The organism is Pseudomonas atagonensis, from assembly GCF_011369485.1.
GTDB classification, from domain to species: domain Bacteria; phylum Pseudomonadota; class Gammaproteobacteria; order Pseudomonadales; family Pseudomonadaceae; genus Aquipseudomonas; species Aquipseudomonas atagonensis.
The window spans coordinates 224499-272814 of the sequence record NZ_VXCA01000004.1 but is presented as its reverse complement, the minus strand read 5'-3'; the positions used below and the strand labels follow the sequence as shown (position 1 = coordinate 272814).

Here is a 48316-nt window from a genome sequence, read left to right as displayed (position 1 = left end):
ACTTCACCCCAGGACTCACCCGTTCCCCCTGCAAAAAACTCCTCGGCGGCCCGTCGTTCAAACTCAAAATCGCCACCGCCCCGCGACTCCCCGCCATCACCCCGCTGACCTTGATCTCCACCGGCGCCGTGCGATTGGAAAACCACTGCAACGCCGGGTTATCGCTACGTGCCGCGAGCAGTTGCGGCGTAGCCGCCGGGGTGTGGGATTCGGCGGTGGTCAGGAGCAGGGATGACCAGGTGGCGATGCCGACCAGGGCGGCCAGCAGTGCGGCGGCCTGGATGATTTGGGGGGGTGAAAAGCGTGCGGTGTATCTCATGGGCTGAATCTCCTTTTAGTCCCGGTGACCAGACTACGCGGCAATTCTCACGGTTTTATTTCACACGCCTTACATGTTGGCCGTGCAGGATGGTTTTTTGGGACGGGGCTGGACGCAAGGGAGTGCGCATTCGATGAACCGGTGCAGGCAGCAGGGTTTTACGCTGATCGAGTTGATGGTGGTGCTGGTGATCATCGGCATCGCCAGTGCGGCAATCAGTCTGAGTATCAAGCCCGATCCGTTGCAGTTGCTGCGCAAGGACGTCGAGCGCGTGGCTCAGTTGCTGCAGATTGCTCAGGCCGAGGCCCGCGCGGATGGCCGGCCGATTGCGTGGTTGAGCGATGGCAAGGGGTTTCGATTCAGTCGGCGTAGTGACAGTGGCAAGGGTTTTGATCATTTTGATCGGGACCCGCAGTTGCGGCCGCGTCCCTGGCAGAGTCCGAAGCTGGAGGTGCGGGTGGAGCCGAAGCAGAAAGTGGTGCTCAACGCGGAGTGGATCAATCCACCGCTGCAGTTGACGCTGTCTGACGGGCTCAATCGGTTGAGTGTGCTGCGCGATGCTTCGGGCCGGATTAGCGTGCAATGAACAGACAACAAGGTTTTACGCTGATCGAGGTGATGGTCGCGATTCTGTTGATGGCGGTGGTCAGTCTGATTGCCTGGAAGGGGCTGGACAGTGTCACCCGCGCCGACAGCCATTTGCAGGCCAGTGGTGAGCAGAGCGACAGCCTGTTGCGGGCGCTGAATCAGATGCAGCGGGATGTGGATATGCGTGCGGGGATTGAGTTGACTGAGCCGAAGAAGGTGGGGGTGGATGATGAGCCGCCCACTGCACCGCCCGCCCTTACTGTGCGTAGTAGCGACAGTCAGGGATTTCGGCTGGACATCATTCGAACGGCGGCGGATCAACCGGGCGCTTTGCAGCGGGTGCGTTGGTGGGTCAAGGGTGACACGTTGTATCGGGCGGTGGCGGCGGCGCGGAGTCGATACCCGTTGCCGGCGCCGACGGGTGGGGTGGCGGTTTTGGGTGAGGTCAGTGATTTGCAGGTGCGGGTTTGGGAGGTGGATAAGGGTTGGCGGCAGTTGAGTGGGAATCGGCGGGAGGATCCGTTGGGGTTGGAGATTCGGTTGACTCGGCAGACGCCGCAGGGGGAGGAGAAATATCGGCAGGTAATCGGGCCGTTGAACTGACACTGTTGCACATCTGCTCCTCTTGGATTGGGTACAACTGGTGGAGATTGATCGGCTGGGGGGCCGCTTTCGGGAGCAAGCCCCCTCCCACAGTTGAATTGGATGCAGGCCGTTGGAGATTGGTCGGCTGGCAGGGCGCCTTCGGGAGCAAGCCCCCTCCCACAGTTGGATTGGATGCAGGCCGTTGGAGATTGGTCGGCTGTCAGGCCGCCTTCGGGAGCAAGCCCCCTCCCACAGTTGGATTCCGTACACCCGTCAGAGATTGGTCGGCTGTCAGGCCGCTTTCGGGAGCAAGCCCCCTCCCACAGATTGAATCCAGTACACCTGCCAGAGATTGGTCGGCTGCCAGGCCGCCTTCGGGAGCAAGCCCCCTCCCACAGTTTGAATCCAGTACACCGCCAGAGATTGGTCGGCTGTCAGGCCGCCTTCGGGAGCAAGCCCCCTCCCACAGTTTGAATCCGGTGCACCAGCCAGAGACTGGTCGGCTGTCAGGCCGCCATCGCTCACCAGAAAATGACTACACCCCGATCGCGGCGCATGCCGCCCCACTCAACACAATGAGCGTTAGCTCGAGTACCGCTCTTGATCTTGATCTCGGAGCCCGTCGGAAGGCTGAGCGGAGGGATTGATCCGGGGGTGGGAGCGCAGCGACCGTGCGGCGCAGCCGCATGCATCGAGAGGAGGTGCAGCGAAGCAAACCGTAGGCGATGCGCCCGGATCGATCCCGGAGCGAAGGAACCCTGAGCCTAAGCGAGGGGCCGTACGTAGGGGCAAAGCCTTTTGGGTTACCTTTTCGGCGTCTGGAAAAGGTGACTCGCCGTAAGGGCGAAACCCTAAGTGGCCGTGACCGCAGCAACGGATATGTACCCAGTCAAACCCACTAGCTCAAAACAACGACGCCACCCGGCAACTCGGTGCATTTAACGCCGTACGCATCGCGAATCAGCGCCCCAACCCCAGCCAGTTGATCGAGCGAAAACCGCGCCTGCACCCGACGCTGCCCAAGCTCACGGTTAAGCAGCAACAACATCCCCGGCCGATAGCGGTTGATCTCGTCGATCATCTGGCTCAGCGTCGCGCCGTTAAATACCAACACCTGTTGCCGCCAGTTCATCACCGCCGCCGTGTCGACGCTCTGCACGCTGCCGACCCGGGCCGCGTCGTAGGTCAATTGCTGCCCCGGTTCCAGGCGCAGACTACGTCCCTCGACGCTCACTTCCACCGCGCCATCGAGGCACGTCACGCAGACTTGCTGATCGGTATTACGCAAATTGAAACGCGCCTGACTGGCCCGCAACCACCCGCCCCCCGCCTGCATCGCCAGCGGTAACCGAGCGGTCTGCACTTCAACCTCGCCGCTGACCAGTTCAAAGCCCTGCACGCCGTCATCCACCGAGCGCTGATTGATCCGCGTCTGCGTGTTCAGCTCCAGGCTCACGCCCTGCACCGGTTCAACGCGTCGCTGCTGGCCGACTTCCGTGATGTAATCGGCGCCCAGGCCTTCGAAGCCACCGGGGATCGTCCCGCGCACCAGCAAAAACGCTGCCGATGCGGCGATGGCGCCACCGAGAAACGCTCGCCGACCATACCCGCGCGGTGCCTGCAGGCCTTCGGCGGCGGGGCGCAGGTTGTGCCACAACGCCTTCGTCTCTTCGAACGCCCGGGCATGTTCGGCGCTTTGGGCGCACCACTCGCGCAGTGCGCGGGCATCGGCCACGGTGGCGCGCCCCGAGGTCAGCAGGATCAACCAGTCGCGGGCTTCGCTGTGCAGTCGTTCGGCGGCCGTTGGCTCGGCAGGTGTCAGTCGAAAGATGTTCAAACGCGCAGATTCTCAACGGATTAATCGGGTCACTATTCAGAAGACGGTTTTCCGGCCCCGCGACCGAACCGCTGAAACACTTTTCTTTCCAGTTTCGCTGCACAGAAGCCCAATGCGGCTTTGATCTCCTTCTCGACCATGCGTGTGGAAATGCCGAAGCGCTGGGAAATTTCCAGGTGCGGCGCCTCTTCCAGACGCGCCGCGATGAAGATCCTGCGACGTCGCGCCGGCAGTTCATAGAGGGCACTGAGCAGCGACTGAATTTCCTTTTGCCCGCCAACTACCCGCGCCGGATCGAGTGCTTCGTCGCCTATTTGCAGCAATTCTTCGACTTCTTCGCCGGTGAGCAGGCGCGCATCGGCCTGACGACGGTCGGCGGCGATGTTCAGGGCCATGCGATAGAGGTAGGCGTTGGGCCGCAAAAGGTTCGGCGGCGTTTCCATGCGGTCGACCCGCAGGTAGGTTTCGTGCAGCACGTCGTTGGCCAGATCTTCCGAACCGAGACGCCTGCGCAGGCGCACCCGAAAGTCCTCGTAGGACGTCAGGAACAGTTGGACCATCGAACCTTGTCCGGTGTCTTTCATCCCCCGGAAACTCCTTCCCATTGTGTGCATTCCATGCGTTTTCCTGACGACTCCGGTAACAGCAGCAAGGTGACGGGCTGGCGCAAGGCACTGGGCGTTGGCCGGTCGATTCTGAGCGTGCGAAAGCTTTCCACCAGCGCGTTGTCGCGCCGTACATCACCGGTCGATGTGACCAACCGGTTGTGCTGCACCACCCCATCGCGGCCGACCCACACCTGCAACACCGCGCGATAACTGCCGGGCCGGGTCAGCGGCGAGCGGCACAGGTTGCGTTCGATGGCCGCTTGCACGGCGGTCGCGTAGTTGCGGTTGACCGCGACAGACGCTGGCGTCGGTTTATCCAGTACGGCGGGCATGTCCTCGACCTGCGCCACTTGCAAGGTGAACGCATCGTCGCGGGCATAACGCGCCATCAAACCGCTGCCGCCGAGCAAACGCCGCAGGGCATCGGCGGCGGTGTATTCGCCATCCACCGCCAGTGAGCGCCTGCCGCGACTCAACTGACTGTCGACCAGCACCGCCACGCCGGTGGCGCGGCTGTATTGATCCAGCGCCCGGGCCAGATCCTGCGCCGGGATGTGCAGGGTCATGCGCAAGTCCGCCGGCACCGATGCCGCCACGCCGTTGCCCGCCGCCAGCCCAAGCAGCAGCCCCAGACAAATCCGGCGCACAAGAGTCTTTGAACGCTGAAAATCATCCCTGGAACGGCCTCGTCGCACGGCTGACGTATCCCTGAAAATCGTCATCCTGAGGGCTGTTTATGAATCTGGTGTGACGGCCGGTGCAAAAAAACCATCACGGGAATTGCGCCGGGCTTGCACTAGACTCAAGCACCAGAGCGGCCCACTCGGGCCGGCCAGGAGGCGCACATGCACACACTGTGGAAAATCACCCTCGCCGGGCTGTTGCTGACGGCGCTGCCGAGCGCTTTTGCCGAGCAACCGCTGGGCTGCGTGGAAGTGACGGTCGGTGGCTACAAGGCGCCGAATTACGATTGCCTGAGCCAGCAGATGGGCAACAACCCCGACGGCGCGGCGGCCGCGCAAAAGAATCAGGAAGCGCTGAACGTGCCGGTCAACAAGCGCCCGCCGAATCAGGTGGGGCTGGCGACGCCGGCGGCTACCGCAACGCGGATGGGCAACACGTTTGGTACGTCGGTGAAGCCGCAGCGCCCACCAAACTAGCTTTCACCTGATCATTCCCACGCTCCCGCGTGGGAATGCAGCCCGTGACGCTCCGCGTCACTGGACGCGGAGCGTCCCCAGAGGCATTCCCACGCAGAGCGTGGGAACGATCATCAACTAGTGATCACTGGGGATCTGGCGGAAACTCACCGCCAACCGATTCCAGCTGTTGATGGTGCTGACGGCCATGGTCAGGTCGACCAGTTCGCCCTCGCTGAACTGCTCGCGCGCCTGCTGGTAAACGTCATCGGGCACACGGCTCTCTGCCAACAGCGTCACTGCTTCTGCCCAGGCCAGACCGGCACGCTCGCGCGGGTTGAAGAAATTGCTGTCGCGCCACACCGCAACCGCATACAGGCGCCGATCAGTCTCCCCGGCCCGGCGCGCATCCACCGAATGCATGTCGGTGCAAAACGCGCAGCCATTGAGCTGCGAGGCGCGGATCCGGATCAACTGCAGCAGCGGCTGCTCGATGCTCAGGTTGCCGGTCAGCGCCTCCATGGCAATCATCGCTTTCATCGCTTTGGGCGACGCGCTGTAGTAATCCAGACGTGGGGACATGGGCTAGTCTCGGTAGACGGAATAATGAGTTCACCGTAAACGCCGACAGCAACGCATTACAGCCCCAATCCCACGAAAAACCGCTACACCACTGAACCAACGACATACACCGAACCTGTGGCAGCTGGCTTGCTCGCGAAGGCGTCAGACCTGCCAGCATCAATGGTGAATGACACACCGCATTCGCGAGCAAGCCCGCTCCCACAGTGGATTGAGGCCAATTTCGGGTTTTTCGGGTAGGCAACTACTGCCAAATGCCCAACAGCGGTAATCTGGCCGACACCCCAATCGCCCCCCGGAGCCTCGTCGGTATGGAACTTCATGTCGTGATCAACGGCCGCAAGGATCTCGCCGGTCAGTTGTATCAGCAACTGCGCGGTGCCATTGAATCCGGGCGTCTGGCCGCTGGTACGCAGTTACCGCCCAGCCGCTTGCTCGCCGAGCAACTGGGGATTTCGCGCAAGACCATTTCCGACACCTACGCGCAGCTGACTTACGAAAACTTCCTCACCGGCGTGATTGGCAAAGGCACCTACGTCAATGCGCGCCCGGCGCAGATCCAGCGCAAGCAAAGCCACAGCGAACTGGCCGGCGCCGAAGTGATCGAGAGCTGGCGCAACCTGCCGGTGTTTCTTCGTCATCCGACGCTCGAGGGTTCGCTGCGGTACGACTTCATCGGCGGCGCCACCAGCAAGGGCCAGTTCCCGCAGGATGACTGGCGCCGCTGCGTCGCTCATGCCATGCGGCAGATGGCGACGTCCAAGGGTTTTTACAGCTTGCCCGAGGGCTTGCCGGCGCTGCGCAATGCGATTGCCCGACACATCGCGTTTTCCCGTGGGGTGAACTGCCAGGACGAAGACATCGTCGTGTGCAACGGCGCGCAGCAGGCGCTGGACCTGATCACCCGCGTGTTGATCCGCCCCGGCAGTCTGGTGGCGATGGAAGACCCGGGCTACCCTCCGGCGCGCCTGCTGTTCGGCACGCACGGCGCCGAGGTGGTTGGCATTCCGGTGGATGCCGAAGGCATTCAGGTCGAACACATTCCCGAGGGCACGCGGCTGATTTACGTCACGCCGTCGCACCAGTTTCCGCTGGGCATGCCGATGAGTCAGGCGCGCCGCGAAGCCTTGCTGGCCCGCGCCCACGTACTCGGCGCGATCATCATCGAGGACGACTACGACAGTGAGTTCCGTTACGAAGGCCGGCCCACTGACTCGCTTTTCAACCTCGATCAGCGCGGCATCGTCGCCTACGTCGGCACCTTCTCGAAAACCCTGCTGCCGGAGTTGCGTCTGGGTTATGCAATTCTGCCGCCGGCGATTCTTGAAGCGGTAATCCGCGCCAAGCAGCTCACCGATCTGCACGCCTCGACGCTGCCGCAATGGGCCTTGGCCAAGTTCATCGCCGAGGGCTGCCTGCTCAAGCACATCCGCCGCTGTCACACTATTTATGCCCAGCGCCGCGAGCGGATTCTGGCGCGCATGGCCAGCGACCTTGCGCCGTGGCTGGAGGCCGTTGCGCCCAGCGCGGGGTTTCACATGGCGGTGTTCTGCAAAGTGCCGATTGACCTGGCGCTGGTAATCGAGCTGGCGAAAAAGGTCGAAGTCGGTCTGTACGCGATCAACGGTTTCTATTATCAGCAGCCGCCGAAAAACGGCCTGTACTTCGGTTTTGGTGCCATCGAAACCCTCGACATCGATATCGCACTGGATCGCCTGCGCGACATCCTGCAACAGGTCGCGTGAGAGATTGGACTAAACGATTAACCGCCGATTGGTTATTGGTGATCCGCAGGTGCAGGCCTATTCTGCACAGGCGTTATCCCTCAATGAGCAGGATTCGTCCGGCCTGATTCAGGAGTGTGAGCAATGTCCAACGAAGTGATCAACACCGTACAGGTGCAAGCGGCTGCCGGCCGTTCGGAAGAGCTGGGCAAGCAGTTGCAGAAGATCGTCGAAACCTTGCGTGAAACCCCGGGCTGCGATTCCTACATGGTCGACCGCTGCCCGGACGACAGCCACCGCTGGACAGTCAGCGCACGCTGGCAGTCGGAAGCGGCGATGCAGGCGCACTTCAACCGCCCTGAAGCGCAGGGCTTTATCGACCTGATCGATAGCCGCCTGGCCAATAGCGTCGACTTCAACAGCTTCCCCATCGTCTGACCCACCGCCTTCGCGAGCAAGCCCGCTCCCACAGATACTTGTGTTGCTCACAAATTTTGCGAGCAACCCATACCCGTGTGGGAGCGGGCTTGCTCGCGAAGGCTTACTTGGCCACACCACTTGACGCCCTGCCAATTGGTCACCTGATCTTCCCGAATATTGGCCGTTTGAATGCCCTGCCCTGCGGATTACTGTGATTGCACCCCCACCCCTCACAGGTAACCCGCCATGAAACGCCTGCCCTTGCTCGCCTCTGCCCTCGCCCTGAACCTTTGCGCCTCGGCTGCCTTCGCCCACGACCCTTCCGAAAAAATCACCGTGCTGCAAGACCAGATGCTGAAAAATGCCCCGGGCAAGAAAGCCATGATGATCGAAGTCGACTACAAACCCGGCCAGTCCTCCATCGCGCACAAACACGACGGCACCGCCATGGCCTACGTGCTGGAAGGCGAAGTGACGTCTCAGGTCAAAGGCGAACAGGCGATCACCTACAAGAAAGGTCAGTTCTGGTACGAACCGGCGGGTTCGGAACATCTGGTGTCGAAAAACGCCAGTCAAACCCAGCCGGCCAAGTTGTTGGTTTTCATGGTGCTGGCGCCGGACGAACAAGTATTGATCCCCCTGAAAAACTGATCGCTGCCAATCCAGCCATAAATAAAAAGGCGCAAATCAATGATTCGCGCCTTTTTATGTCTTGCCGCAATTAACCGATTTCGTTTACTGCAAATAAAACTATCCAATGTCAAATAACCCGTTCAATGGACAGCTTGCTAACAGCTTGGCGGGTTTAGTCTGAGTTAACGGCCGGCTGCAACCGGCGTTTATAACTTTCCGACTGAAGTTGTTGCACGGGAGAAACACCATGAAACTTGCGTTAGCCAGTCTGTTGGCGGTCTCGGTTTTAGCCCTCTCCGCCTGCTCGGTCCCCACCGCTCCGAAAGCCGTCTCCTCCCTCGACACCCTGCTCCCCCATCCAACCGGTCGCAGCAGCGCGACACAGGTAAAAAGCGGCCCAGGCGTATCTCTCGGGATTGTCTACAGCCCAAGCACCCAGACCAACCGCGAATACCTGCGTGACTACCAGAGCAACGCCGGCACCGGTTTCGGCCAGAGCCTGCTGGTGCAGCCGATCCATGACGCCTACGTCGCCACGTCAAAACCGGACATGGCGGTGGAATGGGTCAACGCGTCCCTGCAACGCCAATTCGGTTCAGTGACGGTCTATCCGGACATGCAAAGCCTGCGTGCCGCCAAGCCTGATGTGACGGCCATCGTCGACACCCACAGCCAGTTGATCACCTCTCGCAGCTCCGATATCAAGGCAGACGTCAGCGCCGATTTTTATGATGCACAGCTCAACTACATCGGCACGGCGAAAGGTTCGGAGGCACGGGAACTGACGCCAGTCTGGGCGGACTTCAAACGTTCGGAAGAGATTGTCGCGGATATCAATCAACAACAGGATGTACAAATACGGGCACTGCAGAAGTTTGACCAGTCGCTCAGTCATTTACTGGTAAGGCCTGCGGATAAAATCTCGATGCTCGAAAACCTGCCGTATTGAAAAGTACCTTCCGAAGAGCTGCCGCATAGTACTGTTCGGCATGGCTTGCTTGATTCTCCCCTTACGTCAACTGTCATATCTGACAGTTGACGTTTCTTTTGCCGAGCGCTATCCATCACAGCAACTCAAAGGCATGAATTTCTGAGGTCGCTATTGAGGATTACCCCTCCTATACCACCCGGGAATTTGAAAAATGCGGAAAAAATCTTCCTCAACCAAGAATAAAACCCTCCCTTCCGGCAGCCTCGACTCCAAATTTGGCAACCTAGGAAAAGCATATCCTCCGGGCACTGAAAATACTTTTGGGCATGCCAATGGTGTTTGGGTCAATGAGCTCGGAACGCTGTTTATTTGCGGAAGACTCGACACCGACTACTTCGTCGCCGGCCTGAAAAAAGATGGAACACCTTACCTGACGCTCAACAAAACCGGGCTCATCAAAGACAATTTTGGAAGCGGCTTGTTTTCAGTAATGAAAGACATCTCGCTTACGCCTGGCGGTGAAATCCTGGTATCGGGCTTATTCCTGGAAACAGAATATATTCACCATCATGCATTTGCACTGTACCGCCAGAATGGCGTTCGAATTAAAACTTTCGGCAACAAAGGAAAAGTGACTGTTCCTGCACTTGAAAACCGAAGACTGGTTAACAACACACCAATTACTACATTCCTGCAAGACGGAAAGATTCTCGTAAGCTCCACCCAAATCGTACGGAACGGGCCCAGTACGGGAGTGCTTTATCGCTTGAACAAGGATGGATCGCGGGACGAAACCTTCTGCAGCCCGCAAGGCTACCTGGATCTGGATTACAACGGTTTGCCCATCGCGGTTTATGAAACGAAGCTTCAACAGGACGGAAAAATACTCTTTGCAGGTTCAATCTATATAAATGGAGACCAACACGGTTTTGTAGCTCGATACCGTAACGACTTCACTCCCGATACAGACTTTGGCAACGATGGCTTTTACATAATCAAGGGTCTTGATACGTTCAACCAGTTATTGAAAATACAAATACAAGACGATGGAAAAATACTCGCCGTCGGCACATGGGGCGACGCGAACAAAAGCACCTCCGGAGTATTGCTTAGACTTACCGACGCCGGGGTTCTGGATGATCAGTTCAACGAGGGAAAGTTGCTGACAACACAACTGGACGGAAACAAAAGCGGCCTCCAGTTCACCAGCGTGGCGTGTATGCCCGACCAAAGCATCATCGTGCAGGGGAATACTCTGGGCGGTGAAGAAGCTGACGTCATCGTCGCCAGGTATTTGCCAAACGGATCATTGGATCTTTCGTTTGGTGAGCCGAAAGGCCCGAAAGGTTACGTCCGCACCAAAATCGGCTCGTCGGTGGATGTCGGACATGCGATGGTTTTATGGACGCTGGGCGAGCGAATTATTGTGGTTGGCGCGTGGTCCATCGATGGCACCGCTGGGGGACTTCGATCGTTCGCCCTGCGCTATTTGAATTGAGCAAAAAAAAACCGCCTCTTGCGAGGCGGTTTTCTCATTCAGCCACTACTCAAGCCAATTCAAGCTCGGCATTCGCAGTCACCGCAGGCACGACTGCTTGCCCGCTCAGTGCGAGGTCAAGCAGTTCACGGTTGGCTACCGCGTACATGGCGTAGTCCGTACCGCTCGCCGCACGGATTTCCACCAGCATGGCGCGCCAGCGCTCGATCATGCTTTCGTGCTGCGCCATCCACAGCGCCAGGCGTTCTTCAACGTCCTGAGTGCCGTCGCCCTGTTGCAGGACGGAGATGGTGATCGCGCGTTGCTGCCAGTCCACATCATCGCGGAACGCTTCACGAGCCAGGGCCTGCCAGTTGTTTTCAACCGGCAGTGCGCTGATCTGTTGCAGGTACCAGGTGATGTCCAGCGCACTGCCCACAGCGAAGTAGGCCTTGGCCACTTCGGCAGGGTTCTGGCCAGTCACGTCGGACGCTTCGATGATCGGCAGCAGCGTGTACAGGTGCGAGGTGCCCGCCACCATACGCGCCAACAGTTCCGGCACACCGGCTTCGACGTACGCCTGATAACGCGACTGCCAGTTCTCGCGGATTTCGCCGCTGAGCAGTTCATCGAGCTTCAGACCCAGCTCTTTCAGGTGCGGACCGAAATGCGCCGTATCACGGGCAGCGTTCTGCTCGTTACGACGTGCACGCAGGAACCAGCGCGTGGCACGACGACCCAGACGCATCAGCTCGTCCATCAGCTCCAGCTGCACGTCAGCGGAAACCTGATAATCCAGCGCTTCGATCTGACGGAACCAGTGCGGGAGGTGGAAGATGTCGCGCACGATCACATAAGCGCCCGCTACGTTCGCCGGGCTCATACCGGTCGACTCTTTGAGTCGTTGAACGAAGGTGATGCCCATGTGGTTGACCAGGTCGTTGGCGATCTGGGTGCTGACGATCTCGCGCTTCAGACGGTGACGACGCATGGCTTCGGAGAACTTGCTGACCAGGGTCGGCGGGAACGCCGTTTCCATGTCGCGGGTCAGATAATCGTCGTCCGGCACCAGGGAGCCCAACAGCTGCTCCTTGAGGTCGATCTTGCTGTACGAAATCAGCACCGACAGCTCAGGACGCGTCAGGCCGTGGCCTTCAGCGATGCGCTCGTTGATCTGCTCTTCGGTCGGCAGGAACTCGATGGCACGGTCCAGCTTGCCACGGCCTTCCAGATCGCTCATCAGACGCTTGTATTCGGCGATGCGCGCATAAGCGCGACGGGCCGCCAGGGACAAAGCCTGAGTCTGCTTGTAGTTGTTGCCCAGCACCAGACCACCGACTTCGTCGGTCATGCTCGCCAGCAACTGGTTACGTTGCTTGTCGGTCATGTCGCCGGCCTGAACCACTTCGTTCAGCAGGATCTTGATGTTCACTTCGTGGTCGGAGCAGTCCACACCACCGGCGTTGTCGATGAAGTCGGTGTTGGAACCGCCGCCATTCAGACCAAATTCCACACGACCCAGTTGGGTCATGCCGAGGTTACCGCCCTCGCCCACGACTTTGCAGCGCAGTTCGTTGCCGTTCACGCGCAGTGCATCGTTGGCCTTGTCGCCCACGTCTGCATGGCTTTCGCTGCTGGCTTTGACGTAAGTACCGATACCGCCGTTCCACAACAGATCCACCGGTGCCTTGAGCAAGGCATTCAGCAGTTCGGTCGGGGTCAGCTTGTCAGCCTTGATGTCGAAGCGTTCCTGCATCTGCGGGGAGATTGCGATGCTCTTCGCGCTGCGCGAGAAGATGCCGCCACCTTCGGACATGATGCTGGTGTCGTAGTCGGTCCAGGCCGAACGCGGCAGGTCGAACATGCGCTGGCGCTCGACGAAACTGGTCGCCGGGTTCGGGTTCGGGTCGATGAAGATGTGCAGGTGGTTGAAGGCCGCGACCAGTTGCAGCTTGTCGGACATCAACAGGCCGTTACCGAACACGTCACCGGCCATGTCGCCGACGCCCACGACGGTGATGCTGTCTTCCTGAACATTGATGCCGCGCTCGCGGAAGTGACGTTGTACGCCAACCCACGCGCCCTTGGCGGTAATGCCCATTTTCTTGTGGTCGTAACCGGCCGAACCACCGGACGCAAACGCGTCACCCAGCCAGAAGCCGTAGTCGATAGCGATGCCGTTGGCGATGTCGGAGAAGGTTGCAGTGCCCTTGTCCGCTGCCACAACCAGGTACGGGTCATCGTCGTCATGACGCACGACATTAGCCGGCGGCACCAGTGCGCCGTCTTTCAGGTTGTCGGTGATGTCCAGCAGACCCGAAATGAAGATGCGGTAGCAGGCGATGCCTTCGGCCGCGATCTCGTCACGGCTGCCGCCCAGCGGCAGACGACGCGGCAGGAAGCCGCCCTTCGCACCCACTGGCACGATGACCGAGTTCTTCACTTGCTGGGCTTTAACCAGACCGAGGACTTCGGTGCGGAAGTCTTCTTCACGGTCAGACCAGCGCAGACCACCACGCGCAACATTGCCGAAGCGCAGGTGCACGCCTTCAACGCGTGGCGAGTAAACGAAGATTTCGAACTTCGGTACTGGCTTCGGCAGTTCAGGGATCGCGTGCGGGTTGAACTTGAAGCTGAAGTACGACTTGTTCTGGCCGTTGGCGTCAGTCTGATAGAAGTTGGTGCGCAGGGTGGCTTTGATCAGGTCGAGGTAACGACGCAGGATGCGGTCTTCGTTGAGCACCTGGACGTCGTCCAGTGCAGTCAGAATCGCTTGTTCCAGACGCAGTTGCTTGTCTTCCAGATCGTCTTCGCTGAGCTTGCGCGCCAGATAGAAACGGGTCTTGAACAACCGGGTCAGCTCGCGAGCGATGTCGGTGTGGTTGTTCAGGGTGCTGGCGATGTAACCCAGATCGAAGCCCAGACGAATCTGCTTCAGGTAACGCGCGTAAGCACGCAGCAGCGCAACGTCGCGCCAAGGCAGACCGGCGGTCAGCACCAGACGGTTGAACGCATCGTTTTCGGCGTCGCCGCGAACGATGTGGACGAAGGCGTCCTGCAGGGTGTCGTTGAGTTGCTGGATGTCGAGGTCCAGGCCTTCAGCGGCGGTGAACGCGAAGTCGTGTATCCAGAACTCGCGGCCATTGGTGTGACGCAGACGGTACGGGAACTCACCCAGCACGCGCAGGCCGAGGTTTTCCAGAATCGGCAGGACGTCGGACAGTGCCAGTGGAGTGTCGGCGTGGTACAGCTTGCAATGCAGCTCGCGCTGGCCGGAAACCTGGCCCAGCGGTTGATAGAAGCTCATCACCAGCGGATTTTTTTCGTTGAGGCTCAGCAGGTGCTGCATGTCGACCACGGCCGAATGCGCGGCGAAACGCTCGCGGTAACCGGCCGGGAAGCCTTTCGGGAAGTCAGCCAGCACGTTGGTGCCGTGGGCTTCGCCGAAGCTTTCGACGGTCAGTGCGGCGTAGTCGTCCTGCCAGCTGCGGCACGCTTGTACGACTTCTTTTTCCAGCAGCACCGGGTCGATGTCGAGACGGTTTTTCGGGTCGACACGCAGGATCAACTGCACGCGCGCCAGCACGGACTCGGAGAAGAACGTCCAGAATTCGCAGTCGGACGCCTTCAGGCGCTCCATCAGCACTTGCTGGATCTTCTGGCGAACTTCGGTGGAATAGATGTCGCGTGGCACGTAGGCCAGGCAGTAGCAGAAGCGACCGTACGGGTCTTTGCGCAGGAACACGCGGATCTTGTTGCGTTCCTGGATCTGCACGATCGACATCACGGTGCTGAACAGTTCGTCGACCGGGGTCTGGAACAGGTCGTCACGCGGCAGCACTTCGAGAACCTGCGCCAGTTCCTTGCCCAGGTGAGCCTTGGACTGGAAGCCGGAACGGCGTTCGATTTCTTCGACCTTGCGGCGGATGAACGGGATGACCCGCACGCTCTCGCCATACACCGAAGAGGTGTACAGGCCCATGAAACGGTGTTCCTTGATGACGTTGCCGTCGGCGTCGATTTCACGGATCGACACGTAGTCCGGGTAGGCCGGACGGTGTACACGGCTCGGGTGCGCAGCCTTGGCGAACGACAGCAGGGTCGGTTCGCGTAGGTAGTTCACCGCGTAGTCTTCGATGCGCAGGTCATCGTAGGTCAGGCCGGTGCGCAGCAGTTTGGTCAGGCCGAGGAAGGAGTTCTGGTCGTACTCGATGTGGCCGCCATCGGCCTGATCGGTGACCACGAACTCTTCGTAGCCGAGGAAGGTGAAGTGGTTGCCCACCAGCCATTCCAGAAAGCTTTTGATTTCGTTCTTTTCGTCGGCATCGACGGCGAAGGCGCTGTTGTCGAGTTTGGTGAGGATTTCCTGCACCTTGGCTTTCATCGGCTCGAAATCGGCGACCGCAACGCGGACTTCACCGAGAACCTGTTCCAGCTCTTTGCTCAGCACATTCAGTTCGGCCGCGTTGGCGCAGCGGTCGATTTCCAGGTACATCAGCGACTCATGCAGAACGCCTTCACCGGTGCTGCCCTTCGGCAGGATTTCCAGCAACTCGCCCTTGCTGCCACGACGCACGCTGAGCACGGTGGTTTGCAGGGTGTGGATGCTGTAGCCGCGACGGTTCAGTTCGGTGCGAACCGAGTCGACCAGGAATGGCAGGTCGTGGTGCAGGACTTCGACCGCGGTGTGGGTCGACTGCCAGCCATGACGTTCGTAATCGGGGTTGTAAACGCGCACTTGTGGTTGCGCATGATCGAAGCGCTCAAGCAGGCGCCACGCGGAAAGAGTACAGCCAGCGAGGTCGGAGAGGCGACGTTGAGTCAGCTCGTCCAGGGAAATGATGCCGAAGAATTGTTCAGCGAACAGCGCCACTTGTGGCAGTGCCTGTTCACTGATGTGCTGCGCCAGTGCCGCTTGCAGTTGGTGCTGGAAGTCGGCTTTGCTGGCTGCGGTGAAGAACGCCATCTGTGGTACTCCGCTTAAGCTTGTTATTGATGGAAAGCGTCGCGTGCAACACCCCTTTCGGGGCTCAAGTCACCCTGTTCCTGAATCTCGGGCAGAGGAAACAGGGGGACAGGTGGGTGAAGCTGGACGGGACACTCAGGTCACATTCACCTTCCATTGAATGGGCATCTGCAAAAACGACTGACGGGGCTGCCGACAATGCCTTTACGGGTGCTCATCCGTTGCGCAGCTTAATGGGTGCGACAATGTGTCTGCTTGCGGTGCTGCGACATATTCGGTCATTGGCACGTAAACAAAGGTTTCAGCACCCGTAAACACTAGCAGCCGTGGAGGAAAACGCTGGTCTGAATGCCCGGTTTTACGGTACATGCGTGCCAGAAATGACCATTGACCTGTGTCGCGTTCACGACACATCCTCTGACACTCTCACATGCAGAAATTCCCGAGGGCTGGCAGAATCGCGCCCAATTGCGACCAACACGCCGTTCGAGGCAGGAATTCCCCATGCAAATGACCACCGCCCTACTGATCGTGAACCCGTGCGATGACGAAGAAGACAACATGGCCATGCTCTGCTGCCACAGCGACAAGGGCGACATGTTTCTGATGAGCCGCTACCCGGACGAGGATGAGCTGGAGATCACTCTGGATGGCGAGCCTTCGACGCTGGATGGCGTGAAGGTCACCCTGACCTCGACTCTTCTGAAGATCGAGATTGCTGCGGCGGATGCCGATGCGTTGAACGGGGATGACGTACTGGAGATCAGCTTCAACCCGGACATGGTTGATTTGGATGAGGTTGTCGAGACCCTGAAGAACATCCTGGACGGCACTGGCACCTTCATTAACGAAGTTTGATGCCGGACGGGCTGGCCCTATCGTGAGCAGGCTCACTCCTACAGGTCGGTGTACGACGATCCATTGTAGGAGTGAGCCTGTTCGCGATAGCGCCGGAACAGCCACCCCCAACACTCCCCTGCTACAAAAATCCAACAAATCCCCCGGTCATTTCCCACACTTTGCGCAAAATGCCGTTAGTCGCCACCCCCTGCGATGGATTAAAGTAACGCCCCCAGCCCCGGCGTTATCCGAACGCCGGTGGCCACCCCTTTCCAGGAACAGTCATCGATGGAACATCGTGAAGCGCTGCTGGCGCTGCGAACCTTTCTTTCAACGCAGATTCTCGGCCAGGAAAAACTCATCGAGCGGTTGCTCATCGCCCTGCTCGCCGACGGCCACATGCTGGTCGAGGGCGCTCCGGGTCTGGCCAAGACCAAAGCGATCAAAGAACTCGCCGAGGGCATTGAAGCCCAGTTCCATCGTATTCAGTTCACCCCGGACCTGCTGCCTGCCGACATCACCGGCACCGAGATCTACCGCCCGGAAACCGGCAGCTTCGTGTTCCAGCAAGGCCCGATCTTCCACAATCTGGTGCTGGCGGACGAAATCAACCGCGCCCCGGCCAAGGTTCAGTCAGCCTTGCTCGAAGCGATGGCCGAGCGCCAGGTCAGTGTCGGCCGCAGCACCTACGAGCTGTCGCCGCTGTTTCTGGTGATGGCCACGCAGAACCCGATCGAGCAGGAAGGCACCTACCCGCTGCCGGAAGCCCAGCTCGACCGTTTCCTGATGCACGTCAAGATCGGCTTCCCCGACGCCGCCGTTGAACGGCGCATTCTCCAGCAGGCCCGTGGCGAAGCGCTGAACGGCGAGACCAAGCCCGAGCGTCGCGTCAGCCAGCAGGCGATCTTCGCCGCGCGCAAGGAAATCCTCGGTCTGTACATGGCCGATGCCGTGGAGGAATACCTGGTGCAACTGGTCATGGCCACGCGCAACCCGGCCAAGTTCGACCCGGAAATGGCCGAATGGATTGCCTACGGTGCCAGCCCGCGCGGTTCCATCGCCCTCGACCGCTGCGCCCGCGCCCACGCCTGGCTGGCCGGTCGCGACTTCGTCAGCCCGGAAGACATTCAGGCGGTGCTGTTCGACGTGTTGCGTCACCGCATCATTCTGTCGTTCGAAGCCGAGGCCGCCGGCATCGATCAGGATCGGGTGGTGCAGCGGATTCTCGACGTCGTAGCCGTCGCTTGACCCCCATGAACGCCGCCCTGCCCTCCGAACCCGGTATCCGCGTCAGCCTCGCCGAGCTGATCGAGATGCGTCACCGCGTGCGCGAGGTGCAACTGTTTTCCACGCCGAGCCAGCGCAGCCCGTTGATCGGTCTGCACCACTCCAAGTTTCGTGGTCGTGGCGTCGACTTCGATCAGGTGCGGGTCTATCAGGCCGGCGACGACGTGCGCACCATCGACTGGCGCGTGACTGCGCGGACGCAGGAGCCGCACACCAAGCTGTTCCATGAAGAACGCGAACGGCCGATTTTCATCATGGTCGAGCAAAGCACGCGGCTGTTTTTCGGCTCCGGGCTGATGTTCAAATCGGTGCTGGCGGCGCAAGCGGCAGCGTTGATCGGCTGGGCCGCGCTCGGTCACAACGACCGTGTCGGCGGGCTGGTATTCGGTGATAACGAGCACTATGAAATCAAACCACGGCGCAGCAAACAGAGCCTGCTGCAATTGCTCAACCGTCTGGTGAAGGTCAATCAGTCGCTGCACAGCGAACGTGAACCGGATCGCGATGCGTTCGGCGTGGCCCTGCGCCGCGCCCGCGAAGTGCTGCGCCCGGGCAGTCTGGTGATCGTGATTTGCGATGAGCGCGCGCTGTCCGACAGCGCCGAACAACAGTTGAGTCTGCTGTCGCGTCATTGCGACCTGCTGATGCTGCCGCTGTCCGATCCGCTCGATCACGCCCTGCCCGCCGCCGGGCTGCTGAGATTCGCCGAGCGTGGCGCACAGCTCGAACTCGACACGCTGAACTTCGAACTGCGCCAGACCTATCGCGCCCAGGCCGAAGCGCGCATAGCCCGCTGGGAACTGCTCGCGCAGAAGTTGCGGGTGTTGCTGATGCCGTTGAGCACGCAAAGTGAAATGGTCGAGCAGATGCGCGAGTTTCTTAACCCACAGCGTCCGGGGAAAGGTCGATGAACGGCCTTGAACAACTGCAACCACTGATTTCCCCGCCACCGATTGCCTTCTGGCCACCGGCGCCGGGTTGGTGGCTGCTGCTTTTGTTGTTGCCGCTGCTGGGCTTCGTCGCGTGGCGCCTGCGTCGTTTCATTCCGATCAAAAAGCGCCCGATCGTGCGTGCCGAACAGCCGCTTGACCCGGTGCGCATTGCCGCACTGGCCGAGCTGGCACAGATGCCCAAACCTTATGACGGCGCCCCGGCCGGGGCCTGGCTGCAACAACTCAACGGTCTGCTCAAGCGCCTGTGCCGCAACCATTACCCCTACAGCCAGAGCCACACGCTCAATGGCCGCAAATGGCTGGCGTTTCTCGACAACCGTTGCCCGGCGGCCGGCCTGACGCGCTGGATGGTACTGGTCGAGGGCGCCTACAAACCGGAATGCAAACTCGACGACAAAGCCATCGCCGGCCTGACCCAAGCGGTCGAAACATGGATTCGCAAACATGTTTGAGTTCGCCTGGCCGTGGATCTTTGCCCTGCTGCCACTGCCGTGGCTGATGCGCCTCGTGCTGCCCGTGGCGGACAGCGGCGAGCCGGCGCTCAAGGTCAGTTTTCTGGCTGATCTGGAAGGCCTCGCCCGCCGCCGCGCCCGCGCCAACCTGCCGGCGTGGCGCCAGCAGGCACCGTTCATGCTGCTGTGGCTGTTGCTGCTGATCGCCGCCGCCCGCCCACAGTGGCTCGGCGAACCGCTGCCGATTGCCGCCAGTGGCCGTGATTTGTTGGTCGCGGTGGACGTGTCCGGCTCGATGGACTTTCCCGACATGCAATGGCAGGACGAAGACGTCAGCCGTTTGAGTCTGGTGCAGCACTTGCTCGGCGACTTCCTCGAAAGCCGCGACGGCGACCGGGTCGGCTTGATCCTGTTCGGCAGCCAGGCTTATCTGCAGGCGCCGTTGACCTTCGACCGCCACACCGTGCGCGTCTGGCTCGACGAAGCGCGAATCGGCATCGCTGGCAAAAACACCGCCATCGGCGACGCCATCGGTCTGGCCCTGAAGCGCCTGCGCATGCGTCCGGCGCAAAGCCGCGTGCTGATTCTGGTGACGGACGGCGCGAACAATGGCGGTGAAATCGATCCGCTGACCGCGGCAAAACTCGCCGCCAGTGAAGGCGTGAGGATTTACCCGATCGGCATCGGCGCCAACCCCGAGGACAGCGGCTCGACCGGTCTGCTTGGGGTCAACCCGAGTCTGGATCTGGACGAGCCGGCGCTCAAGGCGATTGCCGAAGCCACCGGCGGCCAGTATTTCCGCGCCCACGACGGCAAAGAGCTGCAAGCGATCAAGGACACCCTCGACCAACTCGAACCGGTGACCCAGCAACCGACCCAGGCCCGCCCGGCGCAAGCCTTGTATCAGTGGCCGCTGGCGCTGGCCTTGTGGCTGAGTCTGTTGCTGGTGGCGCGTGAATTGTGGCCCGACAACCCGCTGCAACGCCTGTTTACCAAGGAGCTGTATCTGCAAAGTCCGTTGCCTGACTGGCGTGAACGCCTCAAGCGTCTGCGTCTGCGGAGGCGCCGATGATTGCGCTCTGGCCGCACTGGTTCCGCCCGTGGTGGCTGCTGTTGCTGCCGCTGCTCGGCTGGCTGCTCTGGCAACTCTGGCACCGACAAAAACGCGCCGGGCGCTGGCAGATGATTCTGCCGCCGGCCTTCCATTCGACGTTGCTCAGCGGCGGCAGTGGTCGCGACAGCAAATTGCCGTGGATTGCCCTCGGCGGTGCGTGGCTGCTGACGGTGCTGGCGCTGCTTGGGCCGAGTTGGGAGCGCGTCGAACAGACCAGCCAGAAACCCGCCGACCCGTTGGTCGTGGTACTCGAACTGACCCCGGAAATGCTCGCCACCGACTCGCCGCCGACGCGACTGGAACAGGCGCGGCGCAAGCTGTTCGATCTGTTGCAGGCACGCAGCGATGCGCAGACCGCCATCGTCGTTTACGCCGGCAGCGCGCACACGCTGGTGCCGCTGTCGGATGATCTGGCGACCAGTCGCAATCTGCTCAATGCGCTCAAGCCGTCGTTGATGCCCGAGGCCGGCCATCGCGCCGACCTCGGCGTCAGTAAAGCCCTTGCCCTTCTGAAACAGGGTGCGTTGGGTCAGGGGCGGATTCTGCTGATCGGCTCTTCATTGTCTGAAGAAGAGCGCCAGGGCATTCGGCGTGCCTTGAGCGGGCAGTCGGCGCAACTGTTGATGCTCGGGATCGGCACCGCTGAAGGCGCGCCGATTGCGCAAGAAGACGGCAGCTTCCTCAAGGACGAACAAGGCGCAATCCGCGTGCCACAGCTCGACAGCGCCGGCCTCAACGCGTTTCTCAACGCGGTCGGTGGCGAATACCGCAGTGCACATCTGGACGAATCCGACCTCGGCGCACTCGGTTTGCTCGACGGCCCGCGCAGTCTGCGCGACGACGGCCAGACCGTGCGCCTCGACACTTGGGCCGATCAGGGTTACTGGCTGTTGCTGCCGCTGTTGCTGCTCGCCGCTTGCGCCGGTCGGCGTGGCTGGTTGTTCTGCCTGCCGTTGCTGTTCTGCCTGCCGCAGCCCAGCTACGCTTTTGACTTCGAAGACCTCTGGCTGCGCCCCGATCAACAAGGCCTGCACCTGCTCAAACAGAAGCGCCCGGCCGAAGCCGCGCAACATTTCGACGATCACCAGTGGCAAGGGGTGGCGTTGTACGAGGCCGGCGACTACAGTGGCGCCGCCCAGCGCTTCGCCGAAGGCAGCGACGCCCGCGCCCACTACAATCGTGGCAACGCACTGGCGAAAAGCGGCGAGCTGGACGCAGCGATCGACGCCTACGAACAGGCGCTGGAACTGCAACCGGATCTGCGTCCGGCGCAGACCAACAAGGCCTTGGTGGAAAACCTGCTGAAGCAGAAAAACATGCCAGCGCCCGCTGAACCGGAAAGCAAACCGACAGAGCAGACCCTGCCGGGCGATGAACCACCGCCAGCAACGGCGCCTCCTCCAGCGGTGAAAAGTGAAACCCCGAGCGAGGCACACCCCGCCGAGTCGGCCAGCGAGCCGCCGCCGACCACCCCGCCGCAACCTGGCCCCAACGAGGTGCCGGGCAGCGTTGAGGAAGAACAGACGGACACGGTGCCGACGCTGCGCCCGAGCGAGGACAACCTCGAAGGCGAGCAGCGTCAGGCCCTGGAACAGTGGCTGGGCAAAATCCCGGATGATCCGGGCGAACTGCTGCGACGCAAATTCTGGTACGAACAGCAACAACATCAGGATCAGGAAAACACTCGATGACCCGCTTTACCGCGCTCTTGCTACCCCTGCTGATCTGCACGGCCACCGCTCAGGCGGCCGAGTTGATCGCCAGTGTGGATCGCAGTCGCCTGAACTCCGGCGAAACGGTCGAGCTAACCCTCGAATCCAACGATGTCACCCAGTTCGGCAAACCGGATCTGACTCCGCTGGAGCCGCTGTTCGAAGTGCGCGGCACGCGCCAGGTCAACCAGCTCAATACCCTCAACGACGAAAACCGCGCCACCACGCGCTGGATCATCACCTTGCTGCCCAGACAGAACGGCAGCGTGGTAATTCCATCGCTGCAACTGGGTGAGGTGCAGAGCCAGCCGATCACCGTGCAGGTGGTGGAAAGCGACACCCGCGAAGACAAGCAATCGGGCGAGCCGGTGTTTATCGAGGCCAGCCTCGACCAGAGCAGCGTCTACGTGCAGGCGCAGGTGATCCTGACCCTGCGCATTTACCATTCGGTGTCGCTGTACGACGACAGCAGCCTGACGCCGCCGCAAATCGCCGACTCGCGTATCGAACAGCTCGGCGACATGCGCACCTATGAGAAAGACATCAACGGTGTGCGCCATGGCGTGATCGAAATGCGCTATGCCATCTACCCGCAGCACAGCGGCTTGTTGACCATTGCGCCGCAAACGTTCAGCGCCACACTAGTCGACACGCAACCCGCTCAGGATGCAACGGCGCAAGGCCCGAAACCCGGCAAGCTGCTGCGCGTCAGCTCCAGCGAAATTGCGCTGACGGTCAAACCCAAACCGCTGACCTATCCCGCCGATGCGCCGTGGTTACCCGCGCGCAGCCTGAGCCTGAGCGAGAGCTGGAACCCGGAGCCGGAACACACTCAGGTCGGCGACTCGTTGACCCGCAGCCTCACCCTCAAAGTCGAAGGTCTGGCCAGCTCGCAACTGCCGACACTGCCGGCCACCGAAGTGAACGGCCTGCGTCGCTACCCGGATCAACCGGTACTGACCAATCAGAGCAGCGAACGAGGCTTGATCGGCAGCCGTGAAGAGCGCGAGGCACTGGTGCCCAGCCGCAGCGGCGCCATCGAATTACCGACGGTCGATGTGGTCTGGTGGAATACCTTCGAAGACCATCTGGAACACAGCAGCCTGCCCGCGCGCACCCTGCAAGTGGCGAACAACCCGAGCCTGCAAGTCGACACCCCGGCCGGCAGCCTGCAACCGGGCATCGTCGATAACGACACGCTGTGGTGGTGGAAACTCAGCACACTGATTCTGGCCTGCACCACCCTGCTCGGCTTCGGCCTGTGGTGGCGCGCACGCTGGCAACCGGCGATCCATCGCGCCGCACAAACCGGCCCGAGCCCGCGCACCTTGATGGACGACATCAAACGCGCAAGCCAGGCGAATGACCCGCAAGCGACGCGGCAGGCACTGGATGCATGGGCGCGTCAGCAGCCGGAAACGCTGGCGGATATGGCGGCGCGGTTTGTGCCGTTGTCGGATGCGCTGGATGGTTTGAATGGTGCGCTGTACAGCGAGACGGGGCAGCATTGGCAAGGTGAGGATTTGTGGCGGGCAATCCGCACCATTCCAGCGGCGGAACGAGTGCAGGATCCGGTCGGCGACAGTGGATTGCCACCGCTTTATCCCAAATAACCACTTTCTCAAGAATGTAGGTCCCCCCTTGTGGCGAGGGGATTTATCCCCGTTCGGCTGCGCAGCAGTCGTAAAATCAGACCATTCGTTGTGTCAGGCATATTTGAATTGCAGGATTTGAGGCTGCTTCGCAGCGCTACGGGGACAAATCCCCTCGCCACAGGAGCCGGTGCGAAAACTGCCCGCCGCAATAATCTGTAAACTCTCCCCTCTTTCGCCGCCCTTCATTTCCACGCGGCCATCACCTCTTTAATTGTTGCGGAGTCCACCTTGCGTCTGTTCCACACCTCCGACTGGCACCTTGGGCAAAACCTGCACGGCCAGGAGCGCGATTTCGAGCATGCGTGCTTCCTCGAATGGCTGCTGCGCCAACTGCAACTGGCGCAGCCGGATGTGCTGCTCATCGCCGGGGACATCTTCGACACGGTCAATCCGCCGGTCAAAGCTCAGGAGCGCCTTTACGACTTCATCGTCAGCGCTCACGAACAGCAGCCGTTGCTGACCATCGTCATGATCGCCGGCAACCACGATTCCGGTTCACGGATCGAACTGCCGGCGCCGTTGATGCGCCGTTTGCGCACCCACGCACTGGGTCGGGTGTTGTGGCTGGATGATGGTCAACTCGATGCCGAACGTCTGTTGTTGCCGTTGCCGGACGCGTCGGGCGAAATCGCTGCGTGGTGTCTGGCGCTGCCGTTTTTGCGGCCTGCCGAGGTGACTGGCGCGCATCTGGGCGACAACTATCTGCGTGGCATCGGTCAGGTTCACGAATGGCTGATCGAAGCGGCCAATGCCAAGCGCAAACCGGGTCAGGCGCTGGTCGCCATCAGCCACGCGCACATGGCCGGCGGTTCGGTGTCGGAAGACTCCGAACGCAGCCTGATCATCGGCAATGCCGAAGCCTTGCCGGCCAGCCTGTTCGGGCCGAGCATCAGCTATGTCGCGCTCGGCCATTTGCACAAACCGCAGAAGGTCAACGGTGAAGAACGCATCCGCTACAGCGGTTCGCCGATTCCGTTGTCGTTCTCGGAAATCGCTTATCAGCACCAGATTCTTGACGTCGTCCTCGACGGTGAAACGCTGGTCAGCGTCGAACCGAAACTGATCCCTCGCGCAGTCAATCTGCAACGCATGGGCCCGGCACCGCTGGCGGAAATCCTGCTGCAACTGGCGGATCTGCCGAACATCGATTTGCTCGCCGAAACCCAGCGCCAGCCATGGCTGGAGGTGCGCGTAACCCTCGACGAGCCGCAGCCGGATCTGCGCCATCAAGTCGAAAGCGCCCTGCAAGGCAAAGCCGTGCGGCTGGTGCGGATCGCCGCCGAATACGCCGGCAACCGTGGCGCTGACGGCGCCGGGGACGGCAATGCGTTGATCGAACTGGACCAACTCACGCCACAGGAATTGTTCAGTCGCGCCTGGCTCGACAACTACGGCAGCGAGGTCGATGAACAGACGTTGAAGGACTTCGCCGTGCTCCTGCAAGACGTACAAATGGAGGGCGAGCAGCCATGAAGATTCTCGCCATTCGCCTGAAAAACCTTGCCTCGCTAGCCGGCCCGTTCGAGATCGACTTCACCGCTGAACCGCTGGCCAGCGCTGGTCTGTTCGCAATCACCGGCCCCACTGGCGCCGGTAAAAGTACCTTGCTCGACGCGCTGTGTCTGGCACTGTTCGGCGCAGTACCACGCCTGAACAACACCGGCCGCGACGCCAAAGTCCCGGACGCCGACGGTGAAATCGCCACAGGCGACCCGCGTACCTTGCTGCGACGTGGCACTGGCGAAGGTTATGCGGAAGTGGATTTCGTCGGCGTCGACGGTCGTCGCTATCGAGCGCGCTGGGAAGCCAATCGTGCCCGCGAGAAGGCTGGCGGCAAGTTGCAGGCCAGTCGACAGAGCCTGCGCGACATTGATCAGGATCAACTGCTCGCGAGCCAGAAAGGCGAATACAAAACGCAACTGGAGGCCGCGCTCGGCCTGAACTTCGAACAGTTCACCCGCGCCGTGCTGCTGGCCCAGAGCGAGTTCAGTGCGTTCCTCAAGGCTGACGACAACGACCGCAGCGAGCTGCTGGAAAAACTCACCGACACGGCGTTGTATACCCGTCTAGGTCGCCGCGCCTTCGACAAGACCAAAGAAGCCCGCGAAGCGTACAAGCTGTTGCAGGATCAGGCCACCGGCGTCACCCCGTTAGCTCCCGAGGCCCGCGCCGAACTCGATGAACGCTTCAACGCCGCCCAGCAACAGTTGAAGTTGCAGCAGGCGCAGCTCAAACAGCTTGAGCAACAGCACACGTGGCTGAAAGACCTGCGCCAGTTGCAGGACTCGCAGCACGCCGCCACCGAACAGCTGCACAGCGCCCAGCAGCACTGGGAAACCCTGGCGAGCGAACGCGTGAAGCTGGCACGACTGGAGCAACTCGGCCCGCAACGCCATCAGTTCGCGCGCAAGACCGAACTCGATGCTCTTCTGACGCCGTTGGCCGCACAGATTGCCGAGCACACCCGGCAACACGTCGAATTGACGGCGCGTCAGTCGCAACTGGAACTCGACGTCGCCGCCGCACAAGTCGCCCTGAGCGAAGCCCGGCAACGGCAGACCGAGAATGCGCCGCTGTTGCGTCAGGCCTTCGAGGAGCAAAGCACCCTCGCTCGCCTGGCCAGGGAAGTCACCGCTTGCGCTGAAACCACAACCCATGCGCAACAAGCCAGCACCGAAGGCCAGAGCGCCATTCAAGCGCTGCTGGAAAAACAGACTCAGGTCGCCGAGCGTTTGCAGCGTATCGCCACCGAACTGGAGCAGAGCGCGCATCTGGCTCCGTTGAGTGACGCGTGGAACGCCTACCGCGATCGCCTGCAGCAGTTGATGCTGATCGGCAACCGGTTGAACAAGGGCCAGGCTGAACTGGCCAGCCTCGCAGAAAACGCCACGCGCTGCGCTGAAGCGTTCACCACGCAGAAGCAACAACTGGAAGTGCTGTTCAAAGAGGCTGGCGCCGAGCCGGACGCGGTCGCCGAGCAGATCGGTATCCTCGGCAATCTGCTGCAGGACAACCGTAAACAACTGCGCGCCATCGAAGACCTGTCGCGGTTGTGGGCCAGCCAACAGGATCTGGACAAGCGTGGCGCCGAGCTGCAACAACGCCAGCTCAGCGCTCAACAGGCACGTGAGCGGCTGACCCAGGACGGTGTGAAAACCAAGGCCGAACTGACCGTCGCCGAACAAACCCTCAACGTCACCCGCGAACTGCTGGAGCGTCAGCGTCTGGCACGCAGTGCCAGTGTCGAAGAATTGCGCGCGCAATTGCAGGACGATCAGCCGTGCCCGGTCTGTGGCAGTCACGAACACCCGTATCATCAGCCTGAAGCGCTGCTGCAAAGCCTCGGACGCCACGATGAAAGCGAGCAGGCCAACGCCCAGCAAGCCGTCGATCAGCTCAAGGAAAAACTCGTCGAGTTGCGCGCCGAAGTCGGTGGCGTCATTGCTCAACAGAAAGAACTGCTGCAACAGCAGGAACACCTGGCCACTCAACAGCAAGCGTTGGCACCGAACCTCGACGCGCATCCGCTGAGCGCGCAGTTATTCAATCACGACGCGGACAAGCGCGATGCCTGGCTGACCCGGCAAAACGAGCAGTTGAACCAGAGCATCACTCAGGACGAACAACGCCAGAACGCGCTGCTGACGCTGCAACAGGATGCGGCGCGCCTGACCCAGCAGTTGCGTCAGGCCGAGACGGCGCATCAGCAAGCGAATCAGCACTTGAGCAATCAGCAGCGCGAGCTGGGCAGCGACCGGCAACGCCTCGATGAAGAGTTGGCCGCGTTCGGCAACCTGTTGCCGGCAGACACCCTTGAAGCGTTGCGTCTTGAACCGGCGGCGACGTTCCTGCAACTGGACCGGCAGATCGCCGAGCGTCTGGCGCAGGTCGATCAGCAAAAGGACGAACTGGCCGAACAGCAGCAACGCCAGCAGACACTGGAAAAGGAACAGGATCGCCAGCAGACCCGCGTCGAGCAACTGCACAGTGCCGAGCAACAGTTCACCGCGCTGGCCGAGCAGCAGCAAACCTGCCTGCAACAACTCGCGCAACTGCTCGGCGAACACACTAGCGCCGAGCACTGGCAGCAACACCTCGAACAGGCTGTCGAGCAGGCGCGTAATGCCGAAACCGGCACCGCGCAGGAACTGCAGAACGTGCGCACGCAGCTTGTGCAGATCGCCGCTGAACTCAAGGCGCAACAGGAGCGTTCGCAGGCGCTGGAAAACGAAGACAAGGATCTGGCCGGTAAGATTGCCGACTGGCGCGCCCGCCATCCGGAGCTGGATGACGGAGGCCTCGAAGACCTGTTGCGCTTCGACGATGCGCAGGTCGCCGAACTGCGCCAACGCTTGCAGCAAAACGAAAAAGCCATCGAACAGGCCAGGGTGCTGCTGCAGGAACGCGATCAGCGTCTGCTCGAGCATCAAGCCCGGCACAACGGCAATCTTGACGCCGACCAGCTCGCCTGCGCCCTCGCCGACCTGCAAAGCCAGTTCAACCTCAGCGAACAGCAATGCGCCGAACTGCGCGCCGAACAGGCCGAAGACCAGCGCCGGCAAAACGCCAACCAGGCACTCGCGCAACAGATCGCCGACGCCTATGCCGAATATCAGCGCTGGGCGCGTCTGAGCGCGTTGATTGGCTCGGCCACCGGCGATACGTTCCGCAAAATCGCTCAGGCCTACAACCTCGACTTACTGGTGCACCACGCCAATGTGCAGTTGCGCCAACTGGTCAAACGCTACCGTTTGAAACGCGGCGGCAGCATGTTGGGGCTGTTGGTGATGGACACGGAAATGGGCGACGAACTGCGCTCGGTGCATTCCCTTTCTGGCGGGGAAACCTTCCTGGTGTCGTTGGCGCTTGCGCTGGGGCTGGCGTCGATGGCGTCGAGCACGCTGAAAATCGAATCGCTGTTTATCGACGAAGGCTTCGGCAGCCTCGATCCGGAGTCGCTGCAATTGGCGATGGACGCCCTCGATGGCTTGCAGGCGCAGGGCCGCAAAGTCGCGGTGATTTCCCACGTGCAGGAAATGCACGAGCGAATCCCCGTGCAGATTCAGGTGCAGCGTCAGGGCAACGGTTTGAGCACATTGGAGGTGAAATGAATACGCTGTATTCCTTCCGCCGCTGTCCGTACGCGATGCGCGCAAGGATGGCGCTGCGCTACTCGGGCGTGCCGGTGAACATTGTTGAAGTCAGCCTCAAGTCCAAACCGGCCGAGATGCTGGCGCTGTCGCCGAAAGGCACGGTGCCGGTGCTGGATGCCGGTGGCCGGGTAATCGAAGAGAGCCTGGAAATCATGCACTGGGCCTTGGCGCAGAATGATCCGCAGGGTTGGTTGCTTGACGGCGATTCACGGATTGCCGAGTTGATCGACGCGAATGACCAAGGGTTCAAAGTGCAGTTGAATCGCTACAAATATGCCGAGCGCTTTCCGGAGCAACCGATGGAGTTTTATCGGGCCGAGGGTGCGGTGTATTTGCAGCGGCTGGAAGAGCTGCTGAAGGATCGAGATTACTTGCTGGCCGATCATCCGAGCCTCGCCGATATCGCCTTGCTGCCGTTCGTTCGCCAGTTTGCGCATGTCGATCGAGATTGGTTTGCGCAGACGCCGTATGTGCGGTTGCAGGCCTGGTTGCAGCGCTTCCTCGAATCCGAGCTCTTCACCTCGATCATGCAGAAATAACCCCAACACCTATGTGGCGAGGGACTTTGTGGCGAGGGGATTTATCCCCGTTGGGTTGCGAAGCAGCCCCAAACCACATGACTCAAATATGCCTGAAACACCACATAGAAAGACTTCACGACTGCTTCGCAGCCGAACGGGGATAAATCCCCTCGCCACAAATGAGCATGTCTCAAGTGCAGTGTTCAGCCCTATGCGAGTGCATTGCACATACCCAGCGCCATGCAATCCACTTCAAACGGCCCTAGAAAATCGGCGGAGATTTTCGCCGGTGGATTCCCGGCCATCAGCCCGAGCGTATTCGCCCGTTCGATGTTGTGCGCAATGCTGTGATTAGCCTCTATGGCCCGCGCCAGACTGCCCACCGAGCCCTGCCCGATGCCCAGCAACGAAGCGCCGTTAGTCATCAACGCCAGTCCTGCAATGACCCAGAGTCTGTAGCCTTTCATGCTCCGCCGACGCCTGCGAGTTCAGCTGCGTCGACCATCGCGCCTTGTGTGCGGTGTTCGAACTGAATGCCGGGGTGAGCGACCTGGATCGGGGCGTCGACGTTGTGTTCCAGTTGCGAGGCGATGCTGACGACCAGCACCACGGCCAGGTAGAGACCGATGGCCAGGTAGGCGCCGCGTTTGGCAGAGGTGAGGATTGCGCTGGCCATGGTGTTCTCCCGTGGGCATGTTTCAGTGCCCATAGGATCAATCAGAAAAGCCGTGGTAACCACTCAGGGTTTCCCATAGTAACCATCAGCTTCATTGATTATTTAGCCGGTCTATCTCACCGTTTGAAAAGGCCTATTACCTTTGGCCGAACATGAAAAAACTGCCCAAGGCTACGATCTTTTGATTTTGCTTATGAGAAACAAGATCAAAAGATCGCAGCCTTGGGCAGTTCCAGGGAGTGACGGAAATTTCAGTGCTGGGCTTTGTGATCCAGGGCGGCGTAGAAGTTGGCGCTCTGTTGCAGGTATTTCTGGGTGTAGCTCTGAGTGTGGGATTTTTTGCTGTTGATTTCGACGTTGGCACCGGCTGGCAGTACCACGGTGGCGGAGATAGCAGATGCGGCGATAACGGAGAAGAGATTGAAGTTCATGGCGGTAACCCTCGTGTTCGGTTGGCTTGCTTGCCCGGTTGGGCCGTGAAGCAAACTTAACGCTCGAGGGTTGATCGCTTGAAATGCTTTGTAGCATTACCGGATATCAGCGCGATTAATACAAAGAGACAGGCCCCGTAAACCGGGGCCTGTGGCTTATTGCCGCACGATAAACTTGAGGTCGCTCGGGGCGTCCATCGGCAGTTTCTGCACGGTTTTGCCGAGCAGACCGGTCTTGCCATCGCGTTCGACGACGACAATTTCGTTGCTCTTCTGGTTGGCGATCAGCAGGAACTTGCCACTCGGATCGAGGCTGAACTCACGCGGGTGATCACCTTCCGCCGAACGCTTTTGCAGCTCTTTGAGCTGGCCGTTCGCAGGTTCAATGCTGAACACCACGAGTTGATTAGCGGTGCCACGGTTGCTGACGTAAAGGAATTTACCGTCCGCCGATGCATGCAGCGCGGCGCCGGCCTTGTCCGAGGCAGGCTGGCCGGCGGCCAGATCGACCAGTTGCGTCTGGGTCAGCACGCCGTCGTTGTAATCGAACACCGCGACCTGCGCACTCATTTCCATCGTCAGCCAGGCGTGTTTGCCGTCAGCGCTGAACAACAGATGACGCGGGCCGCTGCCGGCAGGCATTGCCACGGAAGCGGTTTTCGCCGGGGTCAGCGGCAAGTCCGGGTTGGCTTTCGGGTCGAATTTGTAGATAAAAACCTTGTCCGCCCCCAGGTCATTGGAGAACACGTAGCGGCCGTCCGGCGAGGAAACGGTCGAGTGCACGTGATTGGAGGCCTGGCGCTCGGGATTGACCCGGCTCGCCGGGTGGGCGCTCATTTGCACCACGGGTTTGAGTTTGCCGTCGGCACCGACCGGCAGCACCGCCAGAGTTCCGCCCGGGTCTTCCATCACTGAGTAGTTGCTGACGAACAGATGTCTGGCGTCAGCGCTGAGGCTCGAATGGGTCGGCTCGTTGCCCAGGCTTTGTACCTGATTGATCAGGCTCAGCGCGTGGGTCTTCGGATCGATTGAGTAACTGCTGACGCGACCGACCGGGTCTTTCTGGCCCGGGCCGTTTTCATTGACCACGAACAAGCGGTGCTGGTCTTTGGAAAGGGTCAGCCACGACGGGTTTTCGCTCTTGACCACTTGCAGCGGTTTGGCGGCGATCTGGCCGGTGGCGCTGTCGAAGTTCATTCGATAGATGCCTTGGCTGGTGCCAGCAGTGTAAGAGCCAACCAGCAATTGAAAGCTCTCGGCGCTGGCGCTGGAAAGGCCCATCGCACCGACGCTGCCGGCCATCAGCAGTGGCCAGAATTTACGCATTTTCATCAGTGTCGTCCTCATCGTCGCTGCTGCTGACCACATCGCCGAGGCAGACCAGACGGTGTTCGCCAACGGTTTTGGTGTCACTGGCAAAACCGATGATCAACCAGCTCTGCAAGTCTTCGTCGAAGGTCGCTGCTGCAACCTGAGCCGGCGTGAATTCCCAATGCTTGGCCGCTCGGCCATCGATGCATTCGATGTGCAGGTTGTCGTCTTCGTCGAGGGCGAATTCGAAGGCATGCAGGCCATCGATTTCGACCATGCCGCAATGTTCGAGGGCGTTGAGAAGGGTTTGGGCAGTCATGGCAATCAAGTCTTTCAGGGGGAAACCGGCAATGATAGCTCATTGTGAACGCAATCCCTGAGGGAGCTGGCTTGCTCGCGAATGCGGTGAGTCAGGCGATAAATAACTGACTGACAGAATGCATTCGCGAGCAAGACCGCTCCCACAGGAGATTTGGGGTGGATTCAAATCGCGTCGCGCGAAGGTTTGCCGTCGACCAGGCGCTGTATGCGCAGCGGATTGGCATTTTTCAGCGGCTCCGGCAGCATGCTGTCCGGGTAGTTCTGGAAGCACACCGGGCGCAGGAAACGATCAATTGCCAGAGTGCCGACCGAGGTACCGCGCGCATCGGACGTTGCCGGATACGGCCCACCGTGCACCATCGAATCGCACACCTCGACACCAGTCGGATAGCCGTTGAGCAGAATCCGCCCGACCTTCTGTTCCAGCAACGGTGTCAGTTCGGGGAAGCGTTCGAAGTCCGCCTGCTCGCCGATTATTGTCGCCGTGAGCTGGCCGTGCAACCCCAGCAACGCCGCGCTGAGCTGTGCCTTGTCCGCCACTTCGACAATCACCGTGGTCGGGCCGAACACTTCTTCCTGCAGCACTTCATCGCCATCAATCAGCAGGCTCGCTTCAGCCTTGAACAACTGCGGCTGCGCTTGATTGCCCTGCTGCGGATTACCCGCCAGATGCTCAATGCCCGGATGCGCCAGCAACTTCTGCAAGCCTTTGCCGTAACTGCCGAGGGTGCCGGCATTGAGCATGGTTTGCGCCGGTTGATCGCCGATCAGCCCGGCAACCTGCTGCACGAAGGCGCTGAACTGTGGCGAGCGGATGCCGATGACCAGACCCGGATTGGTACAGAACTGGCCGCAGCCCTGCACCACCGACGCGGTCAGGTCGCGGGCAACCGTTTCCGAACGTTCGGCGAGCGCCTGCGGCAGGATGATCACCGGGTTGATGCTCGACATCTCGGCGAACACCGGGATCGGTTGCGGACGTGCCGCCGCCATGTTGCACAGCGCTCGACCGCCCTTGAGCGAACCGGTGAAACCCACCGCCTGGATCGCCGGATGCTTGACCAGCCATTCGCCGACACCGCCGCCATAAATCATGTTGAACACGCCCGCCGGCATGGCGGTTTTTTCCGCCGCGCGAATCAGCGCGTCGGCGACCAGCTCAGCCGTGGCCATATGGCCGCTGTGCGCCTTGAACACCACCGGGCAACCGGCAGCCAGCGCTGATGCGGTGTCGCCGCCAGCAGTGGAAAATGCCAGCGGGAAGTTGCTCGCACCGAACACCGCCACCGGGCCGAGACCGATGCGGTACTGACGCAGATCGGGACGCGGCAGCGGTTGGCGATCCGGCAACGGCAGATCAATTCGCGCGCCGTAGAAATCACCGCGACGCAGCACTTTGGCGAACAGACGCATCTGCCCGCTGGTGCGGCCGCGCTCACCCTGGATACGCCCGGCCGGCAACGCCGTTTCGCGGCAGACCACGGCAACAAAGTCATCGCCGAGCGCGTCGAGTTCATCGGCAATCGCATCGAGAAACTGCGCGCGACGTTCGGCGCTGAGGCTGCGATAAGCCGGGTACGCCGCAGCGGCAGCTTTGGCGGCGGCGTCGACTTCCTGCTCTGTGGCCTGAATGAAATCGTGTGGTAGCTGCTCGCCAGTGCTGGCGTCGACGCTTTGCAGCTTGACGTTGCCGGCAGCGCTACGCTGCCCGCCGATGTAGTTGTGACCGAGAATCTGAGTCATGGGATCTCCTTAAAGGGTGCCGATGGTGTCCGGTTCAAAACTCGCTGCAACCGCAGTGATGCCATTGACCAGCGGTGCGCCGAATTCGGCCTGGCTGATCTCGAACACATCGCCCGGTTGCGTGCGGATACCGTCGGCGAACGACAGGGTCGCGGTGCCGAAGAAGTGGATGTGCACGTCGCCCGGGCGCAGGAACTGGCTGTACTTGAAGTGGTGGTATTCGAGGTTGGCGAGGCTGTGGCACATGTTCGCCTCGCCGCTGAGAAACGCGTTCTGCCACAGCACTTCGCCGTCACGCAGAATGCGGCTGCTGCCCGTAAGGTGTTGAGGCAGTTCGCCGACGCGAAGTTCCGGGCCATAACTGCAACTGCGCAATTTCGAGTGGGCCAGGTACAGGTAATTCTTGCGTTCCATGACGTGATCGGAGAACTCGTTACCGACCGCAAAGCCCAGCCGATAGGGCTTGCCGTCATGGCCGATGACGTAGAGGCCGGCCATCTCCGGCTCTTCGCCGGCGTCTTCGGCAAACGGTGGCAAAGGAAACGGTTGGCCCGGACGCACGACGATGCTGCCGTCGCCCTTGTAGAACCATTCCGGCTGCACGCCGGCCTGCCCCGCCGCCGGTTTGCCACCCTCCACGCCCCATTTGAAGATGCGCATGGTGTCGGTCATTGTCGCTTCGTCGCCGGCCTGCTGGTGCATTTTGTCCCGCGCCGAAGCGCTGCCCAAATGCGTCAGGCCGGTGCCGCTGACCAGCGTGTGCGCCGGGTCCGGGTGATCGAGCGGCGGCAGGATGCGCAGGTCTTTGAGCAGTTGCGCGTAGTCGTGGCTGATGCCCAGACCAAGAGTTTGCACTTGCTGCTCAAGGGTGCTGCCAGCCTCGATGGCGGCCAGTGCCAGATCGCGGGTGGTGCGGGCGTCTTGCACTTCACGCACCAGACCGTCCTCGACCACGCCGACACGGCGTTCTCCGTTACTTAATTCGAATTGAACCAGATGCATGAATCTTCTCCTTTAAACCAATCTTGAGTTCGGCGCCGTCCCATTGTGGGAGCGGGCTTGCTCGCGAAAGCGGTGGATCAGTCACCATCACTGTTGAATGACGCATCGCCTTCGCGAGCAAGCCCCTCCCACAGGGGTTCAGTGTTGTTTTTCAGATACCGGTCCGGGTAGCACCCCGTGCGCTGGCAGCGAATTGGTCGCTGGGCAGCACGTGTTTTCGCTCGAGCACGCGGTAAACGATGCCTGTGAGAACCAAGCCGAACACCATCACCCCGGAAAGGAAATACAACCCCGAAGCCAGATTCCCGGTGTACTCCTTCAACGCTCCGATCACGAACGGGCCGATGTAGCCGCCGAGGTTGCCGACCGAGTTGATCAAAGCAATGCCCGCCGCCGCGCTCGCACCGGCAAAAAACCGTCCCGGCAAAGTCCAGAACACCGCCGTGCAGGAAAACAGCGCAAACGCCACCAGACACAGCGCCGCCAGTTGCGCCACCGGCAACGACAGCCACGCGCTCATGAACAAGCCAATCGCACCCAGCACGTAGAGCACGGCGAGATGCCCGTAGCGGTCATTCAAGCGGTCGGAACTGCGCGGCACGATCAGCAAGCCGATGATCCCGAAGATGTACGGCACCGAAGACACGAAACCTGTGACCAGATCGCTGCCGCCGAACTGTTTGATCAGCGTCGGTAGCCACAGACCGAGGCCATAAATGCTCAGGGTCACTGGCAGGTAAAACAGCGCCAGCAGCAACACGCGTTTGTCTTTCAGCGCATGCAACGGATTGCCGTGACGGGTTTGGCCGTATTCCTGCAAATCCTTTTTCAATTCGCCGGTGAGCCAGTCCTTTTCGGCCTGATCCATCCACTTCACTTGTTGCGGGCCATCCGGCAACCAGCGCAATACCGGCCACGTCAGCAGAATCGCTGGTGTACCGATGACGATGAACAGCCACTGCCAGCCGTGCAGCCCAAGGATGCCGTCCATGCCCAGCAAGCCGCCGGAAACGGGGCCTGTGATCATCATCGCGATGGGTTGGGACAGGATGAACAGCCCGAGAATCTTGCCGCGATGGCGCACCGGGAACCATTGGGTGATGTAGTACAGAACGCCGGGGAAAAAACCCGCCTCCGCCGCGCCGAGCAGAAAGCGCATCACGTAAAAACTGTGCGGCCCCTGGACGAAGGCCATGCCGATGGTAATGGCGCCCCAGGTGATCATGATGCGTGCAAACCAGCGCCGCGCGCCGAAGCGTTCGAGCATCAGGTTGCTGGGGATTTCGAGGAGAAAGTAGCCGATGAAAAAAAGCCCGGCACCGAGGCCGTAGGCGGCATCTCCGATACCGATGTCGGCGCCCATGTGCAGCTTGGCGAAGCCGACGGCGGAGCGATCCACATAGGCGATCAGGTACAGCAGGATCAGGAAGGGAATCAGTTTCAACGTGATGCGCCGGATTAGCCGCAGTTCCTGGCTCATGAGATCGGTCTCCGATTGTTGTTTTTATAGAACCTCGGGGGACGCCTCTCACGGAAAACCGCCAGGGCCATCCCTCCGTCGAAAACGACTATATAGTAATACTAATTCACCAACAACACTTCCAAACGCTGGTTTTTGAGCTTATGTTAGGCGGCAGCTGGAACACTATAGTCATACAATAAGAGAATCGATCATGTCTGATAAGAAACCCACCCTGCGCTCCGCCCAATGGTTTGGCACGGCCGACAAGAACGGCTTCATGTACCGCAGCTGGATGAAGAATCAGGGCATCGCCGACCACCAGTTTCATGGCAAGCCGATCATCGGCATCTGCAACACCTGGTCGGAACTGACCCCGTGCAACGCGCACTTCCGCCAGATCGCGGAGCACGTCAAACGCGGGGTGATCGAGGCCGGTGGTTTTCCGGTGGAATTTCCGGTGTTCTCCAATGGCGAATCGAACCTGCGCCCGACCGCCATGTTGACGCGCAACCTGGCGAGCATGGACGTCGAGGAAGCGATTCGCGGTAACCCGATTGACGGCGTGGTGCTGCTGACCGGTTGCGACAAGACCACACCGGCGCTGCTGATGGGCGCGGCCAGTTGCGACGTGCCGGCCATCGTCGTCACCGGCGGGCCGATGCTCAACGGCAAGCATAAAGGCAAGGACATCGGCTCCGGCACCGTGGTCTGGCAGCTCAGCGAACAGGTCAAGGCCGGCACTATCACCATTGACGATTTCCTTGCAGCCGAGGGCGGCATGTCGCGCTCGGCGGGCACCTGTAACACCATGGGTACGGCGTCGACCATGGCTTGCATGGCCGAAGCACTGGGCACGTCCCTGCCCCACAACGCAGCGATTCCGGCGGTCGATGCGCGGCGTTATGTGCTGGCGCACATGTCCGGCATGCGCGCCGTGGAAATGGTTCGCGAAGATTTGAAGCTGTCGAAGATCCTCACTAAGGAAGCCTTTGAGAACGCCATTCGGGTCAACGCTGCAATCGGCGGTTCGACCAATGCTGTGATCCATCTGAAAGCCATCGCCGGACGCATTGGCGTTGAGCTGGATCTGGATGACTGGACGCGCATCGGGCGCGGCATGCCGACCATCGTCGACCTGCAACCGTCCGGGCGTTTTCTGATGGAAGAGTTCTACTACGCCGGTGGTTTGCCAGCGGTGCTGCGCCGCCTCGGTGAAGCCAATCTGATCCCCAACCCGAACGCACTGACCGTCAACGGCAAAACGCTCGGCGAGAACACCAAGGACGCGCCGATCTACGGTGAGGACGAGGTGATCCGCACCCTCGACAACCCGATCCGCGCCGACGGCGGTATCTGTGTACTGCGCGGCAATCTGGCGCCACTCGGCGCGGTGCTCAAGCCGTCCGCCGCTACTCCGGAACTGATGCAGCATCGTGGCCGTGCTGTGGTGTTCGAGAACTTCGACATGTACAAGGCACGGATCAACGATCCGGAACTGGATGTCGATAAAGATTCGATTCTAGTGATGAAGAACTGCGGGCCGAAAGGTTATCCGGGCATGGCCGAAGTCGGCAACATGGGCCTGCCGGCCAAGCTGTTGGCGCAGGGGGTGACGGACATGGTGCGCATATCTGACGCACGAATGAGCGGCACCGCGTACGGCACCGTCGTTTTGCACGTGGCGCCGGAAGCCGCTGCCGGCGGGCCTTTGGCGACGGTGAAGGAAGGCGACTGGATCGAACTTGACTGCGCCAGCGGGCGTTTGCATCTGGACATTCCGGATGCCGAACTGGCCGCGCGCATGGCCGATCTGCAGCCACCGCAGCAGTTGCTGGTGGGCGGTTATCGTCAGCTATACATCGACCATGTGCTGCAGGCGGATCAAGGTTGTGACTTTGACTTCCTCGTCGGTTGCCGAGGCGCTGAAGTGCCCCGCCACTCCCACTAAAACCGCCATCCCCTGTGGGAGCGGGCTTGCTCGCGAATGCGGTGTGCCAGTCGAAACATGCATTGCTGACACACCGCATTCGCGAGCAAGCCCGCTCCCACATTTGACGTGTGTATCTGCCTCAAGATTGTGTCGTGCCTGCTATGATGCGCGGCATCTCCATCGCTCAGGATCGCGCCGTTCCCCATGGATTACCGCAAACCTTCCGACCGCAAAAGCATGCACTCGCGCATCGTCCAGGAATTGGGCATGCAGATCGTCTCAGGACGCTTTTTGCCCGATGACAAACTGCCCGCCGAAGCCTTGTTGTGTGAGGAATACGCAGTCAGTCGGCCGGTCTTGCGCGAAGCCACGCGGGTGCTGGTGGCCAAGGGGCTGGTGTACTCCAAACCGCGTGTCGGCACGGTGGTCAAGGCCCGGCGCGAGTGGCACATGCTCGACCCGGACGTACTGCACTGGCTGATGCAAAGCAGCCCGCAGAACGAGTTCTTCAATGTCCTGACCAGCGTGCGCAGCATCATCGAACCGGCGGCCGCCGCCCTCGCCGCTCAGCACGCGACCGAGGCCGACATCGCCCTCATCGGCGAAGCCTACCAACGCATGGAAGCCGCGCCGACGCCGGAAGCCCTGTTGCAACCGGATCTGGATTTTCATAGCCGCATCGCCGATGCCACGCACAATGATTTGCTGGCGAACCTGTGCAACATGCTCTCGGTGGCGATTGCCGAGGCGTTGAAGCATTCCAATCAGCGGCCGAATCTGCATGAGCTGGCATTGCCTCGGCATAAGGCGATTCTTACCGCGATCGAGAATCGGGATGCATTGGGGGCGCGGCATGCGACGCTGGTGCAGTTGGATGATGCGCGGAGTGCTTTGAGTGTTGTGCTTGGTACTGAACTTTCTTGAGCCTTGAGACCGCCTGCCCTCACCCTAGCCCTCTCCCAGAGGTAGAGGGGACCGATCCGGGAATATTGACGATCTACACCGACGTGAACGATCTGCTTTGAATCCATAATCGACTCGGTTTTTCAGGTCGATGTATCACGGGAGACATTGCGGTCAGTTCCCTCTCCCCCTGGGAGAGGGCTAGGGTGAGGGAAGGCTTTTGATCTTGACTCATAAAAAAGCCGCAACCCTTCAAGGTTGCGGCTTTGTTGTTTCAGATTCTCAGATCAGTGAGCAAACAGCGAATTGCCCTTCTGCCCCGCCAGTTTCTCCGGCTTGATCAGGAACTTCGCCAGTGCCGGCAGCAGCCACAGCGCACCGAACATGTTCCACAGCAGCATGAACGTCAGCATCAGGCCCATGTCGGCCTGGAACTTGATCGCCGAGAAGATCCAGGTGCACACGCCGATGGCCAGGCACAGACCGGTGAACAGCACCGCTTTACCGGTGGATTTCAGGGTCTGGTAATAGGCTTCCTGCAGCGGCAGGCCGGCACGCAGGAAGCTTTCCAGGCGACTGTAGATGTAGATGCCGTAGTCCACGCCAATCCCCACACCCAGCGCCACCACTGGCAGCGTCGCGACTTTCACCCCGATGCCCATGAACGCCATCAGCGCGTTGCCGAGTACCGAGGTCAGCACCAGCGGCAGGACGATGCACAAGGTAGCCGCCCACGAACGGAAGGTGATCATGCACATCACCGCGACGCAGATGTACACCAGAATCAGGATGGTCAACTCGGCCTGTTTGATGACTTCGTTGGTGGCCGCCTCGATCCCGGCGTTACCGGCGGCGAGGATGAATTCCAGACCGTCCTTGTTGTTGTCCTTGGCGAACTCCTGCACCGCGTGCACCGCCCGATCCAGGGTTTCGGCCTTGTGATCGTTGAGGAACACCAGCACCGGCGCCAGCGAGCAACTGTTGTTGTACAGGCCGTCGGCGCGGGCAATCGAGTTGTTCAGCACGTCCGGGTTGCGCGACAGGGTTTCCCATTTCAGGTTGCCCTCGTTCATGCCCTTGATCATCTGCTTGGACACGGTCACCAGCGAGATCGCCGACTGCACGCCCTCGGTGTTCTGCATCTTCCACATCAACTCGTCGATCGGCGCCATGGCTTCGTAGCGTGAACAACCCTCAGCCTTGGTCTTGACCATCACCACCAGCACGTCGGAACTGGTCGAGTAGTTGTTGATGATGAAGTTGTTGTCCTTGTTGTAGCGCGAGTCCGGACGCAGTTCAGGCGCACCCTGGTCGAGGTCACCGATTTTCAGGTTCTGGCTGTACCAGAGGCCGCCACCGAAAGCGATCAGCGCCAACGCGATGGAGACCGGAGCGACTTTCGGGCTGGCAAAATTCGACAGCAGGCGCCAAAACGGATGTTCGCGGTTCGCGTCTTTTTTGCTCCTGGCGATCGCACGCTTGCTGATGCCGACATAGGAAATCGCTACCGGCAGCAGGATCAGGTTGGTGAACACGATCACCGCGACACCGATGGACGCGCCAATGGCCAGCTCGCGGATCACCCCGATGTCGATGATCAACAAAGTGATGAAGCCAACGGCGTCCGCGAGAATCGCGATCATCCCCGGCAGGAACAGTTGCCGGAACGTCCTTCGCGCAGCGGTAAGCGCGTTATCCGCCTCGCTGGATTGCAGAGCGATACCGTTGATCTTCTGCACGCCGTGGGAGATGCCGATGGCGAAGATCAGGAACGGCACCAGCATCGAATACGGATCAAGCCCGAAGCCGAAAAAGTGCATCAATCCAAGTTGCCAGACCACCGCCACCAGTGTCGTGCTCAATACCGCGATGGTGCTGCGCAGGCAGTTGGTGAACCACAACAGCAGGATCAGGGTGATGACAAACGCGATGCCGAAGAACATCACCACCATCACCAGACCGTCGATCAGGTCACCGACTTTCTTGGCGAAACCGACGATGTGGATTTTGACGTTGGGGTTCTGCGCTTCGAACTTGTTGCGGATCTTGTCTTCGAGTTCATGGGAGAACTTGCGGTAATCCAGGGCGAGCAACTTGCCCTGATCTTCCGGGTCCGGGTAGGACTCCAGCAGCGGGATGTCGACAATGCTCGACTTGAAGTCGTTGGCCACCAGACGCCCGACCTGGCCGGACTTGAGCACGTTATTGCGCAGCAGATCGAGGCTGTCCTGCGAGCCGTTGTAGCTCTGCGGGATCACTTCGCCGCCGGCAAAACCTTCTTCGGTCACTTCGGTCCAGCGTACGCTCGGGCTCCACAGCGACTTGAGGCCGGATCGGTCGACGCCAGAGATGTAGAACACCTCGTCGTTGATCTGACGCAGAGTCTCCATGTACTCCTTGGAGAAAATATCGCCGTCGGTGGCTTCCACCGAAATCCGCACGGTGTTGCCCAGGTTCGCCAGATCGTTGCGGTGCTCCATCATCTTCTCGATGAACGGATGCTTGAGCGGGATCATTTTTTCGAAGCTGGTCGACGGCCGGATCAGCGTGGCCTGCCAGAACAGGAAGATGCTGACCACCAGACAGATGAGGATCACTGCCGGGCGGTTGTTGAAAATCAGACGTTCGAGGAACGTCGCCTTGTCCTGCTGAGGAGTGATCAAGGAAGTCATAGCCCCGCCTTCTTATTATTGATCTCGGCGCCGTTTGGCAGCGTGGTGTGCACACCGCCCTGCCCGGTCAGAATCAGGTTGCCGTCGCCCGCCGCCGTGACCGAAGACAGCGAGATGCGATCCGGGCGGTTGAACACACTGAAGGTTTCACCGTTGTCGCTGCTGCTGATCACCGAGCCGCCGTTGCCGACGATCACAATCGAGCCGTCTTCAAGCAAGGTCGCGCCGGACAGACCGAACTCCAGAGAGCCGCGCGCGGCTTTCAGTTCGACCTGCTCCCAGGTGCTGCCGAAATCGGTGGAGCGGTAGAGGTTGCCGCGCAGGCCATAAGCCAACAGGGTCTGCGCTTGCGCGGTGCCGATCACGCCGAACAGCGAACCTTCGTACGGGCCTTCAAGCTTTTCCCAGGTCTGGCCCCAGTCGGCGGAGCGGAACATGCTGCCGGATTCGCCGACGATGAACAGGCCGGCGTCTTTCACCGCCGCGATAGCGTTGAGGTGGAACTGGTCTTCGTTGTCGAGACGGTCACTGACGTCTTCCCAGTGTTTGCCGCCGTCGGTGGTTTCCAGCAATGCGCCGTAAGCGCCCACGGCAAGGCCGCTGTTGATGTCCTTGAACCAGACATCGAGCAACGGCGATTCACGTTTGAGGTCTTCGAATTGCTTGGTCCAGGTCAAACCGCCGTCTTCGCTGGCGAGAATCTGCGCGTCGTGCCCGACCGCCCAGCCGTGTTTCTCGTCGACGAAATACACGGCGGTCAGCAGTTGCCGACTCGGCACCTTGGCCTGCGTCCAGGTCTTGCCCTGGTCGTTGGAATAGACAATGTGCCCGCGATCCCCGACCGCCACCAGCCGCGTTCCGGCATGGACAACATCGAGGATCAGGCTTTTCGTGGCTTTGGCGGATTCGGTGGCATACACCACGTCGGCTGGAGCCTCGGCGGCGATCACAGGTGCCGACAACGTGGCGAAGCCCAGCAGAGAGAGTGCTGTGGCCAGCAACGCGGTGTTGCGTAACGCCGGCGGGCGGCAACGACTCATAGACCTTCCCCTATTTATTATTGTTAGGCCATCTGGCCTTCAAGGGCGCCGCAAGTGTGCTCCAGTGATGGCTGGTCAGAAGCATAGTCCTGAAACCCGCAATCCAGAGCCACTTCGGAAGCTGGCTCATCCTATCGGGCATTCGAAACGTCTGACAATCGGCGCAACGTTATCTTTTGTTAACCGCGTGGAGCCTGCGTGGCAGGTGATTTTCATTGTGGGAGGGGGCTTGCTTCCGAAGACGGAGTGTCAGCCAGCATAGATGTCGCCTGATCCGCCGCTTTCGGGAGCAAGCCCCCTCCCACAGAGGTGGGTGGTGTTTGGGAGATTTGTGGTTGCAGGTGAATGCGGCGCCATTCGCCGGATGGATGCGGCAAATCTTGTGAAGGGGACTTGCGCGATCGGTATTATGGTATACCATCAGACGCACAGACACTCTCAATCCCCTTACGGAGCAGCTCATGAGTTTCGAAATTCGCAAGATCGTCAGCTATGTCGAAGAGACCTTCATCGAAGGCGGCAAGGCCACCGACAAGCCGGTGACCATGGTCGGCCTCGCCGTGGTGATGAAAAACCCATGGGTGGGCAATGGTTTCGTTGAAGACCTGAAACCGCAGATCCGCGCCAACTGCTCCGACCTCGGCGCACTGATGGTCGAGCGTCTGGTCGGCATCATCGGCGGCGCCGAGAAGATCGAGGCCTACGGCAAAGCCGCCGTGGTCGGCGCCGATGGCGAGATTGAACACGCTTCCGCGGTGATCCACACCCTGCGCTTCGGCAACCACTATCGCGAAGCGGTCAAGGCCAAGAGTTACCTGAGCTTCACCAACAAGCGCGGCGGCCCGGGCACTTCGATTCAGATCCCGATGATGCACAAGGACGACGAAGGCCTGCGCTCGCACTACATCACCCTGGAAATGCAGATCGAAGACGCGCCGCGTGCCGACGAAATCGTCGTGGTGCTGGGTTGCGCCGACGGTGGTCGCTTGCACCCGCGCATCGGCAACCGCTACATCGATCTGGAAGAACTGGCCGCCGAAAAAGCCCAGTAATCACAATAAAAAGGCATTGCAGGAGCGCTCCATGATTCGGCTCACCGCTGAACTCACCCCGGCTGGCACCAGTTACCTGGCGACCGGTCAAGGCCAGCCCGTGGTGTTGATCCACGGCGTGGGCCTGAACAAAGAAATGTGGGGCGGCCAGATCGTTGGCCTGGCCACGCAATACCGGGTGATCGCCTACGACATGCTCGGCCATGGCGCCAGCCCGCGACCAGCCAGCGGCACCGACCTGCTCGGGTATGCCGATCAATTACTGGAGTTGCTCGATCACTTGAGTCTGCCGCAGGCAGCGGTGATCGGTTTCTCCATGGGCGGTCTGGTCGCACGGGCGTTTGCCCTGCATTACCCGCAGCGCCTGCAAAGCCTGGTGGTGTTGAACAGCGTGTTCAACCGCAGCGAAGAACAGCGTGCCGGGGTCATCGCTCGCACCGCGCAAGCGGCCGAACATGGCCCGGACGCCAACGCCGAAGCGGCGCTGTCACGCTGGTTCAGCCGTGAATATCAGGCGGCCAACCCGGCGCAGATCGCCGCGATCCGGCAGACCCTGGCCGGCAATGATCCGCAAGGCTATCTGACCACCTACGAACTGTTCGCCACGCAAGACATGTACCGCGCCGACGACCTCGGCAGCATTCAGGCGCCGACGCTGATTGCCACCGGTGAACTCGACCCGGGTTCGACCCCGGAAATGGCCGAGCAACTGGCCCGGCGCATCCCCGGCGCGAAGGTTGCCGTGCTACCCGAGCAACGGCATATGATGCCCGTAGAGTCGCCGCGTCTGGTCAATCAGACGCTGCTGGAATTTCTCGAATTCGCACACTCCCGACAAAACCATATAAAGGGGATCGTTGCATGACACTCGCACGCTTCCAGATGTGCATCGGCGGAGAATGGGTCGACGCCCTCTCCGGCAAGACCTTCGAAAGCCTCAACCCGGCCTCCGCACAGGCTTGGGCGGAACTGCCCGACGCTGATGAGGCTGACGTCGAACGCGCCGTGCAATCGGCACAAACCGCGTTCGACAGCCCGGCGTGGCGTGGTTTGACCGCCACCGCGCGCGGCAAGCTGCTGCGCCGCCTCGGTGACTTGATCGCGGAAAACAAGGAACAACTGGCGCAGCTGGAAAGCCGCGACAACGGCAAACTGATCCGCGAAACCCGGGGTCAGGTCGGTTATTTGCCGGAGTTTTTCCACTACACCGCAGGCCTTGCCGACAAGCTTGAAGGTGGCACCCTGCCGCTGGATAAACCCGATCTGTTTGCCTACACCGTGCACGAAGCCATGGGCGTGGTTGCCGCGATCATTCCGTGGAACAGCCCGCTGTACCTGACCGCAATCAAACTGGCGCCGGCCCTCGCCGCCGGCAATACGATTGTGATCAAGCCGTCCGAGCACGCCTCGGCGACCATTCTGGAACTGGCGCGCCTGGCCCTCGAAGCCGGGATTCCGCCGGGGGTGGTCAACGTCGTCACCGGTTACGGCCCGAGCACCGGCGCCGCCCTCACCCGCCATCCGCTGATCCGCAAGATCGCCTTCACTGGCGGCGCCGCGACGGCGCGGCACGTGGTGCGCAGCAGCGCCGAGAACTTCGCCAAGCTGTCGCTGGAACTGGGCGGCAAGTCGCCGAACATCATTTTCGCCGACGCCGATCTCGACAGCGCGATCAACGGCGCGATTGCCGGGATCTACGCGGCATCGGGTCAGAGCTGCGTGTCCGGCTCACGCCTGTTGGTGCAGGACGAAATCTACGACGAGTTCGTCAATCGACTTGTCGAACGCGCGGAGCGCATTCGCATCGGCAACCCGCAGGAAGACAGCAGCGAAATGGGCCCGATGGCCACCGCGCAGCAACTGGCGGTGGTCGAAGGTCTGGTCGCGGATGCCATCGCTGAAGGCGCGCGTTTGCGTACCGGCGGCAAGCGTCCGGCGGATCTCGGCGAGGGCTGGTTCTATGAGCCGACGCTGTTCGAATGCGACCGCAACTCGATGAAGATCATGCAGGAAGAAGTCTTCGGCCCGGTGGCGTCGGTGATCCGTTTTAAAGATGAAGCCGAAGCGCTGGCCATCGCCAACGACTCGCAGTTCGGCCTCGCGGCTGGTATCTGGACCCGCGATCTGGGTCGTGCCCATCGCCTGGCCCGGGACGTGCGTTCGGGAATCATCTGGGTCAACACTTACCGCGCGGTGTCGGCGATGGCGCCGATCGGCGGCTTCAAGAACAGTGGCTATGGACGCGAAAGCGGCATCAATTCGGTGCTGGCCTACACCGAACTTAAAACGGTATGGATCAACCTGTCTCAGGCGCCGATGCCTGATCCGTTTGTGATGCGCTAGGAGTCCTCTGACATGATCGAACCCGGCATTTACAAAGACGTGATGAGCTCGTTTCCGTCCGGGGTCACGGTGGTCACCACCCTTGACCCGGATGGCGGCATCGTCGGCATCACCGCCAGCGCCTTCAGTGCGCTGTCGATTGACCCGGCGCTGGTGCTGTTCTGCCCCAACTACGCTTCCGACACTTACCCGGTGCTGCGTGACAGCAAGCGCTTTGCGATTCATTTGCTGTCCGCCGACCAGACCGCTGAAGCCTATGCGTTTGCCGGTAAGGGCAAGGACAAGGCCAAAGGCATCGAGTGGCATTTGAGCGAACTGGGTAACCCGATTCTGGCCAACGCTACGGCGATCATCGAGTGCGAGTTGTGGCGCGAATACGACGGCGGTGATCACGCGATCATCGTCGGCGCGGTGAAGAACCTGATCCTGCCGGCGCAACCGGTGACGCCGATGATTTATCACAAGGGCAAGCTCGGGCCGTTGCCGACACTGGCCTGAAAGATTCACACAAATCCCACTGTGAGAGCGGGCTTGCTCGCGAAGGCGTCGTGTCAGTCGACATCTATGCTGAATGAGCTACCGCATTCGCGAGCAAGCCCGCTCCCACAAGGGATTTGTGGTGACTGGAGGATTTATGAGTAACGAGAAGTATGAAAAAGGCCTGAAGATCCGCACTCAGGTCTTGGGCGAAGCCTATGTGCAGCGCTCGATCGACAACGCCGACGACTTCACCCGTCCGCTGCAGGAAATGGTTACCGAATACTGCTGGGGCCATGTCTGGGGCCGCGAAGGCTTGTCGCTCAAGGAGCGCAGCATGATCAACCTGGCGATGATCTCGGCGCTCAACCGCCCGCACGAACTCAAGCTGCATGTGCGCGGCGCCTTGCGTAACGGCCTGAGTCGTGAGCAAATACGCGAAATTCTGCTTCAGGTCGGCATTTATTGCGGCGTCCCGGCGGCCGTGGACAGTTTCCGGCTCGCCCGTGAAGCCTTCGCCGAAGCCGACGCTGAGGCCTCCAGTTAACCCCTCGGCTGTTTGAATGCCCGTCTGGCATGGACAGCCACAGTAAAGAGCGGACCCCATGAAACGCCAGCCACTCGACGACAGCTTCAAGGTCAATCGCAACCCCGTTACCCTGCGCGAAATCGTGCTGGATAAACTGCGTAGCGCGATCATGAATTTCCAGCTCATGCCGGGCGATCGTCTGGTCGAGCGCGATCTGTGCGATCGCTTGGGCGTCAGCCGCACGTCGGTGCGCGAAGCCTTGCGTCACCTGGAATCCGAAGGTCTGGTCGAGTTCGCCGATGCCAAGGGCCCCCGCGTGGCGATCATCACCCTCGCCGATGCCGTCGACATCTATGAACTGCGTTGCGTACTGGAAGGCCTGATCGTCCAGTTGTTCACCCTGCGCGCCAAGGCCAAGGACATCAAAGCCCTGGAGAAAGCCCTCGACGAGAACCGCAAGGCACTCAAGGACGGCGAACTGCAACAGGTGATCGACTCGGTGCAGGGTTTCTACGACGTGCTGCTCGAAGGTTCGGGCAACCATGTCGCCGCCACTCAACTGCGCCAGTTGCAGGCACGTATCAGCTATCTGCGGGCGACTTCGGTTTCTCAGGAAAACCGTCGCGGCGCCAGTAACCACGAGATGGAAAAAATGGTCGAGGCGATCAAGAGCGGCGATCCGCTGGCGGCGCATCAGGCGTGCGTGGATCACGTGCGTGCCGCCGCGGCCGTGGCCCTCGATTACCTCAAGCGCAAGCAGGAAGAGACCGGCACCGATCTCAAAAGCACGCCGCCGATCACCCTGCCCATCGCGCTGAAAGAACCGCGTATAGGTCACTGATATGTTCAGCCCGAGCTATTGCCCGAAATGCGGTGGCCCTGACCTCGGTCAGCAGGTGCCGCCGGGCGATACGCACGAGCGCCTGAT

At 60.6% G+C, this 48316-nt stretch carries 43 protein-coding genes (1 of these 43 running past the window's edge); 27 read left to right on the top strand and 16 right to left on the bottom strand.

The window, feature by feature from the left end:
- A partial coding sequence (locus tag F2P67_RS04065) for a general secretion pathway protein GspC (RefSeq protein WP_166217618.1) occupies positions 1 to 319 on the bottom strand: 319 nt, incomplete at its 3' end.
- Positions 320 to 452: 133 nt separating this feature from the next.
- Here F2P67_RS04065 and F2P67_RS04060 point away from each other — a divergent pair.
- Positions 453 to 905: a GspH/FimT family pseudopilin gene (locus tag F2P67_RS04060; RefSeq protein WP_166217615.1), complete on the top strand. Its 453-nt coding sequence runs from the start codon at positions 453 to 455 to the stop codon at positions 903 to 905.
- On the top strand, positions 902 to 1510 hold the full coding sequence (locus tag F2P67_RS04055; protein WP_166217613.1) for a prepilin-type N-terminal cleavage/methylation domain-containing protein: 609 nt from the start codon (positions 902 to 904) through the stop codon (positions 1508 to 1510). The genes F2P67_RS04060 and F2P67_RS04055 overlap by 4 nt, the downstream gene beginning before the upstream one ends.
- An 880-nt stretch (positions 1511 to 2390) precedes the next feature.
- On the opposite strand, the gene F2P67_RS04050 is transcribed toward F2P67_RS04055, so the two are convergent.
- The 3 genes from F2P67_RS04050 to F2P67_RS04040 are packed head-to-tail and all read right to left on the bottom strand — an operon-like array spanning position 2391 to position 4575.
- Positions 2391 to 3329 (bottom strand): FecR family protein, encoded by a 939-nt coding sequence (locus F2P67_RS04050; RefSeq protein WP_166217610.1) that lies wholly within the window; start codon positions 3327 to 3329, stop codon positions 2391 to 2393.
- 32 nt (positions 3330 to 3361) lie between these two features.
- Entirely contained in the window at positions 3362 to 3913 is a 552-nt protein-coding gene (locus F2P67_RS04045; RefSeq protein ID WP_027613107.1) for an RNA polymerase sigma factor, read from the bottom strand.
- Positions 3910 to 4575 carry a secretin and TonB N-terminal domain-containing protein gene (locus F2P67_RS04040; protein WP_343045126.1) on the bottom strand — a complete coding sequence of 222 codons (666 nt, stop codon included), beginning with the start codon at positions 4573 to 4575 and terminating at the stop codon, positions 3910 to 3912. The genes F2P67_RS04045 and F2P67_RS04040 overlap by 4 nt, the downstream gene beginning before the upstream one ends.
- A 207-nt stretch (positions 4576 to 4782) precedes the next feature.
- Here F2P67_RS04040 and F2P67_RS04035 point away from each other — a divergent pair, with 207 nt between their 5' ends.
- Entirely contained in the window at positions 4783 to 5097 is a 315-nt protein-coding gene (locus F2P67_RS04035; RefSeq protein ID WP_166217604.1) for a hypothetical protein, read from the top strand.
- A 117-nt stretch (positions 5098 to 5214) separates the two neighbouring features.
- On the opposite strand, the gene F2P67_RS04030 is transcribed toward F2P67_RS04035, so the two are convergent.
- Positions 5215 to 5658, bottom strand: a complete 444-nt coding sequence (locus F2P67_RS04030) for a carboxymuconolactone decarboxylase family protein (protein WP_166217601.1) — start codon at positions 5656 to 5658, stop codon at positions 5215 to 5217.
- 311 nt (positions 5659 to 5969) lie between these two features.
- On the opposite strand from F2P67_RS04030, the gene pdxR reads away from it, so the two are divergent.
- The 5 genes from pdxR (at position 5970) to F2P67_RS04005 (ending at position 10864) form a co-directional block, all read left to right on the top strand.
- Positions 5970 to 7403 carry a MocR-like pyridoxine biosynthesis transcription factor PdxR gene (gene pdxR, locus F2P67_RS04025; protein WP_166217599.1) on the top strand — a complete coding sequence of 478 codons (1434 nt, stop codon included), beginning with the start codon at positions 5970 to 5972 and terminating at the stop codon, positions 7401 to 7403.
- Positions 7404 to 7526: 123 nt separating this feature from the next.
- Positions 7527 to 7820, top strand: coding sequence for a putative quinol monooxygenase (locus F2P67_RS04020; protein ID WP_166217596.1), 294 nt, complete (start codon positions 7527 to 7529; stop codon positions 7818 to 7820).
- A 228-nt stretch (positions 7821 to 8048) separates the two neighbouring features.
- Positions 8049 to 8453, top strand: a complete 405-nt coding sequence (locus tag F2P67_RS04015) for a cupin domain-containing protein (protein ID WP_166217593.1) — start codon at positions 8049 to 8051, stop codon at positions 8451 to 8453.
- Between the two features lie 229 nt (positions 8454 to 8682).
- Positions 8683 to 9384 (top strand): ATPase, encoded by a 702-nt coding sequence (locus F2P67_RS04010; protein WP_166217591.1) that lies wholly within the window; start codon positions 8683 to 8685, stop codon positions 9382 to 9384.
- Between the two features lie 193 nt (positions 9385 to 9577).
- A complete protein-coding gene (locus tag F2P67_RS04005) occupies positions 9578 to 10864 on the top strand; it encodes a hypothetical protein (RefSeq protein WP_166217589.1) in 1287 nt (428 codons plus the stop codon).
- Between the two features lie 49 nt (positions 10865 to 10913).
- Here F2P67_RS04005 and F2P67_RS04000 read toward each other — a convergent pair whose 3' ends face one another.
- Positions 10914 to 15809 (bottom strand): NAD-glutamate dehydrogenase, encoded by a 4896-nt coding sequence (locus tag F2P67_RS04000; RefSeq protein ID WP_166217586.1) that lies wholly within the window; start codon positions 15807 to 15809, stop codon positions 10914 to 10916.
- 504 nt (positions 15810 to 16313) lie between these two features.
- Here F2P67_RS04000 and F2P67_RS03995 point away from each other — a divergent pair.
- The 10 genes from F2P67_RS03995 to F2P67_RS03950 all read left to right on the top strand — a co-directional run bounded on the left by F2P67_RS03995 (position 16314) and on the right by F2P67_RS03950 (position 29514).
- Positions 16314 to 16667, top strand: coding sequence for a hypothetical protein (locus tag F2P67_RS03995; protein WP_158833251.1), 354 nt, complete (start codon positions 16314 to 16316; stop codon positions 16665 to 16667).
- 270 nt (positions 16668 to 16937) lie between these two features.
- The gene (locus tag F2P67_RS03990) at positions 16938 to 17897 is read left to right on the top strand and encodes an AAA family ATPase (protein ID WP_007913915.1); all 960 of its coding nucleotides are present in this window, start codon (positions 16938 to 16940) and stop codon (positions 17895 to 17897) included.
- Positions 17898 to 17902: 5 nt separating this feature from the next.
- Positions 17903 to 18847, top strand: coding sequence for a DUF58 domain-containing protein (locus F2P67_RS03985; protein ID WP_166217583.1), 945 nt, complete (start codon positions 17903 to 17905; stop codon positions 18845 to 18847).
- Positions 18844 to 19341 (top strand): DUF4381 domain-containing protein, encoded by a 498-nt coding sequence (locus F2P67_RS03980; protein WP_166217581.1) that lies wholly within the window; start codon positions 18844 to 18846, stop codon positions 19339 to 19341. The genes F2P67_RS03985 and F2P67_RS03980 overlap by 4 nt, the downstream gene beginning before the upstream one ends.
- Positions 19334 to 20413 (top strand): vWA domain-containing protein, encoded by a 1080-nt coding sequence (locus F2P67_RS03975; RefSeq protein ID WP_166217578.1) that lies wholly within the window; start codon positions 19334 to 19336, stop codon positions 20411 to 20413. The genes F2P67_RS03980 and F2P67_RS03975 overlap by 8 nt, the downstream gene beginning before the upstream one ends.
- A complete protein-coding gene (locus F2P67_RS03970; RefSeq protein ID WP_166217575.1) occupies positions 20410 to 22146 on the top strand; it encodes a tetratricopeptide repeat protein in 1737 nt (578 codons plus the stop codon). The genes F2P67_RS03975 and F2P67_RS03970 overlap by 4 nt, the downstream gene beginning before the upstream one ends.
- Positions 22143 to 23780, top strand: coding sequence for a BatD family protein (locus F2P67_RS03965; protein WP_166217573.1), 1638 nt, complete (start codon positions 22143 to 22145; stop codon positions 23778 to 23780). Before F2P67_RS03970 ends, F2P67_RS03965 begins: the two co-directional genes overlap by 4 nt.
- Positions 23781 to 24050: 270 nt before the next feature.
- Entirely contained in the window at positions 24051 to 25295 is a 1245-nt protein-coding gene (locus F2P67_RS03960; RefSeq protein WP_166217570.1) for an exonuclease SbcCD subunit D C-terminal domain-containing protein, read from the top strand.
- Positions 25292 to 28933 carry an AAA family ATPase gene (locus tag F2P67_RS03955; protein WP_166217567.1) on the top strand — a complete coding sequence of 1214 codons (3642 nt, stop codon included), beginning with the start codon at positions 25292 to 25294 and terminating at the stop codon, positions 28931 to 28933. The genes F2P67_RS03960 and F2P67_RS03955 overlap by 4 nt, the downstream gene beginning before the upstream one ends.
- Positions 28930 to 29514, top strand: coding sequence for a glutathione S-transferase (locus tag F2P67_RS03950; protein WP_166217564.1), 585 nt, complete (start codon positions 28930 to 28932; stop codon positions 29512 to 29514). The genes F2P67_RS03955 and F2P67_RS03950 overlap by 4 nt, the downstream gene beginning before the upstream one ends.
- A gap of 191 nt (positions 29515 to 29705) precedes the next feature.
- Here F2P67_RS03950 and F2P67_RS03945 read toward each other — a convergent pair whose 3' ends face one another.
- The 8 genes from F2P67_RS03945 to F2P67_RS03910 form a co-directional block, all read right to left on the bottom strand.
- Positions 29706 to 29963: a hypothetical protein gene (locus F2P67_RS03945; RefSeq protein WP_166217561.1), complete on the bottom strand. Its 258-nt coding sequence runs from the start codon at positions 29961 to 29963 to the stop codon at positions 29706 to 29708.
- Positions 29960 to 30172 carry a hypothetical protein gene (locus F2P67_RS03940; RefSeq protein ID WP_166217559.1) on the bottom strand — a complete coding sequence of 71 codons (213 nt, stop codon included), beginning with the start codon at positions 30170 to 30172 and terminating at the stop codon, positions 29960 to 29962. Before F2P67_RS03940 ends, F2P67_RS03945 begins: the two co-directional genes overlap by 4 nt.
- A 251-nt stretch (positions 30173 to 30423) precedes the next feature.
- Positions 30424 to 30603 carry a hypothetical protein gene (locus tag F2P67_RS03935; RefSeq protein ID WP_108226762.1) on the bottom strand — a complete coding sequence of 60 codons (180 nt, stop codon included), beginning with the start codon at positions 30601 to 30603 and terminating at the stop codon, positions 30424 to 30426.
- Positions 30604 to 30759: 156 nt separating this feature from the next.
- Positions 30760 to 31935, bottom strand: a complete 1176-nt coding sequence (locus F2P67_RS03930; protein WP_166217556.1) for a lactonase family protein — start codon at positions 31933 to 31935, stop codon at positions 30760 to 30762.
- Positions 31922 to 32233 (bottom strand): DUF5629 family protein, encoded by a 312-nt coding sequence (locus F2P67_RS03925; RefSeq protein ID WP_166217553.1) that lies wholly within the window; start codon positions 32231 to 32233, stop codon positions 31922 to 31924. The genes F2P67_RS03930 and F2P67_RS03925 overlap by 14 nt, the downstream gene beginning before the upstream one ends.
- A 164-nt stretch (positions 32234 to 32397) precedes the next feature.
- Positions 32398 to 33978: an aldehyde dehydrogenase (NADP(+)) gene (locus F2P67_RS03920; protein WP_166217550.1), complete on the bottom strand. Its 1581-nt coding sequence runs from the start codon at positions 33976 to 33978 to the stop codon at positions 32398 to 32400.
- Between the two features lie 9 nt (positions 33979 to 33987).
- On the bottom strand, positions 33988 to 34980 hold the full coding sequence (gene araD1, locus F2P67_RS03915; protein ID WP_166217547.1) for an AraD1 family protein: 993 nt from the start codon (positions 34978 to 34980) through the stop codon (positions 33988 to 33990).
- A gap of 151 nt (positions 34981 to 35131) precedes the next feature.
- Entirely contained in the window at positions 35132 to 36460 is a 1329-nt protein-coding gene (locus F2P67_RS03910; protein WP_166217544.1) for an MFS transporter, read from the bottom strand.
- 193 nt (positions 36461 to 36653) lie between these two features.
- Here F2P67_RS03910 and F2P67_RS03905 point away from each other — a divergent pair, with 193 nt between their 5' ends.
- Both F2P67_RS03905 and F2P67_RS03900 read left to right on the top strand, forming a co-directional pair.
- On the top strand, positions 36654 to 38390 hold the full coding sequence (locus tag F2P67_RS03905; protein WP_166217541.1) for an IlvD/Edd family dehydratase: 1737 nt from the start codon (positions 36654 to 36656) through the stop codon (positions 38388 to 38390).
- Positions 38391 to 38576: 186 nt separating this feature from the next.
- Positions 38577 to 39296, top strand: a complete 720-nt coding sequence (locus F2P67_RS03900) for a FadR/GntR family transcriptional regulator (protein ID WP_103305757.1) — start codon at positions 38577 to 38579, stop codon at positions 39294 to 39296.
- A gap of 266 nt (positions 39297 to 39562) precedes the next feature.
- Here the strand turns inward: F2P67_RS03900 and F2P67_RS03895 are convergent, their stop codons facing one another.
- Both F2P67_RS03895 and F2P67_RS03890 read right to left on the bottom strand, forming a co-directional pair.
- The gene (locus F2P67_RS03895; protein ID WP_166217538.1) at positions 39563 to 41947 is read right to left on the bottom strand and encodes an efflux RND transporter permease subunit; all 2385 of its coding nucleotides are present in this window, start codon (positions 41945 to 41947) and stop codon (positions 39563 to 39565) included.
- Positions 41944 to 42987, bottom strand: coding sequence for a WD40/YVTN/BNR-like repeat-containing protein (locus F2P67_RS03890; RefSeq protein ID WP_166217535.1), 1044 nt, complete (start codon positions 42985 to 42987; stop codon positions 41944 to 41946). The genes F2P67_RS03895 and F2P67_RS03890 overlap by 4 nt, the downstream gene beginning before the upstream one ends.
- Positions 42988 to 43448: 461 nt before the next feature.
- On the opposite strand from F2P67_RS03890, the gene F2P67_RS03885 reads away from it, so the two are divergent.
- From F2P67_RS03885 to F2P67_RS03855, 7 genes are all read left to right on the top strand, one after another.
- The gene (locus F2P67_RS03885; RefSeq protein ID WP_003225712.1) at positions 43449 to 44039 is read left to right on the top strand and encodes an amino acid synthesis family protein; all 591 of its coding nucleotides are present in this window, start codon (positions 43449 to 43451) and stop codon (positions 44037 to 44039) included.
- A gap of 31 nt (positions 44040 to 44070) precedes the next feature.
- Positions 44071 to 44904, top strand: a complete 834-nt coding sequence (locus F2P67_RS03880; RefSeq protein WP_166217532.1) for an alpha/beta fold hydrolase — start codon at positions 44071 to 44073, stop codon at positions 44902 to 44904.
- Positions 44901 to 46382 (top strand): aldehyde dehydrogenase, encoded by a 1482-nt coding sequence (locus F2P67_RS03875; RefSeq protein WP_166217529.1) that lies wholly within the window; start codon positions 44901 to 44903, stop codon positions 46380 to 46382. The genes F2P67_RS03880 and F2P67_RS03875 overlap by 4 nt, the downstream gene beginning before the upstream one ends.
- 12 nt (positions 46383 to 46394) lie before the next feature.
- A complete protein-coding gene (locus tag F2P67_RS03870) occupies positions 46395 to 46880 on the top strand; it encodes a flavin reductase family protein (RefSeq protein WP_166217526.1) in 486 nt (161 codons plus the stop codon).
- Positions 46881 to 47016: 136 nt separating this feature from the next.
- Positions 47017 to 47406, top strand: coding sequence for a carboxymuconolactone decarboxylase family protein (locus F2P67_RS03865; RefSeq protein ID WP_027613073.1), 390 nt, complete (start codon positions 47017 to 47019; stop codon positions 47404 to 47406).
- A 58-nt stretch (positions 47407 to 47464) separates the two neighbouring features.
- Positions 47465 to 48229: a GntR family transcriptional regulator gene (locus tag F2P67_RS03860; protein WP_166217523.1), complete on the top strand. Its 765-nt coding sequence runs from the start codon at positions 47465 to 47467 to the stop codon at positions 48227 to 48229.
- A 1-nt stretch (position 48230) separates the two neighbouring features.
- Positions 48231 to 48316, top strand: the 5' portion of a protein-coding gene (locus F2P67_RS03855) for an NUDIX hydrolase (protein ID WP_166217520.1). The gene runs 478 nt beyond the window's last position; the window shows 86 of its 564 coding nt (coding positions 1-86); it begins with the start codon at positions 48231 to 48233; its stop codon lies off the right edge, out of view.

Coding starts and splice junctions, on each gene's coding strand:
- F2P67_RS03965 (WP_166217573.1), top strand. CDS start 22,143: ATGACCCGCTTTACCGCGCTCTTGCTACCCCTGCTGATCTGCACGGCC.
- F2P67_RS03870 (WP_166217526.1), top strand. CDS start 46,395: ATGATCGAACCCGGCATTTACAAAGACGTGATGAGCTCGTTTCCGTCC.
- F2P67_RS03975 (WP_166217578.1), top strand. CDS start 19,334: ATGTTTGAGTTCGCCTGGCCGTGGATCTTTGCCCTGCTGCCACTGCCG.
- F2P67_RS03885 (WP_003225712.1), top strand. CDS start 43,449: ATGAGTTTCGAAATTCGCAAGATCGTCAGCTATGTCGAAGAGACCTTC.
- F2P67_RS03920 (WP_166217550.1), bottom strand. CDS start 33,978: ATGACTCAGATTCTCGGTCACAACTACATCGGCGGGCAGCGTAGCGCT.
- F2P67_RS04000 (WP_166217586.1), bottom strand. CDS start 15,809: ATGGCGTTCTTCACCGCAGCCAGCAAAGCCGACTTCCAGCACCAACTG.
- F2P67_RS04010 (WP_166217591.1), top strand. CDS start 8,683: ATGAAACTTGCGTTAGCCAGTCTGTTGGCGGTCTCGGTTTTAGCCCTC.
- F2P67_RS04005 (WP_166217589.1), top strand. CDS start 9,578: ATGCGGAAAAAATCTTCCTCAACCAAGAATAAAACCCTCCCTTCCGGC.
- F2P67_RS03865 (WP_027613073.1), top strand. CDS start 47,017: ATGAGTAACGAGAAGTATGAAAAAGGCCTGAAGATCCGCACTCAGGTC.
- F2P67_RS03955 (WP_166217567.1), top strand. CDS start 25,292: ATGAAGATTCTCGCCATTCGCCTGAAAAACCTTGCCTCGCTAGCCGGC.
- F2P67_RS03875 (WP_166217529.1), top strand. CDS start 44,901: ATGACACTCGCACGCTTCCAGATGTGCATCGGCGGAGAATGGGTCGAC.
- F2P67_RS03895 (WP_166217538.1), bottom strand. CDS start 41,947: ATGACTTCCTTGATCACTCCTCAGCAGGACAAGGCGACGTTCCTCGAA.
- F2P67_RS03880 (WP_166217532.1), top strand. CDS start 44,071: ATGATTCGGCTCACCGCTGAACTCACCCCGGCTGGCACCAGTTACCTG.
- F2P67_RS03925 (WP_166217553.1), bottom strand. CDS start 32,233: ATGACTGCCCAAACCCTTCTCAACGCCCTCGAACATTGCGGCATGGTC.
- F2P67_RS03935 (WP_108226762.1), bottom strand. CDS start 30,603: ATGAACTTCAATCTCTTCTCCGTTATCGCCGCATCTGCTATCTCCGCC.
- F2P67_RS03970 (WP_166217575.1), top strand. CDS start 20,410: ATGATTGCGCTCTGGCCGCACTGGTTCCGCCCGTGGTGGCTGCTGTTG.
- F2P67_RS04045 (WP_027613107.1), bottom strand. CDS start 3,913: ATGAAAGACACCGGACAAGGTTCGATGGTCCAACTGTTCCTGACGTCC.
- F2P67_RS04020 (WP_166217596.1), top strand. CDS start 7,527: ATGTCCAACGAAGTGATCAACACCGTACAGGTGCAAGCGGCTGCCGGC.
- F2P67_RS04030 (WP_166217601.1), bottom strand. CDS start 5,658: ATGTCCCCACGTCTGGATTACTACAGCGCGTCGCCCAAAGCGATGAAA.
- F2P67_RS03950 (WP_166217564.1), top strand. CDS start 28,930: ATGAATACGCTGTATTCCTTCCGCCGCTGTCCGTACGCGATGCGCGCA.
- F2P67_RS03860 (WP_166217523.1), top strand. CDS start 47,465: ATGAAACGCCAGCCACTCGACGACAGCTTCAAGGTCAATCGCAACCCC.
- F2P67_RS04015 (WP_166217593.1), top strand. CDS start 8,049: ATGAAACGCCTGCCCTTGCTCGCCTCTGCCCTCGCCCTGAACCTTTGC.
- pdxR (WP_166217599.1), top strand. CDS start 5,970: ATGGAACTTCATGTCGTGATCAACGGCCGCAAGGATCTCGCCGGTCAG.
- F2P67_RS03995 (WP_158833251.1), top strand. CDS start 16,314: ATGCAAATGACCACCGCCCTACTGATCGTGAACCCGTGCGATGACGAA.
- F2P67_RS03980 (WP_166217581.1), top strand. CDS start 18,844: ATGAACGGCCTTGAACAACTGCAACCACTGATTTCCCCGCCACCGATT.
- F2P67_RS03940 (WP_166217559.1), bottom strand. CDS start 30,172: ATGGCCAGCGCAATCCTCACCTCTGCCAAACGCGGCGCCTACCTGGCC.
- F2P67_RS04035 (WP_166217604.1), top strand. CDS start 4,783: ATGCACACACTGTGGAAAATCACCCTCGCCGGGCTGTTGCTGACGGCG.
- F2P67_RS03990 (WP_007913915.1), top strand. CDS start 16,938: ATGGAACATCGTGAAGCGCTGCTGGCGCTGCGAACCTTTCTTTCAACG.
- F2P67_RS03905 (WP_166217541.1), top strand. CDS start 36,654: ATGTCTGATAAGAAACCCACCCTGCGCTCCGCCCAATGGTTTGGCACG.
- F2P67_RS03900 (WP_103305757.1), top strand. CDS start 38,577: ATGGATTACCGCAAACCTTCCGACCGCAAAAGCATGCACTCGCGCATC.
- araD1 (WP_166217547.1), bottom strand. CDS start 34,980: ATGCATCTGGTTCAATTCGAATTAAGTAACGGAGAACGCCGTGTCGGC.
- F2P67_RS03930 (WP_166217556.1), bottom strand. CDS start 31,935: ATGAAAATGCGTAAATTCTGGCCACTGCTGATGGCCGGCAGCGTCGGT.
- F2P67_RS03890 (WP_166217535.1), bottom strand. CDS start 42,987: ATGAGTCGTTGCCGCCCGCCGGCGTTACGCAACACCGCGTTGCTGGCC.
- F2P67_RS03910 (WP_166217544.1), bottom strand. CDS start 36,460: ATGAGCCAGGAACTGCGGCTAATCCGGCGCATCACGTTGAAACTGATT.
- F2P67_RS03945 (WP_166217561.1), bottom strand. CDS start 29,963: ATGAAAGGCTACAGACTCTGGGTCATTGCAGGACTGGCGTTGATGACT.
- F2P67_RS04055 (WP_166217613.1), top strand. CDS start 902: ATGAACAGACAACAAGGTTTTACGCTGATCGAGGTGATGGTCGCGATT.
- F2P67_RS04060 (WP_166217615.1), top strand. CDS start 453: ATGAACCGGTGCAGGCAGCAGGGTTTTACGCTGATCGAGTTGATGGTG.
- F2P67_RS03985 (WP_166217583.1), top strand. CDS start 17,903: ATGAACGCCGCCCTGCCCTCCGAACCCGGTATCCGCGTCAGCCTCGCC.